This window comes from Roseovarius bejariae (assembly GCF_009669325.1).
GTDB lineage: Bacteria > Pseudomonadota > Alphaproteobacteria > Rhodobacterales > Rhodobacteraceae > Roseovarius > Roseovarius bejariae.
Map to the genome: position 1 here is coordinate 56,918 of NZ_SZWE01000001.1, position 53,983 is coordinate 110,900.

The 53,983-nt window shown below is 60.2% G+C and carries 61 protein-coding genes and 4 tRNA genes (2 of these 65 cut by a window edge); 45 read left to right on the plus strand and 20 right to left on the minus strand.

Translation table 11 applies throughout. The annotated features are described in order from the left end of the window. The 4 genes in view from pstA to phoB are tightly spaced (at most 18 nt apart) and all read left to right on the plus strand, a layout consistent with a single transcriptional unit that may run on beyond the window. Positions 1–433: the end of a phosphate ABC transporter permease PstA gene (pstA, locus tag FDP25_RS00270; protein ID WP_154148192.1), read on the plus strand. The gene continues 896 nt to the left of window position 1, outside the view; 433 of the gene's 1,329 nt are visible here — the last part of the coding sequence; the start codon falls outside the window, past its left edge; the stop codon is at positions 431–433. 18 nt (positions 434–451) lie between these two features. Next, the gene (gene pstB, locus FDP25_RS00275) at positions 452–1,249 is read left to right on the plus strand and encodes a phosphate ABC transporter ATP-binding protein PstB (RefSeq protein WP_154148193.1); all 798 of its coding nucleotides are present in this window, start codon (positions 452–454) and stop codon (positions 1,247–1,249) included. An 11-nt stretch (positions 1,250–1,260) separates the two neighbouring features. Further along, on the plus strand, positions 1,261–1,986 hold the full coding sequence (gene phoU, locus FDP25_RS00280) for a phosphate signaling complex protein PhoU (RefSeq protein ID WP_154148194.1): 726 nt from the start codon (positions 1,261–1,263) through the stop codon (positions 1,984–1,986). Between the two features lie 18 nt (positions 1,987–2,004). Next, entirely contained in the window at positions 2,005–2,694 is a 690-nt protein-coding gene (gene phoB / locus FDP25_RS00285; RefSeq protein ID WP_154148195.1) for a phosphate regulon transcriptional regulator PhoB, read from the plus strand. A 296-nt stretch (positions 2,695–2,990) separates the two neighbouring features. Here the strand turns inward: phoB and FDP25_RS00290 are convergent, their stop codons facing one another. Then, complete coding sequence (locus FDP25_RS00290) at positions 2,991–3,899, minus strand: LysR family transcriptional regulator (protein ID WP_154148196.1); 909 nt, start codon at positions 3,897–3,899, stop codon at positions 2,991–2,993. 105 nt (positions 3,900–4,004) lie between these two features. Here FDP25_RS00290 and FDP25_RS00295 point away from each other — a divergent pair, with 105 nt between their 5' ends. From FDP25_RS00295 to FDP25_RS00315, 5 genes are all read left to right on the plus strand, one after another. After that, positions 4,005–5,228: an acyl-CoA dehydrogenase gene (locus FDP25_RS00295; RefSeq protein ID WP_154148197.1), complete on the plus strand. Its 1,224-nt coding sequence runs from the start codon at positions 4,005–4,007 to the stop codon at positions 5,226–5,228. 107 nt (positions 5,229–5,335) lie between these two features. Next, positions 5,336–6,595, plus strand: a complete 1,260-nt coding sequence (locus FDP25_RS00300; protein WP_154148198.1) for an NAD(P)/FAD-dependent oxidoreductase — start codon at positions 5,336–5,338, stop codon at positions 6,593–6,595. A gap of 184 nt (positions 6,596–6,779) precedes the next feature. After that, positions 6,780–7,214 carry a type II 3-dehydroquinate dehydratase gene (gene aroQ, locus FDP25_RS00305; protein ID WP_154148199.1) on the plus strand — a complete coding sequence of 145 codons (435 nt, stop codon included), beginning with the start codon at positions 6,780–6,782 and terminating at the stop codon, positions 7,212–7,214. Positions 7,215–7,217: 3 nt separating this feature from the next. Next, a complete protein-coding gene (locus FDP25_RS00310; protein WP_154148200.1) occupies positions 7,218–7,961 on the plus strand; it encodes a LuxR family transcriptional regulator in 744 nt (247 codons plus the stop codon). Between the two features lie 101 nt (positions 7,962–8,062). Then, complete coding sequence (locus FDP25_RS00315; protein WP_154148201.1) at positions 8,063–8,278, plus strand: hypothetical protein; 216 nt, start codon at positions 8,063–8,065, stop codon at positions 8,276–8,278. Here FDP25_RS00315 and tsf read toward each other — a convergent pair. Both tsf and rpsB read right to left on the minus strand, forming a co-directional pair. Beyond that, complete coding sequence (gene tsf / locus FDP25_RS00320; RefSeq protein WP_154148202.1) at positions 8,275–9,150, minus strand: translation elongation factor Ts; 876 nt, start codon at positions 9,148–9,150, stop codon at positions 8,275–8,277. The two genes, FDP25_RS00315 and tsf, sit on opposite strands and share 4 nt — an antisense overlap. Before the next feature lie 74 nt (positions 9,151–9,224). Next, the gene (gene rpsB, locus FDP25_RS00325) at positions 9,225–10,004 is read right to left on the minus strand and encodes a 30S ribosomal protein S2 (protein WP_154148203.1); all 780 of its coding nucleotides are present in this window, start codon (positions 10,002–10,004) and stop codon (positions 9,225–9,227) included. A 332-nt stretch (positions 10,005–10,336) separates the two neighbouring features. Here rpsB and FDP25_RS00330 point away from each other — a divergent pair, with 332 nt between their 5' ends. From FDP25_RS00330 to FDP25_RS00345, 4 genes are all read left to right on the plus strand, one after another. Next, entirely contained in the window at positions 10,337–11,245 is a 909-nt protein-coding gene (locus FDP25_RS00330; RefSeq protein ID WP_154148204.1) for a pseudouridine-5'-phosphate glycosidase, read from the plus strand. 125 nt (positions 11,246–11,370) lie between these two features. Beyond that, positions 11,371–12,066 (plus strand): DUF502 domain-containing protein, encoded by a 696-nt coding sequence (locus FDP25_RS00335; protein ID WP_154148205.1) that lies wholly within the window; start codon positions 11,371–11,373, stop codon positions 12,064–12,066. A 117-nt stretch (positions 12,067–12,183) separates the two neighbouring features. Beyond that, complete coding sequence (locus FDP25_RS00340; protein ID WP_218939964.1) at positions 12,184–13,785, plus strand: tetrathionate reductase family octaheme c-type cytochrome; 1,602 nt, start codon at positions 12,184–12,186, stop codon at positions 13,783–13,785. Next, the gene (locus FDP25_RS00345) at positions 13,778–14,434 is read left to right on the plus strand and encodes a cytochrome b/b6 domain-containing protein (protein ID WP_154148207.1); all 657 of its coding nucleotides are present in this window, start codon (positions 13,778–13,780) and stop codon (positions 14,432–14,434) included. Before FDP25_RS00340 ends, FDP25_RS00345 begins: the two co-directional genes overlap by 8 nt. Here the strand turns inward: FDP25_RS00345 and FDP25_RS00350 are convergent. Both FDP25_RS00350 and FDP25_RS00355 read right to left on the minus strand, forming a co-directional pair. Further along, positions 14,431–15,453, minus strand: a complete 1,023-nt coding sequence (locus FDP25_RS00350) for a patatin-like phospholipase family protein (RefSeq protein WP_343031920.1) — start codon at positions 15,451–15,453, stop codon at positions 14,431–14,433. The genes FDP25_RS00345 and FDP25_RS00350 overlap by 4 nt on opposite strands. Before the next feature lie 96 nt (positions 15,454–15,549). Beyond that, positions 15,550–16,323 (minus strand): 3-hydroxybutyrate dehydrogenase, encoded by a 774-nt coding sequence (locus FDP25_RS00355; RefSeq protein WP_154148209.1) that lies wholly within the window; start codon positions 16,321–16,323, stop codon positions 15,550–15,552. Positions 16,324–16,619: 296 nt separating this feature from the next. Here FDP25_RS00355 and FDP25_RS00360 point away from each other — a divergent pair, with 296 nt between their 5' ends. Together FDP25_RS00360 and FDP25_RS00365 are read left to right on the plus strand one after the other, a co-directional pair. Beyond that, the gene (locus FDP25_RS00360; RefSeq protein WP_172982715.1) at positions 16,620–18,446 is read left to right on the plus strand and encodes an extracellular solute-binding protein; all 1,827 of its coding nucleotides are present in this window, start codon (positions 16,620–16,622) and stop codon (positions 18,444–18,446) included. Between the two features lie 32 nt (positions 18,447–18,478). Beyond that, positions 18,479–18,592: an entericidin EcnA/B family protein gene (locus FDP25_RS00365; RefSeq protein ID WP_154148210.1), complete on the plus strand. Its 114-nt coding sequence runs from the start codon at positions 18,479–18,481 to the stop codon at positions 18,590–18,592. Between the two features lie 73 nt (positions 18,593–18,665). Here the strand turns inward: FDP25_RS00365 and FDP25_RS00370 are convergent, their stop codons facing one another. Continuing rightward, positions 18,666–19,241: a hypothetical protein gene (locus tag FDP25_RS00370; protein ID WP_154148211.1), complete on the minus strand. Its 576-nt coding sequence runs from the start codon at positions 19,239–19,241 to the stop codon at positions 18,666–18,668. Between the two features lie 86 nt (positions 19,242–19,327). Here FDP25_RS00370 and FDP25_RS00375 point away from each other — a divergent pair, with 86 nt between their 5' ends. The 8 genes from FDP25_RS00375 to FDP25_RS00410 all read left to right on the plus strand — a co-directional run bounded on the left by FDP25_RS00375 (position 19,328) and on the right by FDP25_RS00410 (position 24,690). After that, positions 19,328–20,041: a hypothetical protein gene (locus tag FDP25_RS00375; RefSeq protein WP_172982716.1), complete on the plus strand. Its 714-nt coding sequence runs from the start codon at positions 19,328–19,330 to the stop codon at positions 20,039–20,041. Positions 20,042–20,058: 17 nt separating this feature from the next. After that, a complete protein-coding gene (locus FDP25_RS00380) occupies positions 20,059–20,355 on the plus strand; it encodes a DUF1330 domain-containing protein (protein ID WP_154148213.1) in 297 nt (98 codons plus the stop codon). Positions 20,356–20,359: 4 nt separating this feature from the next. Further along, the gene (locus tag FDP25_RS00385; RefSeq protein ID WP_154148214.1) at positions 20,360–20,800 is read left to right on the plus strand and encodes a tellurite resistance TerB family protein; all 441 of its coding nucleotides are present in this window, start codon (positions 20,360–20,362) and stop codon (positions 20,798–20,800) included. Between the two features lie 47 nt (positions 20,801–20,847). After that, positions 20,848–21,288, plus strand: coding sequence for a tellurite resistance TerB family protein (locus FDP25_RS00390; protein WP_154148215.1), 441 nt, complete (start codon positions 20,848–20,850; stop codon positions 21,286–21,288). Between the two features lie 136 nt (positions 21,289–21,424). Then, entirely contained in the window at positions 21,425–22,201 is a 777-nt protein-coding gene (locus FDP25_RS00395; protein ID WP_154148216.1) for an ABC transporter ATP-binding protein, read from the plus strand. A gap of 26 nt (positions 22,202–22,227) precedes the next feature. Next, the gene (locus tag FDP25_RS00400; protein WP_154148217.1) at positions 22,228–22,944 is read left to right on the plus strand and encodes a transporter substrate-binding domain-containing protein; all 717 of its coding nucleotides are present in this window, start codon (positions 22,228–22,230) and stop codon (positions 22,942–22,944) included. 58 nt (positions 22,945–23,002) lie between these two features. Further along, a complete protein-coding gene (locus tag FDP25_RS00405) occupies positions 23,003–23,887 on the plus strand; it encodes an ABC transporter permease (RefSeq protein ID WP_154148218.1) in 885 nt (294 codons plus the stop codon). Further along, positions 23,884–24,690 carry an ABC transporter permease gene (locus tag FDP25_RS00410; protein ID WP_154148219.1) on the plus strand — a complete coding sequence of 269 codons (807 nt, stop codon included), beginning with the start codon at positions 23,884–23,886 and terminating at the stop codon, positions 24,688–24,690. The genes FDP25_RS00405 and FDP25_RS00410 overlap by 4 nt, the downstream gene beginning before the upstream one ends. Positions 24,691–24,692: 2 nt before the next feature. On the opposite strand, the gene ispG is transcribed toward FDP25_RS00410, so the two are convergent. From ispG to hemA, 3 genes are all read right to left on the minus strand, one after another. Beyond that, positions 24,693–25,823, minus strand: coding sequence for a flavodoxin-dependent (E)-4-hydroxy-3-methylbut-2-enyl-diphosphate synthase (gene ispG, locus FDP25_RS00415; protein WP_154148220.1), 1,131 nt, complete (start codon positions 25,821–25,823; stop codon positions 24,693–24,695). Positions 25,824–25,889: 66 nt separating this feature from the next. Then, a complete protein-coding gene (locus FDP25_RS00420) occupies positions 25,890–27,122 on the minus strand; it encodes a helix-turn-helix domain-containing protein (protein WP_154148221.1) in 1,233 nt (410 codons plus the stop codon). A 112-nt stretch (positions 27,123–27,234) separates the two neighbouring features. Next, on the minus strand, positions 27,235–28,464 hold the full coding sequence (gene hemA / locus FDP25_RS00425; RefSeq protein WP_154148222.1) for a 5-aminolevulinate synthase: 1,230 nt from the start codon (positions 28,462–28,464) through the stop codon (positions 27,235–27,237). A 227-nt stretch (positions 28,465–28,691) separates the two neighbouring features. On the opposite strand from hemA, the gene FDP25_RS00430 reads away from it, so the two are divergent. Both FDP25_RS00430 and FDP25_RS00435 read left to right on the plus strand, forming a co-directional pair. After that, entirely contained in the window at positions 28,692–30,071 is a 1,380-nt protein-coding gene (locus FDP25_RS00430; RefSeq protein WP_154148223.1) for a M20/M25/M40 family metallo-hydrolase, read from the plus strand. Next, entirely contained in the window at positions 30,068–30,937 is an 870-nt protein-coding gene (locus FDP25_RS00435; protein WP_154148224.1) for an alpha/beta fold hydrolase, read from the plus strand. Before FDP25_RS00430 ends, FDP25_RS00435 begins: the two co-directional genes overlap by 4 nt. Before the next feature lie 42 nt (positions 30,938–30,979). Here FDP25_RS00435 and FDP25_RS00440 read toward each other — a convergent pair whose 3' ends face one another. The 3 genes from FDP25_RS00440 to FDP25_RS00450 all read right to left on the minus strand — a co-directional run bounded on the left by FDP25_RS00440 (position 30,980) and on the right by FDP25_RS00450 (position 31,547). Then, entirely contained in the window at positions 30,980–31,201 is a 222-nt protein-coding gene (locus FDP25_RS00440; RefSeq protein WP_154148225.1) for an RND transporter, read from the minus strand. Between the two features lie 29 nt (positions 31,202–31,230). Further along, positions 31,231–31,307 (minus strand) — tRNA-Asp (locus FDP25_RS00445). A 163-nt stretch (positions 31,308–31,470) separates the two neighbouring features. Next, positions 31,471–31,547 (minus strand) — tRNA-Asp (locus FDP25_RS00450). Positions 31,548–31,736: 189 nt separating this feature from the next. Here FDP25_RS00450 and FDP25_RS17285 point away from each other — a divergent pair. Next, the gene (locus FDP25_RS17285; protein ID WP_281350441.1) at positions 31,737–31,868 is read left to right on the plus strand and encodes a hypothetical protein; all 132 of its coding nucleotides are present in this window, start codon (positions 31,737–31,739) and stop codon (positions 31,866–31,868) included. 22 nt (positions 31,869–31,890) lie between these two features. On the opposite strand, the gene FDP25_RS00455 is transcribed toward FDP25_RS17285, so the two are convergent. Further along, positions 31,891–31,966: transfer RNA gene (locus tag FDP25_RS00455), tRNA-Val, on the minus strand. A gap of 238 nt (positions 31,967–32,204) precedes the next feature. Between FDP25_RS00455 and FDP25_RS00460 the strand changes: the two genes are divergently transcribed. Further along, positions 32,205–32,456 carry a hypothetical protein gene (locus FDP25_RS00460; RefSeq protein ID WP_154148226.1) on the plus strand — a complete coding sequence of 84 codons (252 nt, stop codon included), beginning with the start codon at positions 32,205–32,207 and terminating at the stop codon, positions 32,454–32,456. A 76-nt stretch (positions 32,457–32,532) separates the two neighbouring features. Here FDP25_RS00460 and FDP25_RS00465 read toward each other — a convergent pair. Then, positions 32,533–32,607, minus strand: a tRNA-Val gene (locus tag FDP25_RS00465). A 19-nt stretch (positions 32,608–32,626) separates the two neighbouring features. Continuing rightward, positions 32,627–32,917 (minus strand): HU family DNA-binding protein, encoded by a 291-nt coding sequence (locus FDP25_RS00470; protein ID WP_246175725.1) that lies wholly within the window; start codon positions 32,915–32,917, stop codon positions 32,627–32,629. A 28-nt stretch (positions 32,918–32,945) separates the two neighbouring features. Between FDP25_RS00470 and FDP25_RS00475 the strand changes: the two genes are divergently transcribed. Together FDP25_RS00475 and FDP25_RS00480 are read left to right on the plus strand one after the other, a co-directional pair. Continuing rightward, on the plus strand, positions 32,946–33,173 hold the full coding sequence (locus FDP25_RS00475; protein ID WP_154148227.1) for a hypothetical protein: 228 nt from the start codon (positions 32,946–32,948) through the stop codon (positions 33,171–33,173). An 83-nt stretch (positions 33,174–33,256) separates the two neighbouring features. Continuing rightward, positions 33,257–33,457, plus strand: coding sequence for a hypothetical protein (locus tag FDP25_RS00480; RefSeq protein ID WP_154148228.1), 201 nt, complete (start codon positions 33,257–33,259; stop codon positions 33,455–33,457). An 87-nt stretch (positions 33,458–33,544) separates the two neighbouring features. Here FDP25_RS00480 and lon read toward each other — a convergent pair whose 3' ends face one another. Then, a complete protein-coding gene (gene lon, locus FDP25_RS00485) occupies positions 33,545–35,953 on the minus strand; it encodes an endopeptidase La (RefSeq protein ID WP_154148229.1) in 2,409 nt (802 codons plus the stop codon). Between the two features lie 247 nt (positions 35,954–36,200). Beyond that, complete coding sequence (tgt, locus tag FDP25_RS00490; protein WP_154148230.1) at positions 36,201–37,331, minus strand: tRNA guanosine(34) transglycosylase Tgt; 1,131 nt, start codon at positions 37,329–37,331, stop codon at positions 36,201–36,203. 66 nt (positions 37,332–37,397) lie between these two features. Between tgt and rimK the strand changes: the two genes are divergently transcribed. The 4 genes from rimK (at position 37,398) to tpiA (ending at position 40,529) form a co-directional block, all read left to right on the plus strand. After that, the gene (rimK, locus tag FDP25_RS00495; protein ID WP_154148231.1) at positions 37,398–38,825 is read left to right on the plus strand and encodes a 30S ribosomal protein S6--L-glutamate ligase; all 1,428 of its coding nucleotides are present in this window, start codon (positions 37,398–37,400) and stop codon (positions 38,823–38,825) included. 160 nt (positions 38,826–38,985) lie between these two features. After that, positions 38,986–39,348, plus strand: coding sequence for an SUF system Fe-S cluster assembly protein (locus FDP25_RS00500; protein ID WP_154148232.1), 363 nt, complete (start codon positions 38,986–38,988; stop codon positions 39,346–39,348). Between the two features lie 29 nt (positions 39,349–39,377). Continuing rightward, a complete protein-coding gene (locus tag FDP25_RS00505) occupies positions 39,378–39,728 on the plus strand; it encodes a HesB/IscA family protein (RefSeq protein ID WP_154148233.1) in 351 nt (116 codons plus the stop codon). 51 nt (positions 39,729–39,779) lie between these two features. Next, positions 39,780–40,529 carry a triose-phosphate isomerase gene (gene tpiA, locus FDP25_RS00510; RefSeq protein WP_154148234.1) on the plus strand — a complete coding sequence of 250 codons (750 nt, stop codon included), beginning with the start codon at positions 39,780–39,782 and terminating at the stop codon, positions 40,527–40,529. A gap of 6 nt (positions 40,530–40,535) precedes the next feature. Here tpiA and FDP25_RS00515 read toward each other — a convergent pair whose 3' ends face one another. Beyond that, a complete protein-coding gene (locus FDP25_RS00515) occupies positions 40,536–40,997 on the minus strand; it encodes an Lrp/AsnC family transcriptional regulator (protein WP_154148235.1) in 462 nt (153 codons plus the stop codon). Positions 40,998–41,142: 145 nt separating this feature from the next. On the opposite strand from FDP25_RS00515, the gene cysG reads away from it, so the two are divergent. The 6 genes from cysG to FDP25_RS00545 all read left to right on the plus strand — a co-directional run bounded on the left by cysG (position 41,143) and on the right by FDP25_RS00545 (position 46,554). Next, positions 41,143–42,537: a siroheme synthase CysG gene (gene cysG / locus FDP25_RS00520; protein WP_154148236.1), complete on the plus strand. Its 1,395-nt coding sequence runs from the start codon at positions 41,143–41,145 to the stop codon at positions 42,535–42,537. 1 nt (position 42,538) lies between these two features. Further along, positions 42,539–42,847, plus strand: a complete 309-nt coding sequence (locus tag FDP25_RS00525; RefSeq protein ID WP_154148237.1) for a DUF2849 domain-containing protein — start codon at positions 42,539–42,541, stop codon at positions 42,845–42,847. Further along, positions 42,840–44,507: a nitrite/sulfite reductase gene (locus tag FDP25_RS00530; protein ID WP_154148238.1), complete on the plus strand. Its 1,668-nt coding sequence runs from the start codon at positions 42,840–42,842 to the stop codon at positions 44,505–44,507. The genes FDP25_RS00525 and FDP25_RS00530 overlap by 8 nt, the downstream gene beginning before the upstream one ends. Next, positions 44,494–45,228, plus strand: coding sequence for a phosphoadenylyl-sulfate reductase (locus tag FDP25_RS00535; protein WP_154148239.1), 735 nt, complete (start codon positions 44,494–44,496; stop codon positions 45,226–45,228). Before FDP25_RS00530 ends, FDP25_RS00535 begins: the two co-directional genes overlap by 14 nt. Beyond that, positions 45,225–45,629, plus strand: coding sequence for a DUF934 domain-containing protein (locus FDP25_RS00540; protein WP_154148240.1), 405 nt, complete (start codon positions 45,225–45,227; stop codon positions 45,627–45,629). The genes FDP25_RS00535 and FDP25_RS00540 overlap by 4 nt, the downstream gene beginning before the upstream one ends. Before the next feature lie 70 nt (positions 45,630–45,699). Next, positions 45,700–46,554, plus strand: a complete 855-nt coding sequence (locus tag FDP25_RS00545) for a ferredoxin--NADP reductase (RefSeq protein WP_154148241.1) — start codon at positions 45,700–45,702, stop codon at positions 46,552–46,554. Positions 46,555–46,632: 78 nt separating this feature from the next. On the opposite strand, the gene FDP25_RS00550 is transcribed toward FDP25_RS00545, so the two are convergent. Continuing rightward, positions 46,633–47,523, minus strand: coding sequence for a translation initiation factor 3 (locus FDP25_RS00550; RefSeq protein WP_154148242.1), 891 nt, complete (start codon positions 47,521–47,523; stop codon positions 46,633–46,635). Between the two features lie 129 nt (positions 47,524–47,652). Between FDP25_RS00550 and infC the strand changes: the two genes are divergently transcribed. The 3 genes from infC to FDP25_RS00565 all read left to right on the plus strand — a co-directional run bounded on the left by infC (position 47,653) and on the right by FDP25_RS00565 (position 49,880). Beyond that, the gene (gene infC / locus FDP25_RS00555; protein WP_425500495.1) at positions 47,653–48,273 is read left to right on the plus strand and encodes a translation initiation factor IF-3; all 621 of its coding nucleotides are present in this window, start codon (positions 47,653–47,655) and stop codon (positions 48,271–48,273) included. Positions 48,274–48,421: 148 nt separating this feature from the next. Further along, positions 48,422–49,018 (plus strand): SAM-dependent methyltransferase, encoded by a 597-nt coding sequence (locus FDP25_RS00560; protein WP_154148243.1) that lies wholly within the window; start codon positions 48,422–48,424, stop codon positions 49,016–49,018. A gap of 256 nt (positions 49,019–49,274) precedes the next feature. After that, positions 49,275–49,880 (plus strand): VPLPA-CTERM sorting domain-containing protein, encoded by a 606-nt coding sequence (locus FDP25_RS00565; RefSeq protein WP_154148244.1) that lies wholly within the window; start codon positions 49,275–49,277, stop codon positions 49,878–49,880. Between the two features lie 172 nt (positions 49,881–50,052). Here FDP25_RS00565 and FDP25_RS00570 read toward each other — a convergent pair whose 3' ends face one another. After that, positions 50,053–51,003, minus strand: a complete 951-nt coding sequence (locus tag FDP25_RS00570) for a GlxA family transcriptional regulator (protein ID WP_154148245.1) — start codon at positions 51,001–51,003, stop codon at positions 50,053–50,055. An 85-nt stretch (positions 51,004–51,088) separates the two neighbouring features. Between FDP25_RS00570 and FDP25_RS00575 the strand changes: the two genes are divergently transcribed. The 3 genes in view from FDP25_RS00575 to FDP25_RS00585 are tightly spaced (at most 15 nt apart) and all read left to right on the plus strand, a layout consistent with a single transcriptional unit that may run on beyond the window. Continuing rightward, positions 51,089–51,799, plus strand: coding sequence for a GntR family transcriptional regulator (locus FDP25_RS00575; RefSeq protein WP_154148246.1), 711 nt, complete (start codon positions 51,089–51,091; stop codon positions 51,797–51,799). Positions 51,800–51,814: 15 nt separating this feature from the next. Continuing rightward, entirely contained in the window at positions 51,815–52,732 is a 918-nt protein-coding gene (locus tag FDP25_RS00580; protein WP_154148247.1) for a dihydrodipicolinate synthase family protein, read from the plus strand. Between the two features lie 3 nt (positions 52,733–52,735). Continuing rightward, on the plus strand, positions 52,736–53,983 hold the 5' portion of the coding sequence (locus tag FDP25_RS00585) for an aldehyde dehydrogenase (RefSeq protein ID WP_154148248.1). Its footprint extends 249 nt past the window's final position; 1,248 of the gene's 1,497 nt are visible here — the first part of the coding sequence; its start codon is at positions 52,736–52,738; its stop codon lies off the right edge, out of view.

Sequence of the window (53,983 nt, forward strand, 5' to 3'; positions counted from 1 at the left end):
GCTGATGACCCTGCCGACGATCATCATCTCGACCCGCGCCTCGCTCAAATCCGTGCCGCCCTCGATCCGCGATGCGGCGCTCGGGGTAGGGGCCTCGAAAATGCAGGCGGTGTTCCACCACGTCCTGCCGCTCGCCATGCCCGGCATCCTCACCGGCACCATCATCGGCCTGGCCCAGGCGCTTGGCGAAACCGCACCGCTGCTGCTGATCGGCATGGTCGGCTTTGTCGCCCGCGGCTACCCCGACGGCATCATGTCCGGCTTCACCGAGGCCAACTCCGCCATGCCCGCCCAGATCTACACCTGGGCCGCCCGCGCCGACGCCAGCTTCTACGAGAAGGCCTGGGGCGGGATCATCATCCTGCTGGCCTTCCTGCTCACCATGAATATCATCGCCATCATCCTGCGCCGCCGCTTCGAGCGCCGCTGGTAACCCAAGGGACCACACCCCATGTACGACGCACCAACCCTGGAGAGAACCGTGGCCAAAGACGACATCAAATTCGCCGCCCGCAAGGTGCAGGTCTACTACGGCGACACCCACGCCATCAAGGACGTGAACGTGGACATCGAAGACAAGACCGTCACCGCCTTCATCGGCCCCTCGGGCTGCGGTAAATCCACCTTCCTGCGCTGCCTCAACCGGATGAACGACACCATCGACGTCTGCCGCGTCGAAGGCGACATTCGCCTCGATGGCGAAGACATCTACGACAAGCGCGTCGACCCGGTGCAGCTGCGCGCCAAGGTGGGCATGGTGTTCCAGAAACCCAACCCGTTCCCCAAATCGATTTACGACAACGTCGCCTACGGCCCCAAGATCCACGGCATGGCGAAAAACAAGGCCGAACTGGACGAGATCGTCGAAAAGGCCCTGCGCCGCGGCGCCATCTGGGACGAGGTGAAAGACCGCCTCGACGCCCCCGGCACCGGCCTCTCGGGCGGGCAGCAACAGCGGCTCTGCATCGCCCGCGCCGTGGCCACCGAACCCGAAGTCCTGCTGATGGACGAACCCTGCTCGGCGCTCGACCCGATCGCCACCGCGCAGGTCGAGGAACTGATCGACGAGTTGCGCCAGAACTACTCGGTCGTGATCGTCACCCACTCCATGCAACAGGCCGCGCGGGTCAGCCAGAAAACCGCCTTCTTCCACCTCGGCAACCTCGTCGAATTCGGCGAAACGGGCCATATTTTCACCAACCCCGAGGATGAGCGCACCGAAAGCTACATCACCGGCCGGATCGGTTAAGGACATTTGAGATGAGCAACGACCAACATATCGCCTCCGCCTTCGATCGCGACCTCGAAACCATCCAGGCCCAGATCATGAAAATGGGCGGGCTGGTCGAAGAGGCGATCCTCAACGCTGCCAAATCGCTGGAAACCCGCGACGAGGAACTCGCCGAAGACGTCCGCAACCGGGACCGCGCCATCGATCTGCTCGAAGAGCAGATCAACGAGGAAGCCGCCCGCGTCATCGCCCTGCGCGCGCCCACCGCCATCGACCTGCGCCTGATCCTCTCGGTCATCAAGATCTCCGGCAACCTCGAACGCATCGGCGACTACGCCAAGAACATGGCAAAACGCACCACCGTCCTGTCGGGCATGCCACAGATCAGCGGCTCCACCGCCGCCCTGCGCCGCATGGCCCGCGAAGTCGAACGTATGCTGCGCGACGTGCTCGATTCCTACATTCAGCGCGACGCCGACCTCGCGCAGGACGTCATGCACCGTGACCACGATGTCGACCAGATGTACAATGCGCTGTTCCGCGAATTCATCACCTTCATGATGGAAGACCCGCGTAACATCACGCCCTGCATGCACCTGCATTTCATCGCCAAGAACACCGAACGCATGGGCGATCACGTCACCTCCATCGCCGAACAGGTGATCTACCTGGTCACCGGCGAAATGCCCGAGGATCCACGCCCCAAAAGCGACAAGACCTCGGTCAACCCGGAATATTCCGAGCCGAAAGAGTAAGAATCAGGAAGCCCAAGCATGTCCTCCGATCAACCCACCGTCCTTCTCGTCGAGGATGAACCGGCACAACGCGAAGTGCTGGCCTACAACCTCGAAGCCGAAGGGTTCCGCGTCTCCCGCGCGGAAAACGGCGAAGAGGCCCTGATGCTCGTCGAGGAAGGCGCCCCGGACCTCATCGTGCTGGATTGGATGCTGCCCAATGTCTCCGGTATCGAGGTCTGCCGCCAACTCAAGACACGCTCGGACACCCGCGGCGTGCCGATCATCATGCTCTCGGCCCGCTCCGAGGAGGTGGACCGCGTGCGCGGCTTGGAAACCGGGGCAGACGACTACGTGGTGAAACCCTATTCCGTGGTCGAACTCATGGCCCGGGTGCGCGCCCAACTGCGCCGCACCCGGCCCAGTACCGTGGGCGAGCGTCTGGAATACGAAGACATCGTACTCGATTCCGAAACCCACCGCGTCACCCGTGACGGCAAGGACCTCAAGCTCGGCCCGACCGAGTTCCGCCTGCTCTCCACCTTCATGGAAAAACCCGGCCGCGTCTGGAGCCGCGAGCAACTGCTCGACCGGGTCTGGGGCCGCGACATCTATGTCGACACCCGCACCGTCGATGTCCACATCGGGCGGTTGCGCAAGGCACTCAGCAAACACGGCGGCGGCGATCCGCTGCGCACGGTGCGCGGCGCAGGCTACGCCCTGGGCTAAGAGGATTTTCGTACGACTCGTACGAAACGGTTTCGCTCCATCCCGATTTTCGTACGAAACCCGGGGGACAAGCGTACGACTCGTACGAAACACGCCCTACAGCAGGGTCTTGCAAAATTCGTATGTCGGGCGCCTGCGCCTATATGATCTTTTTGCAAAACCCAAAGGCCGCGCTTGATCTCATGCGTGGGATATCGGGTATTTTTACCAAGAAAAAGCGGGGTTGGTTTTTTCTTGGGCCAAATACCCTGGGGGAGGCGCCCGAAGGGCGGCGGGGGCGAAGCCCCCAAAACCTTTCATCGGGGCAGGGAGTCCTCCTCCTCAGTCTGTGTCGCCAGCCAATCGCGGAACTTGGCGAGCGCCGCATCGCGGGATTTCTCGACCGGCCAGACAAGGTGATAGGCCCCGGGGCTTTGCGTAGGCCCACCCCAGGCCCGCACCAGTCGGCCCGTGGCCAAATCCTGCTCGGCTAGGTAATCCGGCAACAGCGCCACACCCAGCCCGTGCAAGGCCGCCTGCGTGATGGTTGAAAACTGATCATAGATCGTGCCGGTCACCTGCACGCCGTCGATACCATGCGCGGCAAACCATGCCGGCCAGGCCTCGGGCCGGGTTTCGATGTGCAACAGCGGCAGGCGCAATAAATCCTTCGGCTCCGCTGGGCTATACTCCCGCCGCAACTCCGGCGCACAAACGGCCACCACCGCCTCGGATTTCAACCGCATGGCCTGCGTTCCCGGCCAGTCGGCCTGCCCGAAATGTATCGCTGCATCAAAGGCTTCCGTGGCAAAGTTAAAGGGCATCAGCCGGGTGGACAGGTTGATCGTCACCTCCGGGTGACGGCGTGCGAAATCCGCCAGTCTCGGCACCAGCCAGCGCATCCCGAAGGTGGGCAGAATGGCCAGGTCAAGGCTGCCCCCCGCCGGGTTTACCGTCAGTTTCATCGAGGCTTGGCTGATCTTCTGCAAGGCTCCGCGTACCTCGGTTGCATAATCGCGCGCCTCGGGCGTCAGCCAGATGCGGCGGCCTTCGCGGATGATCATCTCCACGCCCAACTGGCTTTCCAGCGTCTGTAATTGGCGGCTCACGGCGCTTTGGCTCAGGTTGAGTTCTTCTGCCGCCGCCGTGGCGCTGCCCAGGCGGTCCAAGGCTTCCAGCGCGCGCAGCGCGGTGGTGGAGGGCAAGAAGCGGCGGGCAGGGGGCATATATGCGGTTTCCTCATGAATGCTTGCAGATTTCGCGTTATTTCTTAGCGGATAGTTAAGGTATCGTACAGGAAACACGCAATTTACGCATAAGGAGCCCGTTAAATGAGCCTCGACGCCCCGAAACTCGCCCCCAAGGACAAGCCCGATCTAGGCTCTTTCGACTGGGCCGATCCGTTTTATCTTGAAAATCAACTGCTTGAAGAAGAGCGGATGATCGCCCAAAGCGCCCGTACCTTCGCGCAGGAAAATCTTCAGCCCCGTGTGATCCGCGCCTACGCCGACGAGGCCACCGACCCCGAGATCTTCCGCGAGATGGGCGAAATGGGCCTTCTCGGGACCACGATACCAGAGGAATATGGTGGATTATCAGCCGGTTACGTCAGTTACGGCCTCGTCGCCCGCGAGATCGAGCGCGTCGATTCCGGCTACCGCTCCATGATGAGCGTCCAGTCTTCTTTGGTGATGTACCCCATCTATGCCTACGGCAGTGAAGACCAACGCGCTAAGTACTTGCCAGGATTGGCAAAAGGCGAGTTGATCGGTTGTTTCGGCCTCACCGAACCCGACGCCGGATCGGACCCCGCGGCCATGAAAACCCGTGCCGAAAAAATCGACGGCGGCTATCGAATCACCGGCTCCAAGATGTGGATATCTAATTCCCCCATCGCCGATGTTTTCGTCATCTGGGCCAAGTCCGAGTCGCATGATGGCAAGATTCGCGGCTTCGTTCTCGAGAAGGGGATGAAAGGCCTCAGTGCGCCGAAAATCCAAGGAAAACAAAGCCTTCGCGCCTCAATCACGGGTGAAATCGTCATGGATGGCGTCGAGGTAGGAGAGGAGGCCCTGCTGCCCAACGTCGAAGGGCTCAAAGGGCCGTTCGGCTGCCTGAACCGCGCCCGCTATGGCATCGCATGGGGTGTCATGGGGGCCGCCGAATTCTGTTGGCACGCCGCCCGCCAATACGGTTTGGATCGGCAGCAATTCCGCCGCCCATTGGCCCAGACCCAACTCTTTCAGAAAAAGCTTGCCGATATGCAAACAGAAATCGCCCTGGGCCTTCAGGCGACGTTAAGGGTTGGTCGACTCATGGACGAGGCCAGTGCAGCCCCCGAGATGATTTCGCTGATTAAGCGCAACAACTGCGGCAAGGCGCTCGACATCGCCCGAATGGCGCGCGACATGCATGGCGGAAACGGAATTTCCGAGGAATTCCAAGTCATTAGGCATATGATGAACCTTGAAACCGTCAACACCTACGAGGGCACACATGACGTGCACGCCCTCATACTTGGCCGCGCGCAAACCGGGCTTCAGGCGTTTTTCTGAACCTGCCTCTTGCCTTGGGCGACAAGGTCGGTACCTTGCCGCCCAAGCATCACGACAGGCTTGACCATGCAGACAACTCCAGATCGACCATTCGCGCAGGCGCAGCCATGAAAGGGCTCGAAACCCTCTGGAGCGAAACCACCACCGAGACGTTTACCGCCTCGCCGCTCCAAGGCGATGAAACCGCTGATATAGCCATCATCGGAGGCGGTTTCACAGGCTGTTCAGCCGCTCTTGAAGCTGCGGGGCAGGGTGCGCGCGTCACGCTGATCGAGGCCCAAACCATCGGGCATGGGGGCTCGGGCCGTAACGTCGGACTCGTGAATGCCGGTCTCTGGCTGCCGCCCGACGAGGTCTGCAAGATTCTTGGTGACGAGGCCGGAGAACACCTGAACCGGGTTCTGGCCGAAGCGCCAGAGGCCGTTTTTAAATTGATTTATCAGCATGATATCGCCTGTGAAGCGAAGCGAAACGGCACTTTGCACCTTGCACATGCGGCCAAGGGCATGTCGGAGTTGGAAACCCGGCATGGTCAGATGGCGAAACGTGGCGCTCCCGTCGCGCTGCTTGATGCACGTGAGGCGCAGGCGCGAACAGGGACAGAGCACGTCCACGGCGCACTCCATGACGCGCGTGCCGGAACGATCCAGCCTTTGGCCTATGCAAAGGGCCTTGCCCGGGCCGCACAGGAGCAGGGCGCCCGGATCTACGAGGGCACACCCGCGCTTTCAGCGATGCGGCATGGTGAGCAATGGAAGATCATCACTCCAAGCGGCACGATCCGGGCCAAGTCACTCCTGATGGCAACAAATGCTTATCACACCAACATTCAGAACATGATCGCTCCAAAGGCCTCACGGGTTAATTTCTTCCAACTGGCCACGGCGCCATTGGGCGACAATATCGCGGGTGATATCCTGCGTGGCGGCGAAGGATGCTGGGATACCGGGTTGATCATGTCATCAGTCCGTCGCGACACTTCGGGCCGGATCATACTTGGCGGAATGGGCGATGATGCGGCGGTGCAGGCCAATTGGGCACGGCGAAAGTTAACCAAGTTGTTCCCACAGCTCAAAGACGCCGAAATAACCCATGCTTGGGCCGGACGCATTTCAATGACCTTTGACCATTTGCCGCGCATCTTGCGTTTCGGCCCGAACGCCTTTGCGGTGTTTGGATATTCTGGGCGTGGTATCGCACCCGGTACTCTGTTTGGTGCCACCACAGCACGTGCACTGCTTGACGGTGATGACAGCGTCTTACCGGTGGTCCCGGTGGATAGGCACCGCGAAAGTCTTACGGAGATCAAATCAACAATTTTCGAAGCAGGGGCGCGATTGAGACACATGATCGAGGGGCGGCTATAATTCCAAATCCTCTAACCAGTAATACGCATAATCAGTATTATGTTAATATTCATCCACATCAAAACCCCAAACATGCAAAAAAGACTTCAGTAATAAGCGCAAGGTCTTAGCTCGTTTACCTAAAGCAACTGGACGCGGATACGCCCCACGGTTTATCACGGGTAACAAAGGGATGGTGAAACGCATGACCTCAATTCTGATCCTCAATGGTCCCAACCTCAATCTGCTGGGTACACGTCAGCCCGAGGTTTACGGCCACACCACGCTGGATGACATCAAGGCGCTCTGTACTCAGGCGGCCAAAGATCTCGGCTGTCGTATTGTCTTCGAGCAGAGTAATTCTGAAGGCGCGCTCATCGACATGATCCATGCCGCGCGTGGAACGCACGATGGTATCATCCTGAATGCCGGGGCCTATACTCACACATCTATCGCTCTCATGGATGCCCTCGCCTCGGTTGAACTGCCCGCGATCGAGCTGCATCTCTCGAACATCCATGCCCGCGAGGACTTCAGGCATACGTCCTATATTTCGAAAGTGGCACTTGGAGTGATCTGTGGCTTCGGCGCCCAAGGCTACCCACTGGCGATTCGTGCGCTTCACGATCATTTGGTGTGATGCATGATTGACCCGGGCCGATTGAACGCACTCCTCAACACGCCCGGGCTCGAATCCCTTTGGGATATGCATTGCCGCCAAATGGCGGAGTTTGGCTTCGATCGCTTGCTTTATGGGTTCACCCGGTACCGTACGGCGACAACACTTGGCGATCCCGAGGATTTTGTCCTGCTGACAAACCACGCCCCGGAGTATACCGAAGGTTTTATTGAAGGCCGGCTTTATGCCGATGCGCCAATGGTCAAGTGGGCGCTGGAAAACGACGGTGCCTGCTCTTGGTCGCATATCAGAACTCTGAATCTTACAGCCAAGGAAAAACGCGTTTTGGCTTTTAACCGGGATCACGAGGTCACCGCAGGTTATTCGGTCAGTTTCAAAACCGTATCTCCGCGCGCCAAAGGGGCGATTGCCCTAACAGCCCGTAAAGACTTGTCGCAGGAAGATGTCGATGCGCTTTGGCAAGAACAAGGTGATACCATTTGCGCACTCAACACTGTCGTGCACCTGCGCATCCTGTCCCTGCCCTACAATGCACCGGGTCGCGGTCTGACCCGGCGGCAACGAGAGGTTCTGGAATGGGTCGGAGATGGAAAAACAGTTCAGGACATCGCGCTTTTGATGGACCTGACCCCGGCCACGGTTGAAAAACATCTGCGCTTGGCGCGTGAAGCCCTAAGCGTCGAGACAACCGCACAGGCCGTTCTGAAAGCCGCCTTCCAGAATCAAATGTTCGTCATCGAACCCTGAGCACCCGCTGACCACACCGAGGTCAACATTCCCTCCGGGTATGGAATTCCTGACTTAACTAACCTTAGGTTAACGCGCACAATGAAACCGTTCCGTGAGTGGTGGCTTTAGCCTGGAACGTTGGGGTTGCATTTTCCGGTTTATTTCTCGGCTCTGCGGCCTTTGTCCTTACCGGACTGCTGATCGTCGGTCTTATTTTTCGGACCGGCGGTCAGGTTATTGTCGTGCCCATTTCATCCCCAATGACGGGCATGTCAAAAAAAGGTGCCGCCAAAAATGGCGGCACCTTTGTTTTTCATAGAGATGAAGGACTTTAGCCCTGCGCGGCCTTGGCCACTTCGGCGGCGAAATCCTCTTCTTTCTTCTCGATGCCTTCGCCCACTTCCAGGCGCACGTAACCGATGATCTCGGCACCGGCTTCCTTGGCGGCGGCCTCGACCGTCAGGTCGGGGTTGATCACGAAGGACTGACCCAGAAGCGTCACTTCCGACATGTACTTCTTCATGCGGCCTTCGATCATCTTCTCGATCACGTTGTCGGGTTTGCCGGATTCCTTGGCGATGTCGATCTGAACCTGGCGTTCTTTCTCGACAACCGCCGGATCCAGGGCCGCCTCGTTCAAGGCGGCGGGGTTGGTTGCGGCGATGTGCATGGCAACCTGCTTGCCAAAGGCTTCGTCGCCACCTTTCAGGGCAACGAGGACACCGATTTTACCCATGCCGTCGGTCATCGCGTTGTGCACATAGCTGACAACCACGTCACCCTCGATCTTGGCCATCCGGCGCAGCGACATGTTTTCGCCGATGGTGGCGATCTTGTCGGTGATGGTCTCGGCCACGGTCTTGCCACCCAGATCGGCTGCATTCAGCGCGTCCACGTCCGCGACGCTAAGTGCCGCACCGGCGATATCGCCAACCATGGTCTGGAACTCGGCGTTCTTCGCGACAAAGTCGGTCTCGGCATTCACCTCGACGGCAACGCCCTGCCCGCCGTCCACCTTGACGGCCACAAGGCCCTCGGCGGCGGTGCGGTCGGATTTCTTGGCCGCTTTCGCAAGGCCCTTGGTGCGCAGCCAATCGACGGCGGCCTGCATGTCGCCATCGTTCTCGGTCAGCGCTTTTTTCGCGTCCATCATGCCTGCGCCCGTCGTGTCGCGCAGTTCTTTCACCATTGCAGCTGTGATCGCCATGTCGGCTCTCCTTGAAAGTCAGGGAATGCGGGGCGTGGTATGCCCACGCCCCATGTCAAATTTGTGAAACCGGATCAGCTTTCGGCCGGGGTTTCGGCAGCCTCTTCGGCTGCTTCCTCGGCGGGGGCTTCCGACATCGCACCGATGTCGACACCGGCAGCGCCCAGTTGTGCGGCGGTCCCGTCCAGGGCAGAGCGGCTCACCAGGTCGCAATAAAGCGAGATGGCGCGCGCGGCGTCGTCGTTGCCGGGGATGATGTAATCAATACCATCGGGCGAGCAGTTGGTATCGACCACGGCCACAACCGGGATGCCCAGCTTGTTGGCTTCGGCCACGGCGAGGGCTTCTTTCTTGACGTCGATCACGAACAGCATGTCGGGAATGCCACCCATTTCGCGGATGCCGCCAAGGCTGGCTTGCAGTTTTTCCTGATCGCGCTCAAGGCCCAGGCGCTCTTTCTTGGTCAGGCCTTCACCGCCGGCGGCCAGCACCTCGTCGATCTCGTTGAGACGCTTGATCGATTGCGAAACGGTTTTCCAGTTGGTGAGCGTGCCACCCAGCCAGCGGTGGTTCATGTAGTATTGTGCGCATTTCTCGGCGGCTTCGGCCACCGGGCCGCTGGCCTGGCGCTTGGTGCCGACGAACAGAACACGGCCACCCTTGGCAACGCATTCGCGCACGGCATTCAGCGCCGCATCCAGCATCGGCACGGTCTGCGTCAGATCGACGATGTGGATGCCATTACGCGCACCATAGATGAACTCGCCCATACGGGGGTTCCAGCGCTGCGTTTGGTGACCAAAGTGAACGCCAGCTTCCAACAGCTGACGCATGGAGAATTCGGGAAGACCCATGTCGTTTTTCCTTTCCGGTTTTCGCCTCGGCACGGGATGAGAAGCGGATGCTTCAACCGGTGGACCGCCGGGGATGTCTCCCCCGATCAGCCCGCCCATGCCTGCGGATTGAGTAGCGCGCGTATAGACCCATTCGTGACCCCGCGCAACCCCCCTGCCCTTGGCTGTGCCAGGGTTCTGGTGCGGTGCCCGAGCGCTGTGGTAACCCTATCTGCGGACGCGCTTCAAACCGACGCGATACCGACGCAAAACCGATACGATACGGCACAGTGTTTCCCGCTCTTCATTAGTGGGCCGGATGCATTTCGCCCAGACATGGAAAGGACACGGATTTGACGCCAGATTTCACCACCAGCCCCGAGGTGCAAGAGGCCCTTGATCAATCCCGGCCCGTGGTCGCGTTGGAATCCACCATCATTACCCACGGCATGCCTTACCCGCAGAACCTCGAAACGGCACGGCTTGTGGAACAGGAGGTGCGCCAATCCGGTGCCGTGCCCGCCACCGTGGCGGTCATTAACGGAGATTTATGCGTGGGGCTTGAGTCGCAAGCCCTTGAAGCGCTTGCCCAAACCACAGGCGTCGCGAAACTTTCACGCGCCGATCTAGCGGTTTGCATGGCCCTAGGCGGCACCGGCTCCACCACTGTTTCCGCCACCATGATTGCCGCAAATCTGGCCGGGATTGCCGTCTTTGCCACCGGCGGCATCGGCGGCGTGCATCGCGGGGCCGAGCATACCTTTGACATCTCCGCCGATCTGCAAGAACTGGCCCAAACCCCGGTCACTGTGGTCTGTGCCGGGGCCAAGGCCATTCTCGACCTGCCCAAGACCTTGGAAACACTGGAAACTCTGGGCGTTCCGGTCATCGCCTATGGGCAAGACGCCCTGCCCGCCTTCTGGTCGCGCGACAGCGGTTTGACTGCGCCCTTGCGCCTTGATGAGCCGGCCACAATCGCGGCCAGTCACAAAATGCGCGCAAGGCTTGGCCTGCCCGGCGGGCAGCTTATCGCGAACCCGCTCCCTCAAACCGATGAAATCCCGCTTGAGATATTGGCCCCCTTGATCGCACAGGCCCACTCCGAAGCCGAAGAACAAGACATCACTGGCAAACAGGTTACGCCATTCCTCTTGCGCCGAATTTACGAACTGACCAAAGGCCAATCTCTGGCGGCCAACATCGCCCTGATCCGAAACAACGCCCGGTTGGCGGCACAAATCGCGGTTGAATTATACCGTTAAGTCTCGTCAAAGCGCACAAATTCCACGCAAAAGCCCGGTTTATTGCACGACCTGCCTCCACGGCCCATTGTGGACGCCTGCCTTTCTGCTTAGATACGGCCAGACCTGACAGGCTTGTTTCGCCCATGAATACCCCGTTCGACGAAGAACCACACCTCAATCGCAAACCCGGCATGTTCGCCGGCCTTCGCGCCAGCTTTCTGACCGGAATCGTGGTCATCGCCCCGGTGGCCCTGACGCTTTGGCTGGTTTGGACGCTGATGGGATGGGTAGACAGTGTTGTCTTGCCCCTGATCCCCTCCAGTTTCCGACCCGAGCATTATATCGGCATCAACCTTCGCGGCGTAGGCGTGATCATCTTCTTGGTGTTCACGATCGTCGTTGGCTGGATTGCGAAGGGGTTGATCGGTAAATCCCTGATTCTTTTCGCGGAATCGCTTGTGGATCGGATGCCGGTGGTGCGTTCGATTTATTCGGGCGTAAAACAGATCGCCGAAACCGTCTTTGCGCAAAGCGAACGCAGCTTTGAAAAGGCCTGCCTGATCCAGTACCCGCGCAAGGATATCTGGGCCATCGGCTTCATCTCCACATCCGCCAAGGGCGAGGTAAACGCACGCGCCGAATCCGGCTCGGACCTTCTCAGCGTCTTCGTGCCCACCACGCCGAACCCGACCAGCGGTTTTCTGTTGTTCTTCCCAAAGGAAGACGTGATTGAACTGGAGATGAGCGTCGAAGACGCCGCCAAACTGGTGATCTCCGCGGGCCTTGTATACCCCGGTCAGGTCGACCCCGAAGACCCGCGCCTGAAGCCCAAGGGCTGACACCAACAAATTCTGAGTTTGAGATAGATCAATGCGTCTCGCGCGGAATCACATTCAAATTCAGGAATGTTGATTCAAAAATGCACTCGAATAGTCCCTAAACTCCAAGTCTTTCTGATGTCTGGCTTGATGTGCTTGTCGTCTCCCGGGCTTGCCCAGACGGCCGCGCCAGCTGTCCCAGGATCAGACAGCACAGCGGATCATTCCAAGTTCGAAATCCTGCAAAAAGAATTCACCTCGGGGCCCGAAGTCACCGAGGCCTGCTTGTCCTGCCACACCGAAGCCGATGATCAGGTGATGCACTCAATCCACTTCAAATGGGAGTTCGAGCACCCTGAGACGGGGCAGACGTTGGGCAAAAGAAACGTGATCAACGCCTTCTGCGGTTCTGTCGCGGGGAATGAACCACGCTGCACCTCCTGCCACGCGGGTTATGGCTGGGAAGATATGTCTCAATCCTCGGCTCAGGCGCAGGCGACACCGGATTGTCTTGTCTGCCACGATACCTCGGGCCAGTACACCAAGACAGCCACCGGCGCGGGCCATCCTCCGCTCGATCCGGTCCCGCCCAAGTCGAAAACCATCACCGGCGCCAAATCATGGGCCGTTGACCTCGGCAAGGCCGCCCGAAGCGCGGGCATGCCCACCCGCGACAATTGCGGCAACTGCCACTTCTACGGCGGCGGCGGCGATAACGTGAAACACGGAGACCTGTCCTCGGCGCTCTACGAACCCTCGCTGGCCACCGATGTGCACATGTCACCGGACGGTGAAAATTTCACCTGCTCCACCTGCCATGTCAGCGATAGCCATGACTGGGCGGGGTCACGTTACCTGATGCAAGCCAGTGACCCCCACGGGACGGGCAAGCCCGGTGAAGCCCGCAACGCCGCCACCTGCGAAAGCTGCCACGGCAACACACCACATCCGGTGAACCTCAAGGGGATCAAGCTCAACGATCATACCGATACGCTGGCCTGTCAAACCTGCCATATCCCCGAATTCGCCCGCGGCGGCGTGGCCACCAAGACCGTCTGGGACTGGTCCACCGCCGGCAAGCTGGATGAAGACGGCAACGCCATGGCCATCTCGGAGTATCTCGAAGCCGACGGCGACCACCGTCACACCTATATGTCCACCAAGGGCGATTTCGAATGGGGTGAAAACGTTCCGCCGGTCTATGCATGGTTCAACGGCGTGGTCGAATACACCACTGGCGATCGCAAGATCGACCCGACCCAAACGGTCGAGATCAACCCGATCCACGGCACCCCGGATGCACCCGACAGCCGCATCTGGCCCTTCAAACGCATGGAAGGCCGCCAGGCCTATGACAGCGTGCTGAACGAGCTGGTCTATACCCATGTCTGGGGCCCCGATACCGATACCGCCCTTTGGACCAATTTCGACTGGGCCAAGGCCATCGACGCGGGCATGAAAGCCGCGGGCGAAGAGTATTCCGGCGAATATGACTTCGTGGATACCTACATGTATTGGCCCATCACCCATATGGTGGCCCCCGCCGAAGACGCGCTCGATTGCGCGGCTTGCCACGATGACAAGGGCCGGATGAGCGGCATCACCGGCGTCAACATGCCCGGCACCACGCCCTTCAACACCGCAGGCATCCTTGGCCTTGCCATGGTCATCGCCGCCCTCGCGGGTGTCCTCATCCATGCCCTCATTCGCATCACCCGCAAAGGAGGCCCCCATGGCTGAGCGTTTCGTCAAGGTCTACCCCCGGTTCGAGCGCTTCTGGCACTGGGCGCAAATGGTCCTGATCATGGTGCTGCTGTTCACCGGGCTGGCGCTCAACGGGTTGCACAGCTTCATCCCCTTTGGGCCGGCGACCATGCTGCACATCATCGCGGCGCTCGCGCTGATCGTGCTTTGGGTCTTTGCCATCTTCTGGCACCTGACCACCGGCACATGGAAACACTACGTGCCCACCCGCGACGGCCTGTTTCGCGTCGCCAAATTCTATATCTGGGACATCTTCAAGGGTGATCCCCACCCCTACCGCAAGGCCTACTGGCGCAAGCACAACCCGCTTCAGGCCGTCACCTATCTTGCGCTCAAGGTCCTGCTTTTCCCGGCGGTATGGATCACCGGCCTGATGGCCCTTGGCTGGAACCTCTGGGAGGACACGCCGAATGCCCCCATGCTGGGCGCGCTGGTCTCCGACATTCACCTGCTGGCCGCCTACACCATCGCCGCCTTCGTCATTGCCCATGTCTACCTTCTGACCGTGGGCCATTCCTTCCGCGAGCATGTCAAACCGATGATCACCGGCTTTGACAAGATCGACCTGACCCCCGAGGAAGAGGCTTATCTCGAAGCCGATGAACCGGACCGCCTCAAGCCCTAACCATACATGGCGGCCATATCCACCGTGCTGCCCTGCCCCAGATCATCCCGATGCGCCTTCAGGAACCGCTCCGCCGCCGCATATCCCGCGTCGCGCAACCTATGCAGCGTAAAGGGGGACGGAACCAGTTTCGTTGCCACCGACAAGTCCCGCATGAGCGCATCATCGGCGATCATATGCACGTAAAGCCGCTTCATCGTCCCCTCACGCAGCGACCCGTCCGCCAGCAATCGCTGAACGAAGTGAATCGCCCGCAACTCGCGCAACAAGGATGAGTTGAAACTGATCTCGTTGATCCGGTTCTGTATGTCCTGCGGGCTTTTCGGGACCTCGTCGCGTTCCAGGGGGTTGATATGCACGATCAGGATATCACTGGGCAAATCCCCCTCGAACAAGGGGAACAGCGCCGGATTGCCGGTATAGCCACCATCCCAATAATGCGCGCCCTCGATCTCGACAGCCTTGAACAGTGTCGGCAAACAGGCCGAGGCCAAAAGTGCCTTGGTGGTAATCTCCGCGCCACGAAACACCTTGATCTTTCCACTGTGCACATTGGTGGCCCCCACGAAAAACGCGGGCCCCTCCGCGGCGCAAACCGTGTCATAATGAAACTGCTCCACGATCCGTTTCAACGGATTGGAATATAGCGGCCCGTAAACATAGGGGCTCACCACCCGGCTCATGGCATCGGCCCATATGTAGGGCGGCAACAGCTCCATTGCCCCGCTCACCGCGCCGGGTTGCGGCATTGCGCCTGCCATCCAGGCCGGCATGCGCATATCCTGCACCGCCCCCATCTGCTCCCAGAGCCACTCAAGGTTGGCCCGCGCGCCCGCGCGTCCCCCCTCCAGTAACCCGGACTTCACCGCCGCTCCATTCAGGGCCCCGGCAGAGGTGCCCGAGATTCCGGCGATCTCGATCTTCTCATCTTCCAGAAGACGATCCAAAACGCCCCAGGTAAAGGCGCCATGCGCCCCGCCTCCCTGTAGCGCCAGATTGATCCGCTTTGGTTTCCTCACCCCTGGTCCGCCTTTTTCTTGGTCAAAATACCCCGGGGTGCGCGAGGGGCAGCGCCCCTCGCCCCGGTCGGATCGCACCAGCGATCCGAGACCCGATTACATCGCGGTCCAGCCACCATCGACACTGATCGTCGTGCCCGTCACCTGCGCCGCCGCATCCGAACACAGGTAAAGCGCCGTGCCCCCCAGTTGCTCGACCGTGGCGAACTCTTTCGACGGTTGCCGCGTCAGCATGACGTCCTTGATCACATCCTCGCGGCTCATGTCGTATTCCTTCATGGTGTCGGGGATCTGCGCCTCGACCAACGGGGTCAGAACATAGCCGGGGCAAATCGCATTGGCCGTGATCGGCTCCTGCGCGGTTTCCAGTGCGGTCACCTTGGTCAGGCCCACGACCCCGTGCTTGGCCGCCACATAGGCCGATTTGAAGGGGCTGGCCCGCAATCCGTGGGCACTCGCCACATTGATCACCCGGCCCCAGCCCGATTTGCGCATTATCGGCAGGGCGGCGGCAGTGGTGTGAAACGCCGAACTCAGGTTGATGGCGATGATCGCGTCCCATTTCTCGTTCGGGAATTCCTCGATCCCCGCCACATGCTGAATACCCGCGTTGTTCACCAGGATGTCACAGGCCCCCGCCTGTTCGACCAATGCCCGGCACTCATCGGGCTTCGACATATCCGCCTTGATGTACCGCGCCTCGACGCCATGCGCCTTGCCGATTCGCTCGGCCAGGGCGTGGTCCTCCTCATTGTCCGTGAAGGAATTCAGAATCACCTTCGCCCCGGCCTTGGCCAGTTCCTCGGCGATTCCCAGCCCGATACCGGAATTCGATCCGGTGATGATCGCGGTCTTTCCTTTGACGCTCATGTCGTGTCTCCCGTTGCTTTGCTGTTGCAGCATAAATGCCGCGACTGCCAATTGCACCGGGGAAAGACAGCTTTGTGATGGTCCCTGCCCTCTGGTCATGCGACCAAAAAAAACGCCGGCACAAGGCCGGCGTTAAGTTATTGAGGCAGGTTTCATACAGGCAAGAAACCTATCGAGCAGTGCCCCCTTTATAAGCAATCTGGCGCCATGATCCAAGCTAAAAGTTTGAAAAGGCGGGAATCCCTCACTACGGTCCGGGTTCAAGCATATAAGGGCCCGCAGGGATTGTTGCCAAAATGAGACCAGAATTTTTCCGCGCCACCGGCCTCGCGGCCACCCTGTTTTTACTTTTGTCAGGCACCCTGCCCGGCCACGCAGAGAAGGCGCATGGCATAGCTATGTATGGTCAACCCGCCCTTCCACCTGATTTTGTGTCCCTCCCCTATGCCAACCCGGAGGCCCCCAAGGGCGGCAAGGTTGTCACCGGTAACGTCGGCAGCTTCGATTCGCTCAATCCCTTCATCCTCAAAGGCAGCGCGCCGTGGCAGCTTCGCTACCTGACTCACGAATCCCTGATGGGCCGCTCCTGGGACGAACCATTCACCCTCTACGGCCTTCTCGCCGAATCGATCGAGACCGGACCGAATCGCGAGTGGGTGGAATTCACCCTGCGCGAGGAGGCCCGATTCTCCGACGGCGCCCCCGTCACCGTCGAGGATGCGATCTGGTCTTACGAGGTTCTGGGCACCCAAGGCCACCCGCGCTACCGCGCGTTCTGGGACAAGGTCGAGACGATCGAACAAACCGGCGCGCGCAGCCTGCGCCTGACCTTCAACGAGGACGACCGCGAGCTGGCCCTCATCGCTGGCCTGCGCCCGATCCTTCAGAAGTCGCAATGGCAGGGCAAGGACTTCAGCGAGGGCACGATCAACGACATTCCCCTTGGCTCGGCCCCTTATGTCGTCGAGGACTTCGAGGTGGGCCGCCATGTCGTTCTCAAGCGCAACCCCGATTACTGGGGGCGTGACCTGCCCCTGCGCCAAGGTGTCCATAACTTCGATGAGATCCGCATCGAATTCTACGGCGACAACACCGTGTTGAAAGAAGCCTTCAAGGCCAAGGCCGTCTCCTACATTCGCGAATTCAACGCCGAACGCTGGCAAAACCAGTATGATTTTCCGGCGGTGCAATCGGGTGAAATCGTCCTGTCCGAGATTCCGCACCGCAAACCCTCGGGCATGACCGGATTTGTCATGAACACCCGCAACGCGCCGCTGGATGACTGGCGGGTGCGCTCGGCGCTGATCCACGCCTTCAATTTCGAGTATATCAACGACACGCTCACCGGCGGGCGGCAACCGCGCATCACATCGTATTTCTCGGGTTCCGATCTGGCGATGCAGCCCGGCCCGGCCAAAGGCCCGGTGCGTGATTTGCTGGCACCTTTCTCCGACAGTCTCCTTCCCGGCACGCTTGAGGGCTATGAACTGCCCAAGGGTGATGGCTCCAAACGCAACCGCCGCAACCTGCGCCGCGCGATGGACCTCCTGAACGAGGCCGGCTGGACCGTGCAGGACGGTCTTCTGCGCAACGCGGCGGGCGAGGCGATGGAACTTACCGTGCTCCTGCAACAGGACGCCCTCATCCAGCAGGCCACGGCCATCATGGATATCTACGCCCGCGCGCTGGAACGCCTCGGGATTACGCTGACCGTGCAATCCACGGACAAGGCGCAGTACAACGAACGCCAAAGGGTCTATGACTTCGACCTGACCTTTGCCCGCTGGTCGCTCAGCCTCAGCCCCGGCAACGAACAGCTTTACTATTGGGGCTCCAAGGCCGCCGACCAACCGGGCAGCCGCAACCTCATGGGCATGAAAAGCCCCGCCGCCGAGGCCATGGTGCGCACCATGCTCACCGCCACCACCTTTGAAGAATTCACCGCCGCCGTCCGCGCACTGGACCGGGTGTTGATTTCTGGTCGCTATGTGATCCCGATTCACTCTTACGCCGTTGGCCGCATTGCCCATTTGCGCGAATTACGGTATCCACAGGATCGCTTACCGATCTACGGGGACGGCATCGGCTTTCTCCCCACGGTCTGGTGGCACGAGGCAGACTAAGAAGCAGTCTTGAGAACAAGAGGCATAAAGCCATGAAGAAACTGATCGCTTTCGCCCTGATCGCGACCCTCGCCGGTTGTGCAACCGTTGATGGCGTCGGCCGTGACATTTCGGGTGCGGCGCGCGGGGTCCAAAGCTGGTTCTGAGCCGGGCCTGACCTTTCCCCAGACCCGAGTGAACGGCGCATGTACAGCATGATCGCCGCCGGTTTTATTGTGCTCAACGCGGCTTGATCGGCAGCATCCGCATGATGCGGCGCGACAGTTCCAATTCCATGATCGGGCTGAACAAATCGCGCATCAGGCTTGGTTCGTCAAAGTAGCGTTCATCTTCCTCGGAACGATCGAACCGCAATGTATCTTCAAGCAGCGTGCTCAGGATCGTCTCGTCCAGAATCCACCGGCCCCGCCGTCCTTCCTCGCGATCACACTGCTGATACTCCAGCCAACGGGCCACGCGCTTGCGCGCCGCCACATCCTGATGCGGGTAAGCAAGGTAAAACCCGCTGTTGACCCGCAAACAGATGTTGTCCAGAACCCGCGCCGCCCCGTGGTACTCTTCGGGGACATCATGCTTGCGCATGTAATTGAACCGTTCCGGCTCCCCGTTGAAAAACACTTCCAAGGCCGCGCCCAGATCAATTCCTTTCTGGGCCATCACCCAGCCCAGCACCGTTTCGGGATACATGGACCAATCATAGGATCTCGCCAAATGCGGCAAGTCTTCGGGCGGCGCGTCACGCGCCAGATCAAGATGCTCTGTCTCGGTGCCAGTGCTCCAATCGAAGGCCTGCATTCCGTTTCTCCGAAATCGTCGCTAGTGTGATGTCCAAACCGCTCAATGAATTTGCACAGGGAAAACGATCAGATTTTGGAGCAAATGTGTCACTCCTGCGGCCTTTGACGCTGACCATGGTTTTTGCACTGGCGCTCGGGCTTTTCCTGCCCGGCACAGGGCGGGCGCAAGCCGTGTTGCGCGCACCCTACGATGACCTGAAACAAGAACTTGATGCGCGTATCACTTTCGACTCCCTTCCGCCCCGGCCAGAGCCGGGCCTCAACTTCGATGCACCCATGCGCCTTGGCCACACGTGGCTGGGACAGCACTTTGCAGGTCAAGACATTGAAAATATTAACGGATTCGACCGTGTTAGCGGCTTACCCGGAGCCCCCCTTGCGCTGCGCCCCGGCCCACCGGGGAAAAACCTCTCGGTTGCCTACCACCAAGGGTTTGAAAGCAACGCGCTTTTTCCCCTTGGCCCCGCCGGGTTCCCGGCGCTTTCCGCCCGCGGCGAAGGGGCCCTTGCCATCCTCTTCGATCAGGGCCAGCGCGCCATCGCCTTCAAGGTCCACTCTGACTACGTCGCGCCGCTTGGTGGTGCGCCCCGTCCGGGGGATGTCACACTCATGCTTTATACCCGGCAAGGCACGCTCATTGCCCGACTCGACAGCCCGCTTGACCCGGCGATCACCAAAATCGGTCTACGCAGAACAAATGGACTGCCCGACATTGCCGGGGTGGTCGTGCTCAACAATGATCCGGGCGGGATTGCCATTGACGACATCCTCTACCAAACTGCCCCTGCCGCGTTTTGATGAAGGAAGGGCAAGCCATGCCAAAAGGCTACTGGGTGGGTCACATGGATATCGACGACCCCGCAGAATACGAAAGCTACAAAGCCGCCAATGCGGCGCCCTTCGCAGAATATGGCGCGCGTTTTCTCGTCCGTGGCGGCCCCTTCGAATGCGTCGAGGGGCAAACCCGTGCCCGCACCGTCATCATCGAGTTTCCCAGCTATCAGGCCGCGCTCGATTGTTACCATTCCGAAGGGTATCAAAAGGCCAAGGCATTGCGTGATCCGGTGGCGCACGGCGATCTGGTGATCGTCGAAGGCTACGACGAGGGATAACACCATGTTCTCCGGCATCCTCAACGCGTTCAAGGCCCCCAAACCCGAACCACTCCCCGAACCGGATGCCAAGCTGGCGCTTGGCGCGCTCCTGGTCCGCGTGGCACTCTCGGATCACCGCTACCGGATCGAGGAAATCGGCCGTATCGACCGCCTGCTGGCCCGGATCAACGGCCTCAACCCGATTGACGCCGCCAAGATGCGCGCCACCTGCGAGAAACTGGAAAAACAGGCCCCCGACACACAGGACTTTGCCCATCTCATCCGCGAAACCGTCAGTTTCGAGGCTCGAATCGATGCGCTAGAAGCCATGTGGGAGGTGGTGCTGGCCGATGGCGTCCGCCGCGACGAGGAAATCGCCGTTATCCAGACCGCACAAGAGGCGCTTGGCCTCTCGCAAAGTGATAGCGACGCAGCCCGAAGCCGCGCCGAATCCGAAATGTAACTGGGCTGAAGACTGGCCCTTCCCTTCAAAAGGCATATATCCCCTCCATGTTCGCAGATTTCATCAAGTCCCTCTTGCAGGATAATCCCGCCCCCCTCACCGATGGGGATGCGCGCATTCCGCTCACGGCGCTTCTGGTGCGCATCGCCCGGTCCGACAACGACTATGCGGCCTCCGAAATGATCCGCATCGAACAGATCGCCCAAACGCGTTTCGGCCTCAGCAAGACCGAGGCCGCCCGCTTGCGTGCCGATGCCGAACAATTCGAATCCGAAGCACCCGACACCGTCCGTTTCACCCGCGCCATCAAGGATGCCGTTCCTTACGAGGACCGTATCGGCGTGGTCGAAGCCCTTTGGGAAGTGGCCCTTGCCGACGGTGAGCGCGATCAAGACGAAGACGCTTTGATCCGCCTTGCCGCAAATCTCCTGGGGGTCAATGATCGCGACAGCGCACTGGCCCGCCAAAGGGTCAGCGCCACATCATGATCGCCGCTTGCAAAACGGGCTGACCTAGCGTCACTTCGGCGGTTTTTCCCCCGAACATTCCGTTTTGCAAGTTGCATCGCGCCATTTTTTCAGCCCTATTGTCGTGTCAGAATGTAAATCACCCACGGATACTGCCTTGGCCAACGACACGCCTGTCATTGAAATTCGCAACCTGCACAAGGCCTATGGTGCGCTCGAAGTGATCAAGGGTGTCGACATCACCGCCCACAAGGGCGATGTGATCTCGCTGATCGGCTCCTCCGGCTCGGGCAAATCCACCATCCTGCGCTGCGCCAACCTTCTCGAAGACAGCCAACAGGGCGATATCCTCTTCAAGGGCGAGCCGGTGAAATGGCGTGGTGAGGGCCTGCACCGCCACCCCGCCGACCCACATCAGGTTCTGCGCATCCGCACCAATCTGTCCATGGTCTTCCAGCAGTTTAACCTCTGGGCGCATATGACCGTCCTGCAAAACGTCATGGAAGCCCCCGTAACCGTGCTGGGCCGCGACCGCGTCGAGGTGGAAAAAGCCGCCCGTGGGTATCTCGACAAGGTCGGCATCGGCGACAAGGCCGATGTCTACCCCGCGCAAATGTCCGGCGGCCAGCAACAGCGCGCCGCCATCGCCCGCGCGCTATGCATGGAGCCCGAGGCACTTTTGTTCGATGAGCCCACCTCCGCCCTCGACCCCGAGCTGGAACAGGAGGTGGTCCGGGTCATCAAGGATCTGGCCAGCGAAGGCCGCACCATGATGATCGTCACCCACGACATGAAAATGGCGGCGGATGTCTCCGATCACGTCGTTTTCCTGCACCAAGGGCTGATCGAGGAACAGGGCGCACCAGACGCCCTCTTCGGCACCCCCAAATCCGAGCGGCTGCAACAGTTCCTAAGCTCGACAATGGCCGCTTGATCCAACCAACCAAAGGGAGAAACTTGATGAAAAAACTGATCCTCTCCACCGCGGCACTGGCCTTTACCGCCAGCTTCGCCATGGCACAGGACGTGGTGCGCATGGGCACCGAGGGCGCCTACCCTCCGTGGAACTTCCTCAATGACAACGGCGAGGTCGACGGATTCGAACGTGAGCTTGGCGACGAGCTGTGCAAGCGTGCCGAACTCAACTGCGAATGGGTCACGAACGAGTGGGATTCGATCATCCCCAACCTCGTGTCGGGCAACTACGATGTGATCATCGCCGGGATGTCCATCACCGACGACCGCGACGAAGTCATCGACTTCACCCAGAACTACACGCCGCCCGACCCCTCGGCCTATGCCGCGATGTCCGATGGCGTGGACGTTGAAAACGGTGTGATCGCCGCACAAACCGGCACGATTCAGGCCGGGTACGTGGCCGATTCCGGCGCGACGCTGGTCGAATTCGCCTCGCCCGAGGAAACCCTCGCCGCCGTCCGCAACGGCGAGGCCGACGCGGTTCTGGCCGATAAATCCTTCCTCGCGCCCTTCGTTGATGAAGACCCCGATCTTGTCTTCACCGGCCCCGATGTACCGCTCGGCGGTGGCGTGGGCATGGGTGTTCGCGAATCCGATACCGAACTGCGCGAGACCTTCGATGCCGCCATCCAGTCGATGAAAGACGATGGGTCGCTCAACGAGATGATCACCAAGTGGGACGTGTCTTCCACCTTCTGATCCCAAGATCTTGACGGAGGCCGCCCCGGCCTCCGTCTTCCTTTGCGGGCTGACCTGAATGTTCTCCTACTGTGCTGATCCTGAAACGCTCTCGGGCCTGACATGGCTGTCGTGCTACCTCACGACGGGCAAGCACATGGCGTTTTACACATCCTTCGGTGTCGTCCTGCTGTTGCTGGCCATCACCGCACCCACGGCGCTTGCTTTCGGCTTTGGCGGGGCGGCGGCGGCCCGCTCGCGATTTTTGCCGCTGCAACTCTTCGGCAAGGGCTATATCGCCATCGTGCGCGGCGTGCCCGACATCGCCTTTTTCCTGTTTTTCGTCATCGCCCTCGATCAAGGTTTCGAATGGATGCGCCACCAAGTGCTTTGCCCCGACTGGGATCAACCCATCCGGCAAGGCAATGATTTCGTCGTCTGCCAGGCCGCCAAGCTGCCCCTCGGCAACGCACCGCAATGGATTCATGAAACCTATGGCTTCCTGCTGGCTGTGCTGACCTTCGCCATCGTTTTCGGCGCCTTCGCGGCCAATGTCCTTTTCGGTGCCATGCGCGCCGTGCCCCACGCCCAACTGGAAACCGCCGAGGCCTACGGCATGACCCGTCGGCAAACCTTCTGGCGCATCCTCGTGCCGCAAATGTGGGTTTATGCCCTGCCCGGCCTCAGCAACCTCTGGATGGTGCTGATCAAGGCCACGCCGCTTTTGTTCCTGCTGGGGGTCGAGGATATCGTCTACTGGGCGCGCGAACTGGGGGCCACGGCCAACCCGCGCTTCACCCAGTACCCGCACGGCGACTGGCGCATGTGGTACTTCTTCGCGCTGCTGGTCTTCTATCTGGGCTTTACACGGGTGTCCGAGGTTCTGCTCGAACGCCTGATGCAAAAGCTGACCCACGGCCAAGCCACCACCGGCGGTGAAGCGCAACGAAAGGCCAACGCATGAGCTGCTGGGAAACCATCGCGGATTACGGCTTGCGCAGCCTCGGCATCGGCGAACGCCTGCTGCCGCGTGAAAACTTCACGCTCTGCCAACAGGTAACCCTGATCGGCTCCGGCCTTCTGTGGAACATCTACTTCGGCGTACTGGCCCTGTTCAGCGGCTTTTTCCTCGCGACGACCGTGGCCCTCGGCAAGTTCTCGAAAAACCGGATTCTACGCAAAGCTTCGGAATGGTTCATCTTCGTCTTCCGCGGCTCACCGCTCTTCATCCAGTTCTTCTTCGCCTATTTCGCCTTTCAATCGCTAAAGACCGTCGCCCCGATCTTCGATCCCTTCTCGGCGGCATGGCTGGGCGCGCTGATCGTGCTTTTCCTCAACACCGCCGCCTACTCGGGCGAGATTTTCTATGGTGCCCTGCGCTCCATTCCCAAGGGCGATGTGGAAGCCGCCGATGCCTATGGCTTCTCGGGTTGGGCGCGGTTCCGCCGGATCATCTGGCCCACCATGCTGCGGCTGGCCTGGCCCGCCTACACGAACGAGGCGATCTTCCTGTTTCACGCCACGACGCTTGTCTTCTTCTCGGGCTTTCCGGCGTGGCAACAAAGGGGCGATGCGCTCTATTACGCCAGCTACTTTGCCGACAAGACGTTCAACCCCTTCGTCCCCTACCCCATTCTCGCGGGCTATTTCATCCTGCTGACGCTGCTGGTCATCGGGTTTTTCGGGCTGATCAACAAACGCCTTAACCGGCACCTGCCGCAAGCGGCCAAGCGCCGGTTAAGGCTTCGCGTCAACCTGATCCGCTAGGGTTATTCCGCCGCCGTGGCCTCGGCCTTGCCTGCCTCGATCTCCTCGGCGCGCTTTTCGACCTGCTCGACGATGTGGTCGATCATCTGGTCGTTGGTCATCTTGTGGCTGGCCTTCCCGGCCAGATAGACCATCCCGCTGCCCGCGCCACCGCCGGTAAAGCCCACATCGGTCATCAGCGCTTCACCGGGGCCATTCACCACACAGCCGATGATGCTCAGGCTCATGGGGGTCTTGATGTGCTCCAACCGCTGCTCCAGTGCTTCGACCGTCTTGATCACGTCAAAGCCTTGCCGCGCACAGCTTGGACAGGAGATGATATTCACCCCCCGGTGTCGCAGGCCAAGCGATTTCAAAATCTCATAGCCAACCTTCACCTCTTCCACCGGGTCGGCCGACAGGCTCACGCGCATTGTATCACCAATCCCCATCCACAAAAGCTGCCCCAGCCCGATGGAGGATTTGATCGTCCCGCTCATCAACCCGCCGGCCTCGGTGATCCCAAGGTGGATGGGCGCGTCACAGGCCTCGGCCAATTGCTGATAGGCGGCAGCGGCCATGAAGACGTCACTGGCTTTCACACTGATCTTGAAGTCGTGGAAATCGTTATCTTGCAGGATGCGCATATGCTCCATGCCGGACTCGACCATGGCATCGGGGCACGGCTCGCCGTATTTTTCCAAGAGGTGCTTTTCGAGGCTCCCGGCATTCACCCCGATCCGCATGGAACAGCCATGATCACGCGCTGCTGCGATCACCTCTCGCACACGCTTTTCATCGCCGATATTGCCCGGGTTGATCCGCAAACAGGCCGCCCCGGCCTCGGCGGCCTCGATCCCGCGACGGTAATGGAAATGAATATCCGCCACGATGGGCACCGGGCTTTCGCGTACGATGTCTTTCAACGCGCGGGCACTGGCCTCATCCGGCACAGACACCCGCACGATGTCCGCGCCCACCTCGGCCGCCGCCTGTACCTGGGCCACGGTGGCCGCGACATCGGTGGTGTCGGTATTGGTCATGGTCTGCACGGAAATTGGTGCATCACCCCCAACCGGCACATTGCCCACATGAATCTGGCGGCTCTTGCGGCGGTATATATTACGCCACGGACGAATAGGATTGAGCGACATCAGGCCCCCTTCAGGGATTTGGTACTGTCTTGAGGGGAAAATAGGGCGCTTGACCCCGCGCTGCAATCACTCAGGCGCAGGCGTCTCCTGCGGCACATCGCCAGCCCGCAATTCCGCCACATAACGCGACAGATCCTCGTCCCGGGTCATGTCCGCCACATCGTAGCCCTCGGTCAGGTCCGTTGCGTCCAGCGCCAGATCGGATGTGACCTGTCCACGCGCCCCGGCGGGGCCGTAATGCTGTCCGTTGACGTTGAAATAGATCGCGCCCGATTCCCCCACACGAAGGGTCGGGGGCTCCTCGGTGGCGGGCACATCCCATGTGTCGCCCGCGTTCATGATGCCCTCGTAGATCACCGTACCATCGGCGGCCCGTACACGCACCCATGCCGGGCGTACGGCAACCATCCGAACCCCCGCAGGCGGCGTTTCCAGAACCTGGGGGCTGGGGCGTTCCTGTGCCTCGGTCACCGCCACATCGATCGACTCGCGGTCGGCCTCAGGCAGGTCGGGGCGCAACAGGCCCACCTGCGCCGGGCTCAGCGTGGAAATCGGCGCATCCCGTGCCACCATCACCGGCACATCCAGGGCCTCGGGGCGATACAGACGGTCCAGACGCTCCTCGGCCTCCGGTGCGGCAAAGCCACCGGCGACCTGAGCCTCATCGTTCTCATCCGTTCGTGTCGCGGTTTGCAGCGGGTCGAGATCCGACAAGACGTCGGGCGTGTTCTCAATCGGCGCAACCTGCACGCGCTGCACCTCGTTCAACACGCTCCATCCGCCATAGCCAATCCCGCCGATCAACGTCAGAAGCACCAAGGCCGACCCGATGGCCCCCGGCTCGATCCGGGCCAGGAAGCTCTCCGAGGCGGGCACAAAAGGTGTGCTCGGCGACATCAGGGGATCGGTTGATTTCTTCGCCTGCGAGGTCATCCGCGCCGAGGTTTCGGGTTTCCGGCGGCTTGATGCCTCGGCCGACATGCCATGCGCGGTCGTAAATCCGCTTTCCGCACAGAAGGCCGCAAAAGCACGGTCGGGGTCCATGTTCAGGTATCGCGCATAGGACCGCACGTAACCGGGGATAAAGCCGGGCGTATCAAATGCATCGGGGTCGGCGTTTTCAATAGCCGCGATATAGCTTGCCTTGATGCGAAGCTCGCGTTCGACGTCCAGAAGGGATTTTCCAAGGGTTGCACGCTCACCGCGCATCATGTCGCCAAGGCGAAGCTCAAAATCATCGAACCCGCGCGGTTCAATATCTTCATCTTCCGGCTTGCGCGAAAAACGGCGCCCTATCATGCAACCTGCCCCTTAGCGATGCTGCTCACGCTCTACTGTCCCGATTCGAGCGTTTTCACGTTTGTTTAGTGAATTTTAACACACCGCAAGGGTTTTTGCACCTTTGCCGGGATCACCCGGTTAATTCGGCGCGATTCAGCGCACAATGGCTCCAAAGTTCATCCATTGCCCGGATCAAAGCATCCATTTCACCCGGCCCGTGTACCGGCGATGGGGTGAACCGCAAGCGCTCGGTCCCGCGCGGAACGGTCGGGAAATTGATCGGTTGTACGTAAATGCCGTAGCCATCCAACAGCATATCCGACAATTTCTTGGTGTGGACCGGGTCGCCCACGATCACCGGCACGATATGGCTGCCGTGGTCGATCAACGGCAGGCCCATGCCCTTTAGCCGTGTCTTGAGAATCTTGGCCTGCGTCTGATGTTCATCCCGTAGCTTCTGCCCCTCTGCCGTCTTCAGAAAGGCAACCGAGGCCGTCGCCCCCGCCGCCAGGGTCGGCGCCAGCGAGGTCGAAAAGATGAAACCCGGCGCGTAACTCCTTACCGCATCACACATTTTTGCAGATGCCGCGATATAGCCACCCATCACGCCATAGGCCTTGGCCAGCGTGCCGTTGATAATGTCCAGACGGTGCATCAGGCGGTCACGTTCACAAATTCCCGCGCCACGGGCCCCATACATGCCCACGGCATGAACTTCGTCGATATAAGTCAGCGCGCCGAATTCATCGGCCAGATCGCAAATCGCCTCGATCGGCCCGAAATCGCCATCCATCGAATACACCGATTCAAATGCGATCAGCTTGGGCGCCTTGGGGTCGTCCGCCGCCATCAACTCGCGCAGGTGCTCCACGTCGTTGTGGCGGAAAATCCGCTTGGCCCCGCCATTGCGGCGCACGCCTTCGATCATCGAGGCATGGTTCAACTCGTCCGAATAGATGATCAGGCCGGGGAACAGCTTGGGCAGGGTGCTCAGCGTCGCGTCATTGGCGATATAGGCGCTGGTGAACAAAAGCGCGGCTTCCTTGCCGTGCAAATCGGCAAGCTCCGCCTCCAGCCGCTTGTGATAAACGGTGGTCCCGGAAATGTTCCGCGTCCCGCCCGAGCCCGCGCCGGTGGCGTCAATCGCTTCGTGCATGGCCTCCAGAACCACGGGATGCTGCCCCATCCCAAGGTAGTCATTACCACACCAGACGGTGATCGGTTGCTCGCTGCCATCGGGCTTGCGCCATGTGGCATGGGGGAACTGGCCCTTCTGGCGTTCAATGTCGATGAAGGTGCGATACCGCCCTTCCTCATGCAGCTTTGCAATCGCCGCATCCAACTGAGCCGAATAATCCAACGGGTTCCCCTCCTTGGTCGTATCCGCATGAGATTGCCTCTCATACGCCGTAGTCCTCCTCAGGACTAACATATTCATCAACTTAGATGCATATATCGCGCGCACCTCTCACGCAACAGGTTACAATTTGACGCCCCCATGAGCTTTGACTTTGATCAAGTTGCTGGACAGTCCTGTGCGCGCTGTTACCTTCGCGCGAAAATACCACGTATCCGAAGGAAGCTGCCATGTCCATCGACGCCGTTTTATCCCGCATTGACGACCAATTGCCCGAGGCCACGGACCGCCTGCTGGAGCTTCTGCGCATCCCCTCGATCTCCACCGATCCGGCCTATGCCGAGCATTGCCAAAGTGCCGCCGATTGGCTGGTAAAAGACCTGCAAAGCCTTGGCATAAAGGCCGAAAAGCGCCCAACGCCCGGTCATCCGATGGTCGTGGGTCATGTCGAAGGCCCCGGCCCGCACCTTCTGTTTTACGGCCATTATGACGTGCAGCCGGTCGATCCGCTCGACCTGTGGGAAAGCGACCCCTTCGATCCGCAACTCGAAGACACCCCCAATGGTCGCGTGATCCGCGGCCGCGGTAGCTCCGACGACAAGGGCCAGCTCATGACCTTCGTCGAGGCCTGCCGCGCATGGAAAGAAGTCAACGGCACCCTGCCCTGCTCCATCACCTTCTTTTTCGAAGGCGAGGAAGAATCAGGCTCCCCCTCCCTCACGCCCTTCATGGAAGAAAACGCCGATGAGTTGCGCGCCGATCTGGCGCTGATTTGCGACACCGGCCTGTTCCAGTCGAAAACCCCCGCCATCGTCACCATGCTGCGCGGCATGCTCTCCGAGGAATTCACCATCACCGGCCCTCGCGTCGATCTGCACTCGGGGTTTTTCGGTGGCCTCGCCATGAACCCGATCCGCGTCATGTCCAAGGTGCTGGCCGACCTGCACGACGACAAGGGCCGGGTCACCATCCCCGGGTTCTACGATGGCATCCCCGAATTGACAGACGAGGTCCGCCAGCAATGGGATGGCCTCGGATTCGACTGGCAAAGCTTCCTTGGCGGCGTCGGCCTGTCGAAACCCGCAGGCGAATCCGACCGCACCCCGCTGGAAATGATCTGGTCCCGCCCCACGGCCGAGGTCAACGGCATATGGGGCGGCTACACCGGCGATGGCTTCAAGACCGTCCTACCGGCACAGGCCCACGCCAAGATCAGCTTCCGACTGGTCGAGGGGCAAGACCCCCTGAAACTGCGCGAGGCCTTCCGCGCCTTCGTGCAATCCCGCCTGCCCGAGGATTGCAGCGTGGACTTCAAAGGCCACGGTGCATCGCCCGCCTCGATCATGGACAACACCGACCCCGCCTTCGAGGCCGCCCGTCAGGCCCTCTCAGACGAATGGCCCGAGCCTGCCGCCTTCGTCGGTTGCGGCGGCTCCATCCCCATCGCCGGACACTTCGGCACGATCCTCGGCATGAACGCCATGCTGGTTGGCTTCGGCAAGGATGACGACGCGATCCACTCACCCAACGAAAAATACGATCTGGAAAGCTTCCACAAAGGCACCAGAAGCTGGGCACGCATCCTGCACCGCCTGACGCAAGACGCATGATCATTCCCGGTTTCACCGATCACAGCGTCACCCTCGCGGGTCAGGACATCGCCTATACCAAGGGCGGCTCCGGCCCGCCGCTGCTTTTGCTGCACGGCTTCCCGCAAACCCGCGCCATGTGGGCGTCCATCGCGCCCGAACTGGCCAAAACCCATACCGTCATCTGCACCGACCTGCGCGGCTATGGCGCCTCTGGCAAACCACAGGAGGTCAGCGCATACAGCTTCCGCGCTATGGCCGAGGATATGCGCCTGCTCATGGCCCACTTGGGGCATGAGCACTTCGCCGTCGCGGGCCATGATCGCGGCGGGCGTGTGACCCACCGGCTGGCGCTTGATGCCCCGCAATGCGTCACCCGGGCCTGCGTGATGGACATCGTACCAACCCATACCCTTCTGTCCGACCTTAAACAGGCGGTCGCGACGGCCTATTACCACTGGTTCTTTCTGGCCCAGCCCGCACCCTTCCCCGAAACCCTCATCGGTTACGACCCGGACACCTACTATCAATCCTGCCTTCTGGGTTGGGGCGGTGCGGACCTGTCAGACTTCGACACCGACCAACTCACCGCCTACCGCACCGCATGGCGCGACCCGGACACGATCCGCGGCATGTGCAACGATTACCGCGCGACCCTGAGTTTCGACATGGCCCACGACAGCGCCGACCTGACCCAACGGATCAGCTGCCCGACTCTGGTGCTCTATGGCGCCGATGGGGCCATGGCCAAGCATTACGATGTCTCCGAAACATGGGCCGCCAAATGCACCCAGATGCAGGCCCGGGCCATTCCCGGCGGTCATTTCTTCCCCGACACGGCTCCACAGGAAACGACAGCGGCCCTAAAGGCGTTCTTCACCAGTTAAGACCACGCCGATGTCTTCAAAAGACATCGGACCGAAATCTTTTCAAGATTTCGACACCGCCCGCGCGCCCTTTGTAAGCGCCAGGGCCCAAGGCCCCGAATGCAGGATCAGATCGAACCAATCCAATCCGCGGTGCAAATCGCCCGCGACCAGCATCTTCAGCTTTTCCCAGATATGTGGTTCAGGGCTGTAAGGCGCCAATCCCAGTGTCAGCACCATGAATCCCACGATCCACCAAGGAAGCCTGTCAATGAATCCACCCATGGGCCTGCTCGCATCGTATTTTGGGAAAATGGCGCGGTTGACGGGGCTCGAACCCGCGACCTCCGGCGTGACAGGCCGGCACTCTAACCAACTGAGCTACAACCGCGCGTGAGGCGCTGATTAAATCACGCCCCCGCCCCCGTCAATGGGCTTTTGGCGGATAAATTCACCGATGCGATACCGACATATTCCCGAGGTGCGACAGTCATCGGAAAAACGGGATAACATGCCCGCAACGCTATATCGAATGTCTGGATGATACGCAGCAGTGGCGCGGTTGACGGGGCTCGAACCCGCGACCTCCGGCGTGACAGGCCGGCACTCTAACCAGCTGAGCTACAACCGCCCGCTGCGTGAGGGGCGGTTTACGCCGCCCGCCTGCCCCCGTCAAGCGCCTCTTTCATATCCATGTCGCATTTTTCGTCGCTTCGTTCCGGCGCGGCATTCCGGCGCATCTCGCCCGGTCAAGTTGCCATACGACCCCCGCCCGCTATTTCCAGCCCAGCAACAGGTAATTATCAGAAGGAAATGCAGCATGTTCAAAGGCTTCGGCACCGCCATGATCATCGTGACGGGCTTTCTCATCGGGCTTCCCGCCGTCTTTACGCTGGCCGTTTCAGGGGACGGTTGGCTTCAGCAACTCGATCAGATGTCACCGTTTTTCTGAACCATCGGCGCGGTGGGGGAAATGGTGGGTCGTGAGAGGCTCGAACTCCCGACATCTTCGGTGTAAACGAAGCGCTCTACCAACTGAGCTAACGACCCGCACCGCGCCTATTAGCCCGGCTTTTCAGATTGCGCAAGGGTCTTGTGACAGCTTTCTCCCGACCGCCACCATGATCGCCGTAAAATTGTATTTACATGCCCAAAATCATCCAGTGAGAGACGATTTGGGTCATGGCGATTCCTGTGATACGGTTTTTTCTATCTTCGTGAGAAACGGGTGCGAAGGTATTGATGTCATTGGTATTTGTCATGAGGGCCAACCACATTGGGGGACATCATGAAGAATCTCGTAACCGCGATGGCCTTTGCCATCCTCATTGCCTTCACAGGCACCGTTCAGGCCCAGGAAACGGCCAAGATGAGCGCCGAACAAATACAACAAGCCACGGTTTCGACTCAAGGCAGCGTGCCAGAAGGCAGCATCGGCCCCGAGGCAACCCTTTGGATACTCTTGGGCATCGTGTTTTTCACAGCCTTGGTCACGGCTGGCGGCGGCAGTTCCGCGGCCCCGCTCCCGCTTCCGGAATAACCGAGCACCCCATCCTATGGATGGATAACATGAAAAAAGGCGCGTCACCGTATCGGGACGCGCCTTTCGCAATTCATGGTGGGTGATAGAAGATTCGAACTTCTGACATCTTCGATGTGAACGAAGCGCTCTACCACTGAGCTAATCACCCGTTGACGGGTTCATTACCGTCACTCCGCAGCCTCTGCAACACCCTGTTTTGGATTTTCTGGACCTTCCAGATCCTTCGCCGCTCCGGCTTCCTTGCTCTGCCGGATCTTGGCCACTGTCACCCGTACATTCGCGGCTTCTTTGGTCCGCTGTTGTTTGATCTTGCCCATGGGTGGAAGGTTCAGGTCACGGCCCTCGGCGATCGCCTCTCCCAAAACCTCCATCATCGCCTCGATCGCGGGCTTGGCAAATTTCTTGCGCACGCCCGAACGCTCGACAACTGCCTCGATCAGCTCTTTCTTCTTCATCATCGGCGCTGTGGTGGTCGGGGTGGTTTCAGTGACCACCGTCGCCTTCGGTGCCGAAGGTGCACCCGCGGCTTTCGCCCCCGTGGATGCGCTCTTGGCTTGTGTCGGTTTCGGTGCGGCCTTGCGTGTGCCCGAAGTGGGCGGTGTTGTGGATTTGCTGCGGCTCTTCGTGGTTTTCGACCGTTTGGAGGTACTTGTTCTGCTCCGCGTGCTCATTTTGGCCTCAATTTGTTGCTCGATTGGTGTCAGCCTATCGTAAAATAAGGCCTAAAGCCAAGCCTGAGTTGACCGACCGCCTTCCGCAACGTTAACTTTCCGGAGTACTATCTGGGGAAGATAACCGTGAAAAATACCATTGCAGCCATCCTTGCCATGGCAAGCTTCAGCCTTGCCACCCCTGCCTTTGCAGGCAACCTCTCAGACCCCGTGGTCACACCCGAGGTGATCGCCGAGGACACCATAGAAAACGCCTCGTCGGACAATATCCAAGGGCTGATCGCCATGCTGACGGTTGTGTTGATCATCGTCGGCAAAGGGGCCTGACCCGGCACAAAGATGACACCCTGAACAGACACAACCCCGCCAGATCGCTCTGACGGGGTTGCGATGATGTTTTACAAGCGCCGATGCTTAATGGGCTGTCGCCCCCGCGCCATCGCCGCTTTTCAACGCGGCTTCGGCGGCGGCGGCTTCTTCGGCCTCCTCGTCCCATTCCACCGGCTCCGGCTTGCGCACCAGCGCCAGTTTCAGAACGTCGCGCACGTGATCGACGGGGATGATATCCAGCCCCTCTTTCACGTTGTCGGGAATCTCGACAAGGTCCTTCTCGTTCTCACGCGGGATGAGAACGGTCTTGATCCCGCCGCGCAGCGCCGCCAACAGCTTTTCTTTCAAGCCGCCAATGGCAAGCGCGTTGCCGCGCAATGTGACCTCGCCCGTCATGGCAATGTCCTTGCGTACGGGAATCCCGGTCAGGACCGACACGATCGAGGTGACCATCGCCAAACCGGCGCTCGGCCCGTCCTTGGGTGTGGCCCCCTCGGGGACGTGCACGTGGATATCCCACTTCTCGAACTTCGGCGGCTTCACCCCAATCTCCGGGCTGATCGACCGCACATAGCTTGAAGCGGCATCGATGCTTTCCTTCATCACGTCGCCAAGCGTACCGGTGGTCTTCATCCGGCCCTTGCCCGGCAGGCGCACCGCCTCGATGTTCAAAAGCTCACCGCCGACCGAAGTATAGGCAAGGCCGGTCACGACACCCACCTGGTCCTTCTCTTCGGCAAGGCCATACTTGAACTTCTTGACCCCAAGGAAATCACCAAGGTTCTCCGGCGTCACCTCGATGGACTCGGCCTCTTTCTTGATGATCTTGGTCACCGCTTTCCGCGCCACCTTGGCCAATTCACGCTCAAGGTTCCGCACACCGGCCTCACGCGTGTAATGCCGGATGATATCGGTCAGCGCCTCGTCGGTCAGCGCGAATTCGCCCTTCTTCAGACCATGGTTCTTGATCTGCTTGGGCAGCAGGTGCTGCTTGGCGATCTCGCGCTTTTCGTCCTCGGTGTAGCCCGCCAGCGGAATGATCTCCATCCGGTCCAGAAGCGGCCCCGGCATGTTGTAGGAGTTCGCCGTGGTCAGGAACATCACGTCGCTCAGATCGTATTCCACTTCCAAATAGTGGTCTACGAATGTCGCATTCTGCTCGGGGTCCAGAACCTCAAGCATCGCCGACGCCGGATCGCCCCGGAAATCCTGCCCCATCTTGTCGATCTCATCGAGCAGGATCAGCGGATTGGTCGTCTTGGCCTTCTTCAACGCCTGAATGATCTTACCGGGCATCGACCCGATGTAAGTCCGGCGGTGACCACGGATTTCGCTCTCGTCACGCACGCCACCAAGGCTGATGCGGATGAACTCACGCCCCGTCGAGCGCGCAACACTCTCCCCGAGCGAGGTTTTCCCCACACCCGGCGGGCCGACAAGGCACATGATCGGCCCTTTCAGCTTCTTCGAGCGTTGCTGCACCGCCAGATATTCGACGATCCGTTCCTTGACCTTCTCAAGGCCATAGTGATCGGTATCGAGGATCTTCTCTGCGCGGCTCAGATCCTTCTTCACGCGGGATTTCTTGCCCCACGGGATGGACAGCATCCAATCCAGATAGTTGCGCACCACGGTCGCCTCGGCGCTCATCGGGCTCATGTTCTTGAGCTTCTTCAGCTCGCCTTCGGCCTTTTCGCGGGCTTCCTTGGAAAGCTTGGTCTCGGCAATGCGATTCTCAAGCTCGGCAATTTCGCCTTCGCCCTCTTCGCCGTCGCCCAGTTCCTTCTGAATGGCCTTCATCTGCTCATTCAAGTAATACTCGCGCTGCGTGCGCTCCATCTGGCTCTTGACGCGCGTCTTGATCTTTTTCTCGACCTGCAAAACGCTCATCTCGCCCTGCATCAGGCCGTAAACCTTCTCCAGACGCTCGCTCACGCTCAGCGTTTCCAGCAGGTCCTGCTTTTGCTCCACCTCGATGCCCAGATGCCCGGCCACCAGATCGGCCAGCTTGGCGGGCTCCTCGGATTCACTGACCGCGGCCAAGGCTTCTTCGGGGATGTTCTTTTTCACCTTGGCATAGCGCTCGAATTCGTCGCTGACGGTGCGCAACAGCGCGTCAATCGTCGCCTGATCGCCCGGCATCTCGGTCAGGTATTCGGCGCGCGCCTCGAAATAATTGTCGTTTTCAAGGTATTCGGTGATCCGCACCCGCGCCACACCCTCGACCAGCACCTTCACGGTGCCATCGGGCAGTTTCAGCAGTTGCAGCACATTGGCCAACACACCGCTGTCGTAAATTCCATCGCTCGCAGGATCATCCTCGCTGGCGTCGATCTGACTGCTCAGCAGGATGTGCTTGTCGTCCTGCATCACCTCTTCCAGTGCCCGGACCGATTTTTCACGGCCCACGAACAGCGGCACGATCATGTGGGGAAAAACCACGATATCGCGCAGCGGCAGCACGGGGTAAGATGCGTTGAGAGGCTCTTGCATGCTCGTTTCCTTCGTTCTTGGCAGGTGATCCGGGCCCCTGTCACAGGCAGCCGCGCCCACCTCCGCGTTTCCTGGGTGTTAACTTGGGGCGCACCTGCCCCCGTTTCAACCAATTGCCGCACAGTTTGCCCGCGCGCGTAAGCAGTCACAAGACCTCATTGCCCCGCATTCGCGTCAATTTCCGCAAAGCGCCGCACCGCAAGACTTTTTATTGAAGACCCGGTGATTGGTCCGGGTGTCTGAATTATCAAAGCCGCTCAATATCTCCGGCCTCGCGCCCCTTGTGGAACGCGGTCTCCCACTCGGCAAAGCGGCCCTCGGCAATGGCCTGCCGCATCCCGTCCATGATCTGCTGATAGTAATGCAGATTGTGCCACGTCAGCAGCATGGAACTGATGATCTCCTGGGACCGGAACACATGATGCAGATAAGCGCGTGAATAGTTCCGGCAGGCCGGACAGGTGCAGTCCTCGTCCAAAGGCCGCGGGTCGTCCTGATGGCGGGCGTTCTTGATGTTCAACTGCCCATGCCGGGTGAACACCTGCCCGGTACGCCCCGATCGCGACGGCAACACGCAATCCATCATGTCCACGCCACGTTTCACGGCGCCGACAATATCGTCAGGCTTGCCCACGCCCATCAAATACCGCGGCTTGTCTTGCGGCAGGTAGCCCGGCGCATAATCCAACACGCCGAACATCGCCTCCTGCCCCTCGCCCACGGCCAGACCGCCGATGGCATAACCGTCAAATCCGATCTCTTTCAGCGCCTGCGCCGATTCCTCGCGCAGCTCTTGGTTCACGCCCCCCTGCATGATGCCAAAGAGCGCATGACCGGGCCGGTCGCCGAAGGCTTCCTTCGACCGCGCCGCCCACCGCATCGACAGGCGCATCGCGCGGGCCACTTCCTCATCCGTGGCGGGAAGCGCCGGGCACTCATCGAAACACATCACGATGTCACTGCCCAACAGCCGCTGAATCTCCATCGACCGCTCGGGCGTCAACGCGTGCTTGGACCCGTCGATATGGCTCTTGAAGGTCACCCCCTCTTCGGTGAGCTTACGAAGCCCCGCAAGGCTCATCACCTGAAACCCGCCGCTGTCGGTCAGGATGGGCCGCTCCCAGTTCATGAACCTGTGCAACCCGCCCAAACGGTCGATCCGCTCCGCCGTCGGCCGCAGCATCAAATGATAGGTATTGCCCAGCAGGATATCGGCCCCGGTGTCCCGGACCGACTCGGGCATCATCGCCTTGACCGTCGCCGCCGTGCCCACCGGCATGAAGGCCGGTGTGCGCACCTCGCCCCGCGGGGTCGAAATCACGCCGGTCCGGGCCGCCCCATCGGTGGCCTTGAGTTCGAAGCCGAATAATGCTGTCATCAGAGCCTCATATGCTGGTTTCGCCCATATCGGGCAAATCACGCCCCATGACAAGAAGGCTGACCCATGAGTGATACCGTACCCCCCGCCGAACCCCTGCAATTCGGATGGGAGGAATGGATCAGCTTACCGGATCTGGGCGTACCCGCCCTGCGCGCCAAGGTCGATACCGGCGCGCGTACCTCGGCGCTGCATGCCTTTGACATCGAAACCTTCGGGCCAAGCTCCAAACCCAAGGTGCGGTTCACCGTCCACCCCATTCCCGGGCGTGACGATCTGGTGATCCCCTGCTCGGCCCCGATCATCGACCGGCGCGAGGTGGCCTCGTCCAACGGCGAAAAAGAACTGCGCTACGTGATCGAAAGCACGCTATCGGTGAACGGCGACGCATGGCCCATCGAGATCACGCTGACCAATCGCTCCTCCATGACATCGCGGATGCTGCTTGGCCGTCAGGCCCTCAAAGATCATATCTCGATTCAGGCCACCGATCGCTTCCTGCAACCCGAACTCAGTTACGATGTCTACCACACCACCCGAATGCGCGAGGTACAGCCCAACCGCGCCCTGCGCATCGCCGTCCTGTCGCGTGAGGATAACTATTCCACCCGCCGCCTCGTGGAAGAAGGCGAAAAACGTGGCCATTCCGTCGAAGTCATCAACACCACCCGCTGTTACATGGCGATCAACGCTATGGCCCCCGAGGTGCATTACGATGGCAAGCGCCTGCCGCGCTTCGACGCCATCATTCCACGGATCGGGGCCTCGATCACCCCCTACGGCACGGCCATCATCCGGCAGTTCGAAACCATCGGCACCTATTGCGTGAACGGCAGCGACGGCATCTCGGCCAGCCGGGACAAGCTCTATGCCCATCAGATCATGGCTCGCGCCAAGATCGGCATGCCCAACACCGCCTTCGCCGCCTCCCCCAAGGATACCGGCAACCTCATCGGTCTCGTGGGCACCGCACCCCTGATCGTCAAACTTCTCGAATCCACCCAAGGCAAAGGCGTGGTGCTGGCCGAAACCAAGAAGGCCGCCGAATCCGTGATCGACGCCTTCCGGGGCCTCAAGGCCAACTTCCTCGTGCAGGATTTCGTCAAGGAAGCCGCCGGTGAGGATATCCGCTGCCTCGTGATCGGCGGCAAGGTAGTGGCCTCGATGAAACGCACCGGCGCCGATGGAGATTTCCGCTCCAACCTGCACCGGGGCGGATCGGCCAAATCCGTGCGCATCAACAAGGAAGAACGCGAAACCGCGATCCGCGCCGCTAAGGCCTTCAATCTCAACATGGCCGGGGTCGATCTCCTGCGCTCCGAGGCCGGGCCGAAAGTGCTCGAAGTGAATTCTTCCCCCGGCTTCGAAGGCATCGAGAATTCCACCGGCAAGAACATCGTCGGCAAGCTCTATGACCAGATCGAAAGCCGCGTCCGCCCGGCCCCGGTCCGCCGCCGCAAGACCGCCCCGGCCAAGGCGAAATCCAAACAGTGATCCGCCGGTTTCGTACGAGTCGTACGGCAGCAAGCGGATAAGCCGTGATTTTCGTACGAAACTCGGTTTTTTTCGTACGACTCGTACGATGCCATGCACCACTGGACGAAGCGGATCATAAATCTTATATGTTCTGTCAGGATAACCGCAGGAACCTACCATGACGCACAGCCCCGAACCCCTCGAAGGCACCCCCCTGATCGCGCCCTCCAGCACCGAGCACCCGCTCTACGATCAACTGGTCGAGGCTTGCCGTACGGTCTATGACCCTGAAATTCCAGTGAATATTTACGATCTGGGCCTGATCTACACGATCGAGATTTCCGAGGATAATGCCGTGCGCGTGATCATGACATTGACGGCACCGGGCTGTCCCGTGGCCGGCGAAATGCCCGGATGGGTGGCCGAGGCGATCGAACCCGTCGCAGGCGTCAAGCAGGTCGATGTCGAACTCGTCTGGGATCCACCCTGGGGCATGGACATGATGAGCGACGAAGCCCGCCTTGAGCTGGGCTTTATGTAAACCATTCAATAGGTTGGAGGCCAAACCTCATGTTCGGAATTCCCGGCAAGCAAGCGGTCAGCATGACCCCTGCCGCCGCCAGCCAGATCGCGAAACTGATGGACAAGGACGGCCATCAGGGTCTGCGCATTGGCGTCAAGAAAGGCGGCTGTGCGGGCATGGAATACACCATGGAGTATGTCACCGAGGTCGACCCACATGATGAAGTGGTCGAACAGGATGGCGCAAGGGTGATGATCGCCCCCATGGCGCAAATGTTCCTGTTCGGAACCGAGATCGACTTTCAGACATCCTTGTTGGAGTCGGGGTTTGTCTTCAACAATCCCAATGTCTCCGAGGCCTGTGGCTGCGGTGAGTCCATCAAGTTCGAAGGCATGTAAAAGCCCGCCTCAAGGCACTGAATAAAAACAATAAAACGGGACAGATCACGCATGACACGCAAACTTGCCGCGGGCAACTGGAAGATGAACGGTACCCGCGCCGCCTTGGAAGACCTCAACGCCATCATCGCCGCACACAGCGACCCAAGCGTCGATATCCTGATCTGCCCGCCTGCCACCCTGCTCATGCAAGCCGCCGCGTTAACCGCCGATAAACCACTAGATATTGGGGCGCAGGACTGCCATCCTGCGGCCTCCGGCGCGCATACCGGCGACACCTCGGCCCCCATGGTGGCCGACGCGGGGGGCACAGCGGTCATCGTCGGCCATTCCGAGCGCCGCGAGAATCATAATGAAAACAATACTTTGGTGCAGTCCAAAGCGCAGGCTGCCCATGATGCGGGCCTGATCGCCGTGATTTGCATTGGCGAAACTCTCGATGAACGCGAAGCGGGTCAAACCCTTGATATCATTGCCAAACAGCTCAGCGGCTCGATTCCTGACGGGGCCACGCCATATAACACTGTCATTGCCTACGAACCCGTCTGGGCCATCGGAACCGGCAAGGTCGCCACGCTAGAGCAAATCGCCGAAGTTCATGATTTCATTCGAAAATCCCTGATCGATCGTTTCGGCGCCGCAGCACAAGACATGCGCATTCTCTACGGCGGCTCGGTCAAGCCGGGCAATGCCGCAGACATCTTCGGTGTCTCCAATGTCGATGGGGCCCTTGTCGGTGGCGCGAGCCTTAAGCAGAGCGATTTTACACCTATTATCAATGCGTTGGAAGCGACAGTTTAACCACTGTCAAAGCGGCAGCATGGTGGTGGATTTGATCTCTTCCATCGAGAGAAGGGCCGTCACGTTATGCACCTTCACCTCTGAAATCAACGCCTGATAGAATATGTCGTAGGCCCGCGCATTGGCCACTCGCACCTTCAGGATATAATCGATATCCCCCGCCAAGCGATGCGCCTCCTGCACTTCGGGCCGGTCCCGCAAGGCTTGCAAGAAGGCACCCTGCCATTCGGCATCATGCTCTGACGTGCGGATCAAGACGAAAAAACAGGCCTCGAACCCCAGCGCCTCGGCATCCAGCAGGAAGGTCTGCTGCTTGATGATTCCCCCTTCGCGCATCTTGCGAATCCGGTTCCAGACAGGTGTCTTGGAACTGCCCACGACCTTGGCGATTTCATCCAGCGACTGCCCACCATCGCGTTGCAGCTGCACAAGAATTTTCCGATCCAGTTCATCAAGACGGACAGCCATTCCCGTTTTTCCTTTTTTCCGGAACACGCCCCAAAACTCAAACTCGATATGGAACGTGTGTTCTTAATTCGACGGCCATATAGCCATTTGACGGGAATAAATTCTATATTGGGCCGAGTGTCAAACAGATCACGAGGCAACGGCCATGAAACATTTTCCGATCTTTCTTGCCGTCGAAGGGCGTCGCATCGTCCTGTCCGGCGGCGGTGAGGCCGCGCTTGCCAAGCTGCGCCTGTTATTCAAGGCCGAAGCCCAGATCATCGTCTTCGCCCCCTCGCCTGCGCCCGAAATCACGAATTGGGCCGACGAAGGCCGCCTGACCCTGCACCGCCGCGCCATGGCGCCCGGTGACACGGCTGGGGCGGCGCTCTTCTATGCTGCCGACGAGGACGACGCGGAAGATGCCCGCACAGCCGCCATCGCCCGCGCCGATGGGGCTCTGGTCAATATTGTCGACAACCTTGGCGACAGCCAGTTCATCACACCCGCCATCGTCGATCGTGATCCTGTAACCGTGGCCATCGGCACCGAGGGCGCAGCCCCTGTCCTTGCACGCTCCATCAAGGCCGATCTGGAGGCGCGCCTGCCCGCCACGCTTGGCACCCTCGCGCGCCTCGGCAAGGCGTTCCGCAAAGCGGTCGAGGTTCTGCCCATGGGCCGTCGTCGCCGTGATTTCTGGGCCGATTACTACTTCAACGAAGGTCCCCGTGCCATGGATGAAGGCGGCGAGGAACAGGTGAACGGCACCCTGCAAACCCTTCTGAACAAATACGAAACCGCGCAAGATCGTGACGGTCACGTGGCCTTTGTCGGCGCCGGCCCCGGCGACCCCGAACTTCTCACGCTCAAGGCCCGCAAGGCGCTTGATGCCGCTGACGTGGTGATTCACGACCGGCTGGTCACGCCGGAAATCCTCGAACTCGCCCGCCGCGAAGCCACACTCATTAACGCGGGCAAGGAGGGGTTCGGCCCCTCCATGACGCAGGATGAGATCAACGCCCTGATCATCCAACACACCGCCACAGGCGCCCAGGTCGTCCGCCTCAAGGGGGGTGACCCCACGGTCTTTGGCCGCCTCGACGAAGAGATCGAGGCCGTCGAGGCCGCAGGCATCGCATGGCACATCGTCCCCGGCATCACTGCTGCCTCGGCCAGTGTCGCCAGCATCGGCCAAAGCCTGACGCAAAGGGGCCACAACGCCTCGGCCCGTATCCTGACGGGTCACGACATGAAGGGTTTTGCCGATCACGATTGGCAGTCCCTCGCCCGCCCGGGCGAGGTGGCGGCAATCTACATGGGCAAACGTGCCGCGCGCTTCATCCAGGGCCGCCTGATCATGCACGGCGCCGCGCGTAACACCCCCGTCACCGTGATCGAAAACGCCTCGCGCCCCGATCAACGGGTGCTGGCCACGACGCTCGACACCCTCGCGCAGGATCTGGACGCGGCCGATATCACCGGCCCCGCGCTAACCTTCTACGGCCTCCGCCCCCGCGCCGCCCAAGCGCAAATCCCCCAATCCCAGCAGGAGCTTGCCTGATATGCCCCGTGAGTTCACCCCCAAGGTCGTCACCGCCAATGCCCTGATCGAGGGCGATGTCGTCTATCAGACCGAAGATGATCAATGGACCCGCCACCTCTCCGAGGCCGAAGTCATCACCGATGAGGCCCACGCCCAGTTGCGGCAGATTCACGCCGAGGCCCAGACCGAGACCGTCGTCGGTGTCTACCTTGCCGATGTGGCCCCCGGTGCAGACGGCCCCACCCCCACCCACTTCCGCGAGGAATTCCGCCGTACCGGCCCCTCGAACTACCCCCATGGAAAACAGGCAGAGCTGACCGATGTATGATTATACCGAATTCGACGCCGCCTTCGTGGCCGAGCGCAACCGCCAATTCCGCGCACAGGTTGAGCGTCGCCTGTCCGGCACACTGACCGAGGATGAATTCAAGCCCCTGCGCCTGATGAACGGCCTTTACCTGCAACTGCATGCCTACATGCTGCGGGTGGCGATCCCCTATGGCACGCTTAACAGCGGCCAGATGCGCCAGCTCGCCTATCTGGCCGAGCGGTGGGACAAGGGCTATGGCCATTTCACCACCCGGCAAAACATCCAGTACAACTGGCCCTCGCTGCGCGATGTGCCTGACATGCTGGATTCCCTGGCCGAGGTGAACATGCACGCCATCCAGACAAGCGGCAACACCATCCGCAACGTCACGGCCGATCACTTCGCCGGCGCCGCCGCCGATGAACTGGCCGATCCGCGCCCGGTGGCCGAGCTGATCCGGCAATGGTCCACCGACCATCCCGAATTCCAGTTCCTGCCGCGCAAGTTCAAGATCGGCATCACCGGAAGCCCCAATGACCGCGCCGTGACCCGTGCCCATGACATCGGCCTCCAGATTGTCGAACAGAATGGCGAGTTGGGTTATCGCGTCATCGTGGGGGGCGGCCTTGGCCGGACGCCGATGATCGGCAAGGTGCTGAACGATTTCGTCACACAGGACGATCTGCTGCCTTATCTCGAGGCCGTGGTCAGCGTCTGGAACCTTCTGGGCCGTCGTGACAACAAGTATAAATCGCGCATCAAGATCACGGTGCACGAGCACGGGATCGACGATATCCGCGCCCGGGTCGATGAGCGTTTCGCGATGATCCGTCCCACGTTCACGGGCATCGACACGCAGCTTTTCGACGAGGTCAAAGCCGCCTTTGCCGCGCCCGCGTTCAAGGCGGCGCCAACCGCCCTGCACGAGACCGCCTATCAAAACGATCCGATCTATCGCGCATGGTGCGACACCAACCTTGCCGAGCATCATGCCCCCGGCTATGCCATCGTGCAAATCAGCCTCAAGGCCCATGGCGCCACCCCCGGCGACGCCACGGCCGACCAGATGCGCGTGATGGCCGACCTGGCCGAATTCTATGGCCACGATGAACTACGCATCAGTCACGAACAGAACGTGATCCTGCCGCATGTCCACAAGTCCGACCTGCCGGCAATCCATGACATCCTGAAACGCTATGGTCTGGCAACGGCAAACATCGGGCTGGTCTCGGATATCATCGCCTGCCCCGGCATGGATTACTGCGCCCTTGCCACGGCGCGGTCGATCCCCATTGCCCAGCAGATCGCGACCCGCTTTGACGAGTTGAAGCTGGAGCATGAGATCGGCGACCTGAAAATCAAGATCTCGGGCTGCATCAATGCCTGCGGGCACCATCACGTGGGGCACATCGGCATTCTCGGGCTCGACCGGGCCGGTGTGGAAAACTACCAGATCACCCTTGGCGGTGACCACACCGAGGCGGCCGAGATCGGGCAACGCACCGGCCCGGGGTTTTCGGCGGATGAGATCATCCCGGCGGTCGAACGTCTGGTCCACGCCTACTTGGCACATCGCGAGGGGCCGCAGGAACCCTTCCTGCAAACCTATCGCCGCCTTGGCATGGCCCCCTTCAAGGCCGCCCTTTATGACGAGGCACAGGCCTATGCCGCTGAATGAGCTGAGCCAAAGGGCTGCCACGCTCAATGCGCGGTATCGCCACCACTCGGCCACCTCCGTGCTGTCCCACGCCCTGCGGGATCCGGAGGCAGGCCAGCTTGCGCTTGTCTCCAGCTTCGGGGCCGAGTCGGTGGTGCTGCTGCACATGGTGGCCGTGGCCAAGCCCGATACGCCGGTGATCTTCATCGACACGCAGATGCTTTTCACCGAAACGCTGATCTACCAACAAGAGGTCAGTGAACGGCTGGGCCTGCGCGATGTTCGGGTGATCCGGGCCTCGGATAAGGTGCTTGAAACCACCGACCCGACACAGACGTTGCACCGACGCGATACCGACGCCTGTTGCGCGCTGCGCAAGACCGTCCCCTTGCAAGGCGCCTTGCAGGGCTTCGATGGCTGGATCACCGGGCGCAAACGCTTTCAGGGGGTGACGCGCGCCGCCCTCGATTTCTTCGAGGTCGAGGAAGGCACAAATCGCCTCAAGGTCAATCCGCTGGCCCATTGGACCCGTCAGGATATCCGCACCTACATGGAGGAAAACCGCCTGCCCAAGCATCCGTTGGTGGCGCAGGGCTACCCTTCCATCGGCTGCCAACCCTGTACCTCGCCGGTCGCCCCCGGCGATGACCCCCGCGCGGGCCGCTGGCCCGGACAAGAGAAAACCGAATGCGGCATCCATGTCGTGGATGGCAAAATGGTCCGCAAAGGAGTAAACGCATGACCTATATCGTCACCGACCAAGGCTTCCAATCCGACGATTGGACCGCCCCCATTACCGCCCTCGAAGATGCCCGCGAAGGCCATGGCATCGACCTGCCCAGCAGTGCCGACCCCAATGAACTGGCAGGGCGCTTGCGGAATACCCCCTTGATCCGCGTGGATTTTCCCAGCTTCGCCGATGGCCGCGGCTTCACCATCGCCCGGCATTTGCGCCTGATGGGCTTCAAGGGGCGCCTGCGGGCACGTGGCCATGTCATCGCCGATCAATACGCCATGGCGCGCCGCGCGGGCTTTGACGAGGTGGAAATCAGCGACGATCTCGCCACCCGCCAACCCGAGGACCAGTGGCTTTTCCGCGCCGATTGGCGCGCGCATGACTACCAAGCGCGCCTGCGCGGATAAACCGCCCTTCACCTGACCTAAATCAAAGATTACTCTGAGGTGTCGGTTTACCAGACCGGCAAGTGACACAATGAACGAGATCAGTAACGTGACCGAAGCCGCGGCCAAATCCGTACCCAAAGCCCCCGCCCTGCCCGATGCGCAGACCGTGACACAGGTCAAGCATTGGACGGACCGCCTGTTTTCCTTCCGCGTGACGCGGCCTGCTTCGCTGCGCTTCCGCTCGGGCGAGTTCGTGATGATCGGCCTGATGCAGACCGATGAGAAAACCGGCAAGCAAAAACCGCTCCTGCGCGCCTATTCCATTGCCTCCCCCTCGTGGGACGAGGAGCTGGAGTTCTACTCGATCAAGGTGCAGGACGGTCCGCTCACGTCGCGGCTGCAACATATCGAACCCGGCGATCAGATCATCCTGCGGCCCAAGCCCGTGGGCACCTTGGTGCATGACGCGCTTTTGCCCGGCAAGCGCATCTGGTTCTTTGCCACCGGCACCGGCTTTGCACCCTTCGCCTCGCTCCTGCGTGATCCGCAAACCTACGAGGATTACGACGAGGTGATCATCACCCACACCTGCCGCGAGGTGGGCGAACTGGAGTATGGCGCGCAATTGATCGAGGACATCCGCAACGATGAGATGCTTGCGGAATTGATCGGCGAAGGCTTCCATGAAAAGCTGCGCTACTACCCCACCACCACCCGCGAGGAGAGCCCCAAGATGGGCCGCATCACCGACCTGATGCGCAAGGGCGAGGTATTCGAGGATCTGGGGGTCGAGCCGCTCAAGCCTGAAACAGACCGCGCCATGGTCTGCGGCAACCTCGCCTTCAACCTTGAAATTAAGGACATGCTCGAAGACTACGGGTTGCGCGAAGGGGCCAACTCGGACCCTAAGGAATATGTCGTGGAAAAAGCCTTCCTCGACTGATTCACAGGGCATCAGGACATGAAAAAACCCGCGCCGGATTTCGGCGCGGGTTTTCTTTTTGCTCGTTAAAGCCCCAGCTTACATACCGAGTGCTTCGCGTGCCTTTTCAAGCGCCGACTTGAGAAGATCGGGGTTTTCCTGCGCTTTCTCAAGCGAGCCTTTCAACAGCGTCTTCTGCATGTCGCCCAAGTCGGAGTTGTCGATCATCTCCGACACCTTGGACATGTCAAAGCCATCCACGGTCAGCGCGTCGGCCACGCCATCGGTGCTTTCTGCCGCCGCATCCGTTGCCGCGTCGTTCGCCGCATCGGTCATTTCGTCCGTGGCATTGTCGACAGCTTCCCCTGTGGCGTCTGCGCCTTCGCTCATGGTGTCGGCGGCGGCATCAGCAGCGCCGTCTACCGTCTCTTCCGTTGCCTCTGCGGCATCGGCGGCTGTATCGGCAGCCTCGTCCATGGTGCTCTCGGCGGCTTCTTCGGTCGCCTCTGCGGCGTCGCTGGCAGTATCAGCCGCATCCGATGCGGTGTCCGTTGCGGCATCCGTGGCCGACTCGACCGCTTCCTCTGTGGCGTCCACCGCATCCTCGGCCATATCCGTAGCGGTATCTGCCGCATCCGAAGCCGCATCCGTCACCGTGTCAGCGGCGTCAGAGGCTGCATCCGCAGTTGCCTCGGCAGCATCGTCCGCCGCCTCGGTCGCGGTATCCACCGCATCACTTGCCGCGTCTGCCGCGGCATCGGCGGCTTCGCCAGCCTCGCTTGCCGCGTCCTCAACCGCATCGGCCACGGAATCCGCTGCGCCCTCTGCGGCTTCGCCTGCCGCGTCAGCCGCATCTTCCAGAGCCTCGGGCGCTTCCACGCCTTCTCCGGTCACGCTCTCGGTCATCTCTTGCACGGATTTTCCGGTGAACAGCATGTAACCGCCCACCAGCACCACCGCAGCAAGAACAATCCACAACAGGTTTCGCATAATCGTAATTCCCTTGTCAGATAGGCTTTCAATCCTCTGAAGCCCTGTTTCATATGGCATCACAGATGCCGCCCCGAAAGGAAAGGCGCAAGGGGGAATACGGGCTGTTTCGGCTCAGATCAGCCGATTTTGCAGCTTGAAACACTGTTCTGCCGCGGTTACTTTTCAACTTCAACGTTTTACAACCATCGAAGGAACGAAGCCATAGCCCGCAGACCTCACAACGCGCCTCCCACGCGCGACACTGGCCCCCGCGTCAACGATAAAATCCGTGCTCCTGAAATCCGGCTCATCGGGGCCGACGGCGACAACGTCGGTGTTGTCTCGCCGGACCGGGCAATGGACATGGCCGAGGCGGCCGGGTTGGATTTGGTTGAGATATCACCGAATGCCAATCCGCCGGTCTGCAAGATCATGGATTACGGCAAATATAAGTACGAACAGCAAAAACGCGAGTCCGAGGCCCGCAAGAAACAGAAGGTCATCGAGGTGAAGGAGGTGAAATTCCGCCCCAACACCGATACGCATGACTATGACGTGAAAATGCGTAACGTTCTGAAATTCCTCGAAAAAGGCGACAAGGTGAAGGTCACCCTGCGGTTCCGTGGACGCGAGATGGCGCACCAGGACCTGGGGCGTGAATTGCTCAATCGCGTGGCCGAGGATGTCAAGGAAGTCGGCAAGGTCGAAAACATGCCCAAGATGGAAGGCCGCCAGATGATCATGATCATCGGCCCGGTCGCCAAGTAAGGCAAAGCGTACAGATCGTACAAAATTTTCCGAGTTTTGTGCAATAATCCGGGCATGCCGGCCCCGACATGTGCAAACTGTACAGAAGCCGCCCCTGCAAACCCGCGCAGGGGCGGCTTTTCATTTCTCGAACAAAAGGACGTCGCCAATGTGGGAAGAACGATTCCAGACCCCTGACTATGTCTTTGGCACCGAACCCGCCACGTTCCTGACGGACCATGCCGAGTATCTGGCGCCCGAGGGGACCACGGCCCTGTCGGTGGCCGATGGCGAAGGGCGCAATTCGGTCTTCATGGCCGAACAGGGGCTTGAGGTGACCGCACTGGAATATGCCCCGTCGGCCATTGCCAAGGCACGCAAGCTGGCCAAGGCACAGGGGGTTACGCTGGATTTTCGAGAGGTCGATGTTCTGGCACACGACTGGCCCGATACTTATGACATCGTGGCCGGAATCTTCATCCAGTTCGTCGGCCCCGAGGCGCGCCCGGCCATGTTCGAGGGCATGAAGCAAAGCGTCAAACCCGGCGGGTTGATCCTCCTGCACGGCTATACACCGAAACAGATCGAATACGGCACAGGTGGTCCACCCTGCGCCGAGAACATGTATACCGAGGACATGCTGCGCGAGGCGTTCGATGGCTGGGAGATATTGGAATGCCGCGCCTATGAGCGGCACATCGAAGAGGGTGAAGGCCACAAAGGGCAGTCGGCCCTGATTGATCTGGTGGCGCGCAAGCCAACGTGATGCTGATGTAACGGACCAACAACAGACGAAGGCGCTATACCTGTGGAGTGGCTGCTATGCGGACAAATCCGACATAGGAAGACCTGAAGGGAAGGTCCGATCCGCAAACCATTGAAGCCACTTTCATCGCCATTGTCTTAGAGGGTGCTGTGATGCACTTCCCAACCGGTCACCCACACCGCACAAAGTTTGGATTTGCAAAACCACTAGGCTTTGCTAAGCTCATAATACGAAGTTGTTTGTGGGGATTATCACAATGCGCGCACTATTGGCAGCCGCAGCACTAGCACTCTTCGGGTCGAGTGCCGGGGCGGCGGTTATTGATTCATCCGACGGTTTGATCGATTCAGACACGGGCCTTGAGTGGCTCGATGTTACAGTCAACGAGAACTTGTCCTATAACACCATGATTGGCTCAAACCTCAATGGCTACGGGAGCCAAGGCTATCGATACGCCACAGTCTTTGAGGTTGGTACGCTTTTTGAGAACGCGGGGGCCATTCTACCGGCACTGGGCGCCACTCAAACTGACCCGGCGGACTTTGCCGTCGGTGACCTTCTGATCAGCTACCTTGGCTCAAATTCTAATTATTCTTCCTACTCTTACATTCAAGCTGTCACTGGAACCAATGCGCCCAATGGTGGTCAGTACGCCCCATGGATCCGAGGTACCGCCACGTCGGGTTCAATCACGCTCTCCTTCGGCGAATATCAACCGAGTGATTCATTTGCTGGCTCTACTGTCGGGCATTGGCTCGTTCGTGAAACCACCGTTGTCCCACTCCCCGCCTCGCTGCCTTTGCTTTTGGCGGGGCTGGGCGGACTGGGCCTCGTGGCGCGTCGGCGCGCACGTTCGGCGTAATAAGACCCGCACCTGACCAATACTAACTGTAATGGCAGCGCATGGAGGCATTGCGGACAATCTGGTGTTGCGCAGCATTCGGTAGATTGGGCTCTCACCCGTCATTCGCTGCATGCGAACCTAATGGCCGCTGCTGGGACGCGGTCGGGGTATGGCTGGGGCTTATCACAACTTACCCAAGTTTCGCCTTCTGCGCCGTTGGCGTGACGCCGTAAGCCCCTTTATAGACACGGGTGAAATGCCCCGTGGCCTCGAACCCGCAAGCACAGGCGATTTCGGTCACCGACATTTCGGTTTGCAACAGCAGGTGCCGCGCCCGTTCAAGCCGCAATTCCATAAAGTATTTCTTGGGCGAGGTATTGAGGTAGCGGCCAAAGAGCCGCTCCAATTGCCGGGTGGAAATGCCGATGTCTTCGGCAATGATCGAGGGCGAAATCGGGTCTTCGATATGGTCCTGCATCCGCGCGATGGCCTTGGTCAGATGCGGGTTGCGCATCCCGTTGCGCGATTGCAGCGATACGCGCTGTTCCGCCGTGGCCTCGCGCACCGCCGTATAAACCATCTGGTCGGCCACGGCGACGGCCAGATCGCGGCCATGATCACGCTCGATCAAATGCAGCATCAGGTCGGCGGTGGCCGAGCCACCCGAGGCCGTGATGTTCTTTTCGTCCGCCACAAAGACATTCCGCACCAGCGGAATTTCCGGGAACTCCTCCATGAAACTGTCATGGTAATCCCAGTGGATGGCGCATTTCTGTCCATTCAGAAACCCGGCCTTGGCAAGGATATATGCCCCCGAACACAGCGCGCCGATATTGGTGCCACGGGTGCGCTCACGGCGCAGCATCGCCAGAAGCGCAGGCGTGATCCGATTGCGCATTTGCAGCCCTGACAGGACAAACAGCCGGTCACAGCGCGGCAGGTTGTCCAATCCGTGATCGACCAATGTCACGGTCGCGTTCGATGCCCGCACGCTTTGCCCATCCTCGGCCCCGAGCGAAAAGGTATAAAGCTCTTCTCCCCGGATATGGTTGGCAATGCGCAATGGCTCGACCGCATTGGAAAAGGCCAGATGCGCGAAATCCTCAACGAGAATGAAGATGAAATGCTGGGTCTTTGTCATGCGGTGCATTTTTCCCGATTTACAAATTGTATGCAATATGTATTTTTTTACAAATACAAGATGACTCGAAACGACGGATCACCAAATGCCGGACACGACCAAGGACCGTAAATCGCATTTGCTGGATACGCTTAAACAGGCGATCCTGACGCAAGAGATGCGCCCTGGCGCCGATTTGGACGAAGCGCAACTCTGCGAGGATTTCGCGCTGTCCCGGACCCCCCTGCGCGAGGTACTGCGCGAATTGGCCGGGCTGGGATATGTCGAGCTGCGCGCCAATCGGGGCGCGCGGGTTTCCGAGATGTCTCATACAACGCTGCGTGATTTCTTTCTGGCCGCGCCGATGATTTATGGTGCGATCCTGCGGTTGGCCGCGCACAATGCCACGCCTGACCAGATCGAGGCCCTGAAGGCCGCGCAGGGACAATTCCGTGCCGCCTTGCGGACCGGATCGGGCACCGACCGGACCTTGGCCAATAACCTGTTTCACGAGATCACCGGCGAAATGGCGGGCAATATTTATCTGCTGCCCTCGTTCCATCGGCTGTTGATTGATCACGCCCGGATCGGGGCCACGTTCTTTCGCCCGCAAACCGGCGAAATGGCCGAGAACCTCGACCGCGCCAGCCAACAACATGATGCCATCATCGCGGCCATCGAGGCCCGGGATGAGGTCGCGGCGGCGCAACTGGCCGAGGATCATTGGAACCTGTCGCGCCACCAATTCGAAATATTCGTGATGCCGGCGGGGATGGATCAACCGCTTGGCGCCCTGCCCCGTTCAACCCCAGCATAAGAAGGCTGCCCGCTTATGACGCCAATCTTCAAGTTCGAGGGGATATATACCCCTGTCGTCACCCCCTATTTCGCCGATCATACCCCCGATCTGGACGCACTTGCCGATGTCATCGAGCATTTGATCGACAAGGGGGTCCATGGGCTTATCACCGGTGGCTCCACCGGCGAGAACTATGCCCAGACCGTGGATGAGCGGATCGAGCTGGCCAAGTTCACCAAGGACCGGATCAAGGGCCGGGTGCCCATGGTCATGGGCACAGGCGCGATGCTGACCCCGGATTCGATCGCCTTGGCGGAAGGGGCGCGCGAGGTGGGAGCCGATTGCATCCTGCTCGCCAGCCCCCCCTATTCGGTGCCGACGGATCGGGAAAACGCGCTCAATGCCCTGGCGATTGATCGCGCGGCTGACCTGCCGGTCATGCTTTACAACTACCCGCATCGCACCGGCACCATGATGGGCGAGGAATTTTTGGACCGTGTGGGGCGGAGCCGGAATTTTTGCGGCATCAAGGAAAGCTCGGGCGACATCAACCGGGTGCATCTTCTGGCGCGTGATTACCCGCATATCCAGATGGGATGCGGTATGGATGACCAGGCGCTGGAATTCTTCGCCTGGGGGGCGCCCTTCTGGGTCTGTGGCGGGTCGAACTTCCTGCCCGAGGAACACGTGGCGCTTTACAACGCCTGTGTCATCGAGGGCGATTTCGTGAAAGGCCGCCGGATCATGTCGGCGCTGATGCCGCTGATGCGGGTCTTGGAACAGGGTGGCAAGTTCATCCAGACCATCAAGCATGGCGTGACCATGGCGGGGATCGACACCGGCGCTGTGCGCCCGCCGCTGAAGCCGCTCAACAAGGACGACAAGCGCGCGTTGGAGCACGTCACGCGCGTTCTCAAGACAACCATTGCAGATATCACCGCGGAGGGCTGAGCCATGGGTTTGCTGACCAAAGACGAATACAAGGCGATTGCCAAGGACCTGACGCTGCCGACTTCGGCCTTCGTGGATGGCGGATACCGCGCGGCGGCCTCGGGCAAGACATTTACCAGTATAAACCCGGCCACGGGCGAGGAATTGGCCCAGATCGCGGGCTGCGGGGCCGAGGATGTGGATTTCGCCGTGCTCAAGGCCCGCGAAGCCTTCGACGATGGCCGCTGGTCCAAGATGCACCCGAGCGAGCGTAAGGATGTCCTGATCCGGCTGTGCAAACTGATGACGCGCAATTCACGTGAATTGTCGGTGATGGAAAGCCTCGACAGCGGCAAGACCATTTTCGATTGCGAAACCGTGGACATCCCCGAGACCATCCACGCCATCAAGTGGCACGCCGAAGCCATCGACAAGATCAACGACGAAGTGGCCCCGGCCAGCGACGATCACATCGCCATGGTGGTGCGCGAGCCCATCGGCGTTGTCGGCCTTGTCCTGCCGTGGAACTTCCCACTGCTGATGCTGGCGTGGAAGATCGGCCCCGCACTGGCTGCAGGCTGTTCGGTGGTGGTGAAGCCCGCCGCCGAAACAACCCTGACCGCCCTGCGCGTGGCCGAGCTTGCCAGCGAGGCGGGCCTGCCCAAGGGTGTGCTGAACGTGATCCCGGGCGGCGGCGCCGAGGTGGGTGAACCGCTGGGCCGTCATATGGATGTCGATATGGTCAGCTTCACCGGTTCCACCGTGACCGGCAAGCGCTTCCTGACCTATTCGGCGGAAAGCAACGCCAAGGAGGTCGTTCTGGAAATGGGCGGCAAGAACCCTGCCGTCGTCATGGACGACGCCGAGAACCTCGACCGCGTCGCGGCGCATATCGTCAACGGGGCGTTCTGGAACATGGGCGAAAACTGCTCGGCCACCTCGCGGTTGATCGTACACAAGGACGTCAAGGACGAGCTTCTGAAACGGATCGAGGCGCACGCCCGCGAATGGGTGGTCGGTGATCCGATGGACCCGGAAACCCGGGTTGGCGCACTGGTCAGCGAAACCCATTACAACAAGGTCTGCGGCTATCTGGACAAGGCCGAAAACATCGTTCTGGGCGGCAAGGCCGACAAGGGTTTTGTCGAGCCGACCGTGGTGGACGTGGCGAGCAACGACGACACCCTGGCGCGCGAGGAAATCTTCGGCCCGGTTCTGTCGGTCATCGAAGTCTCCAGCTTTGACGAGGCCATCTCGGTCGCCAATGACACC

What these genes read in the sequence shown, in the direction of transcription:
- pstB (WP_154148193.1), top strand. Translation starts at nt 452, where the DNA reads ATGTACGACGCACCAACCCTGGAGAGAACCGTGGCCAAAGACGACATC.
- phoU (WP_154148194.1), top strand. Translation starts at nt 1,261, where the DNA reads ATGAGCAACGACCAACATATCGCCTCCGCCTTCGATCGCGACCTCGAA.
- phoB (WP_154148195.1), top strand. Translation starts at nt 2,005, where the DNA reads ATGTCCTCCGATCAACCCACCGTCCTTCTCGTCGAGGATGAACCGGCA.
- FDP25_RS00290 (WP_154148196.1), bottom strand. Translation starts at nt 3,899, where the DNA reads ATGCCCCCTGCCCGCCGCTTCTTGCCCTCCACCACCGCGCTGCGCGCG.
- FDP25_RS00295 (WP_154148197.1), top strand. Translation starts at nt 4,005, where the DNA reads ATGAGCCTCGACGCCCCGAAACTCGCCCCCAAGGACAAGCCCGATCTA.
- FDP25_RS00300 (WP_154148198.1), top strand. Translation starts at nt 5,336, where the DNA reads ATGAAAGGGCTCGAAACCCTCTGGAGCGAAACCACCACCGAGACGTTT.
- aroQ (WP_154148199.1), top strand. Translation starts at nt 6,780, where the DNA reads ATGACCTCAATTCTGATCCTCAATGGTCCCAACCTCAATCTGCTGGGT.
- FDP25_RS00310 (WP_154148200.1), top strand. Translation starts at nt 7,218, where the DNA reads ATGATTGACCCGGGCCGATTGAACGCACTCCTCAACACGCCCGGGCTC.
- tsf (WP_154148202.1), bottom strand. Translation starts at nt 9,150, where the DNA reads ATGGCGATCACAGCTGCAATGGTGAAAGAACTGCGCGACACGACGGGC.
- rpsB (WP_154148203.1), bottom strand. Translation starts at nt 10,004, where the DNA reads ATGGGTCTTCCCGAATTCTCCATGCGTCAGCTGTTGGAAGCTGGCGTT.
- FDP25_RS00335 (WP_154148205.1), top strand. Translation starts at nt 11,371, where the DNA reads ATGAATACCCCGTTCGACGAAGAACCACACCTCAATCGCAAACCCGGC.
- FDP25_RS00340 (WP_218939964.1), top strand. Translation starts at nt 12,184, where the DNA reads ATGTCTGGCTTGATGTGCTTGTCGTCTCCCGGGCTTGCCCAGACGGCC.
- FDP25_RS00345 (WP_154148207.1), top strand. Translation starts at nt 13,778, where the DNA reads ATGGCTGAGCGTTTCGTCAAGGTCTACCCCCGGTTCGAGCGCTTCTGG.
- FDP25_RS00355 (WP_154148209.1), bottom strand. Translation starts at nt 16,323, where the DNA reads ATGAGCGTCAAAGGAAAGACCGCGATCATCACCGGATCGAATTCCGGT.
- FDP25_RS00360 (WP_172982715.1), top strand. Translation starts at nt 16,620, where the DNA reads ATGAGACCAGAATTTTTCCGCGCCACCGGCCTCGCGGCCACCCTGTTT.
- FDP25_RS00365 (WP_154148210.1), top strand. Translation starts at nt 18,479, where the DNA reads ATGAAGAAACTGATCGCTTTCGCCCTGATCGCGACCCTCGCCGGTTGT.
- FDP25_RS00370 (WP_154148211.1), bottom strand. Translation starts at nt 19,241, where the DNA reads ATGCAGGCCTTCGATTGGAGCACTGGCACCGAGACAGAGCATCTTGAT.
- FDP25_RS00380 (WP_154148213.1), top strand. Translation starts at nt 20,059, where the DNA reads ATGCCAAAAGGCTACTGGGTGGGTCACATGGATATCGACGACCCCGCA.
- FDP25_RS00385 (WP_154148214.1), top strand. Translation starts at nt 20,360, where the DNA reads ATGTTCTCCGGCATCCTCAACGCGTTCAAGGCCCCCAAACCCGAACCA.
- FDP25_RS00390 (WP_154148215.1), top strand. Translation starts at nt 20,848, where the DNA reads ATGTTCGCAGATTTCATCAAGTCCCTCTTGCAGGATAATCCCGCCCCC.
- FDP25_RS00400 (WP_154148217.1), top strand. Translation starts at nt 22,228, where the DNA reads ATGAAAAAACTGATCCTCTCCACCGCGGCACTGGCCTTTACCGCCAGC.
- FDP25_RS00405 (WP_154148218.1), top strand. Translation starts at nt 23,003, where the DNA reads ATGTTCTCCTACTGTGCTGATCCTGAAACGCTCTCGGGCCTGACATGG.
- FDP25_RS00410 (WP_154148219.1), top strand. Translation starts at nt 23,884, where the DNA reads ATGAGCTGCTGGGAAACCATCGCGGATTACGGCTTGCGCAGCCTCGGC.
- ispG (WP_154148220.1), bottom strand. Translation starts at nt 25,823, where the DNA reads ATGTCGCTCAATCCTATTCGTCCGTGGCGTAATATATACCGCCGCAAG.
- FDP25_RS00420 (WP_154148221.1), bottom strand. Translation starts at nt 27,122, where the DNA reads ATGATAGGGCGCCGTTTTTCGCGCAAGCCGGAAGATGAAGATATTGAA.
- FDP25_RS00430 (WP_154148223.1), top strand. Translation starts at nt 28,692, where the DNA reads ATGTCCATCGACGCCGTTTTATCCCGCATTGACGACCAATTGCCCGAG.
- FDP25_RS00435 (WP_154148224.1), top strand. Translation starts at nt 30,068, where the DNA reads ATGATCATTCCCGGTTTCACCGATCACAGCGTCACCCTCGCGGGTCAG.
- FDP25_RS00440 (WP_154148225.1), bottom strand. Translation starts at nt 31,201, where the DNA reads ATGGGTGGATTCATTGACAGGCTTCCTTGGTGGATCGTGGGATTCATG.
- FDP25_RS17285 (WP_281350441.1), top strand. Translation starts at nt 31,737, where the DNA reads ATGTTCAAAGGCTTCGGCACCGCCATGATCATCGTGACGGGCTTTCTC.
- FDP25_RS00460 (WP_154148226.1), top strand. Translation starts at nt 32,205, where the DNA reads ATGAAGAATCTCGTAACCGCGATGGCCTTTGCCATCCTCATTGCCTTC.
- FDP25_RS00470 (WP_246175725.1), bottom strand. Translation starts at nt 32,917, where the DNA reads ATGATGAAGAAGAAAGAGCTGATCGAGGCAGTTGTCGAGCGTTCGGGC.
- lon (WP_154148229.1), bottom strand. Translation starts at nt 35,953, where the DNA reads ATGCAAGAGCCTCTCAACGCATCTTACCCCGTGCTGCCGCTGCGCGAT.
- tgt (WP_154148230.1), bottom strand. Translation starts at nt 37,331, where the DNA reads ATGACAGCATTATTCGGCTTCGAACTCAAGGCCACCGATGGGGCGGCC.
- rimK (WP_154148231.1), top strand. Translation starts at nt 37,398, where the DNA reads ATGAGTGATACCGTACCCCCCGCCGAACCCCTGCAATTCGGATGGGAG.
- FDP25_RS00500 (WP_154148232.1), top strand. Translation starts at nt 38,986, where the DNA reads ATGACGCACAGCCCCGAACCCCTCGAAGGCACCCCCCTGATCGCGCCC.
- FDP25_RS00505 (WP_154148233.1), top strand. Translation starts at nt 39,378, where the DNA reads ATGTTCGGAATTCCCGGCAAGCAAGCGGTCAGCATGACCCCTGCCGCC.
- tpiA (WP_154148234.1), top strand. Translation starts at nt 39,780, where the DNA reads ATGACACGCAAACTTGCCGCGGGCAACTGGAAGATGAACGGTACCCGC.
- FDP25_RS00515 (WP_154148235.1), bottom strand. Translation starts at nt 40,997, where the DNA reads ATGGCTGTCCGTCTTGATGAACTGGATCGGAAAATTCTTGTGCAGCTG.
- cysG (WP_154148236.1), top strand. Translation starts at nt 41,143, where the DNA reads ATGAAACATTTTCCGATCTTTCTTGCCGTCGAAGGGCGTCGCATCGTC.
- FDP25_RS00525 (WP_154148237.1), top strand. Translation starts at nt 42,539, where the DNA reads ATGCCCCGTGAGTTCACCCCCAAGGTCGTCACCGCCAATGCCCTGATC.
- FDP25_RS00530 (WP_154148238.1), top strand. Translation starts at nt 42,840, where the DNA reads ATGTATGATTATACCGAATTCGACGCCGCCTTCGTGGCCGAGCGCAAC.
- FDP25_RS00535 (WP_154148239.1), top strand. Translation starts at nt 44,494, where the DNA reads ATGCCGCTGAATGAGCTGAGCCAAAGGGCTGCCACGCTCAATGCGCGG.
- FDP25_RS00540 (WP_154148240.1), top strand. Translation starts at nt 45,225, where the DNA reads ATGACCTATATCGTCACCGACCAAGGCTTCCAATCCGACGATTGGACC.
- FDP25_RS00545 (WP_154148241.1), top strand. Translation starts at nt 45,700, where the DNA reads ATGAACGAGATCAGTAACGTGACCGAAGCCGCGGCCAAATCCGTACCC.
- FDP25_RS00550 (WP_154148242.1), bottom strand. Translation starts at nt 47,523, where the DNA reads ATGCGAAACCTGTTGTGGATTGTTCTTGCTGCGGTGGTGCTGGTGGGC.
- FDP25_RS00560 (WP_154148243.1), top strand. Translation starts at nt 48,422, where the DNA reads ATGTGGGAAGAACGATTCCAGACCCCTGACTATGTCTTTGGCACCGAA.
- FDP25_RS00565 (WP_154148244.1), top strand. Translation starts at nt 49,275, where the DNA reads ATGCGCGCACTATTGGCAGCCGCAGCACTAGCACTCTTCGGGTCGAGT.
- FDP25_RS00570 (WP_154148245.1), bottom strand. Translation starts at nt 51,003, where the DNA reads ATGACAAAGACCCAGCATTTCATCTTCATTCTCGTTGAGGATTTCGCG.
- FDP25_RS00575 (WP_154148246.1), top strand. Translation starts at nt 51,089, where the DNA reads ATGCCGGACACGACCAAGGACCGTAAATCGCATTTGCTGGATACGCTT.
- FDP25_RS00580 (WP_154148247.1), top strand. Translation starts at nt 51,815, where the DNA reads ATGACGCCAATCTTCAAGTTCGAGGGGATATATACCCCTGTCGTCACC.